Origin of the sequence: Enterobacter sp. HSTU-ASh6, from assembly GCF_026319105.1 — a bacterium.
In the GTDB taxonomy this organism is placed as follows: domain Bacteria; phylum Pseudomonadota; class Gammaproteobacteria; order Enterobacterales; family Enterobacteriaceae; genus Enterobacter; species Enterobacter sichuanensis.
On sequence record NZ_WSPD01000011.1, the window covers coordinates 1 to 57,671 of the forward strand.

Consider the following 57,671-nt stretch of genomic DNA (forward strand, 5'->3'; position numbering starts at 1 on the left):
GGAGAGGGGCTGGGGGTGAGGGGAAATAATCACATAAACTCAACAATATTATCATTATCCGGCTTACCGCCGCTGAGCGCTTCATCAAAGTAGTGCTTCGGTACGGTATAGCGCAGATGGTCGAGTGCGAACTGCATGCTACGGTCATCAATCGCGTGGCCCAGATCGTCAACGATATCCAGCGTCACATCTCCCCCTTCGCGAATCAGCGCTTCCTGTGCGGCGACCGCATGCGAGAGCTCAATCACCCGGTCTTCCCCACCGTGGATCAGGTGGATAGTCGTCTGCGTGGTCGCGTGGGTCGGTAGTGTCGCAAAACGGCCGTTAAACGCGATCACCCGTGAAACCAGACCCGGCTGCGCTTTTACGCTTTCCAGCGACATGATTGACCCCTGTGAGAAACCTATCAGGGCGGTTGCGTCGGCCCCCACGCCGCTCTGCTGCTGCCAGTAGCGGACAATGTCGATAAACGTGGGCATGATGGCATCAATGCGCGCCTGACGGTTCTCTTCCGTCACGCCCTGAACTGAGAACCACTGTCGTCCGTTCGGACCACACGGCTCGACGCCACCGATGCTGACAATCAGTGCCTGCGGAAAAACCGGCGCAAACCAGCTGCCAATCTGCCCCATATTGACGGCATTATCGCCAACACCATGAAACAGAAGCAGTAACTGTTTAGCCGGTTTGTCAGGGCTTTGAACAACAAAATGGTCGTGTTTCATGGTGGTCTCCTTAATAGATGACCTGGATTCTACGCCTCGCGGCGGGAATGACCATGCCACTTTACTGAAGAAGTCATTGAAAAAATTGCCATTGCAAAATGGCTTCTTTCAGCTGCTGGCAGCGGAGAGAGTCAAGACTTTCAAGCGCTTGCGCCGTTTCACTGCGCAACTTTACCAGCAGCGCTTTTTGTCCGATGTCTTCCGTTTTCCCTTCCATCTTCCCCCGCAGTGCCGGAAGCGGCATATCGACGGCAAGCAACAACCGTGTCAACGCGGCAACCGACGTGGAAAACGCGCGATGCGCAAAAGCAAACCCCGCCAGTTCCAGCCAGTCGTCATGATTAAGCGTAGCTTCCCACTCATCTTCCACCGGGATCTTTTCACCGTTCCAGGCCGATAACACCCGCGCATCACGCTTCAGACGCTGCTGCGCCTGCTGACACAACTGATGCCCAGCCTCACTCTGCGCCAGCAGCGCCATCGCGGTGTAACAACCGCTGCTGGCTTCACGGTGGCTTCCCATCCGCACCAGCACAAAGCCGCACTGCTGCCAGAAACGCCAAAGCTCTTCGGTATAACCAAAGCTCACCGACAGATAATCCTCCCCGCTGGCGCTGCGAATAAGCGCCTGGCCAATCCCTTCCCGCTGACGGTGAGGATGTACGGCAATACGGGTCACCCTTCGGCCTCTGAGCGTTGCCGCCAGCGGAGAGCCGCCGTGCGCCGCCAGAGACTGCGCCACCAGGTTTCCGCGAGGACGGCGGAACCCCGCCCACACCGCGCGGCTAAGTGCAGGGGACAGCCCGCCCTCCTCCACCAGCCACAGCGCTCCGGCGATGACCGGGTTCGCTTCGGCGACAGCAAACTGTTGCCCGGGCGCGTCCATCATGCGGCGTAAATCGAGCGGCGAGGTGCGATAATGCGCCGCACAGAGCAGCTCATAGACGCTCGCGACCAGCGCCGGACGGCGCTCCCATGCCGCGGGGGTCAGAGAGGTGATACGCACCTCGCCTTCCGGGCGGCGGTCAAGCAGCGTGTCGTCAAACAGCAGCGCGCTGGCCACGATCCGCTCAAGCGGACAACCTGCCGCCCAGCGTACCGGCGTTGATAAGCTGTAGCGCTGCAACCCGGGAAACCGACCGCAGAACTTGAGCAAGAATCCCCTGCCCGTTCCTTCATATCCCTGCACCGTGGTGGTCAACAGCACGCGAGGGAAACGGCTCACCAGCTTTTCCAGCAGCGGGCCGGGGATCGCGGCAGCTTCATCGACAATCAGCCAGTCAGCCTGATGCGAAGAAGCTAACAGCGCGTCCGGGGCCATAAAATGAAAACGCTCTCCGGCAAAGCGGGCGATACTTTCTGTCGCCCCTTTCGTCGGTGCGGTGACGACGGCGCTGCCCGCAATACGATGGAGTAACATTCCCGCCAGGGCCGACTTACCGCGCCCGCGCGCGGCGGTAACAGCCGCGATGCCCCGCGACATTTCCTGTAGTACCTCCAGGATCGCCGCCTGCTCGCGCTGCGGTGCGCCACTGGCTGGGTGCCAGTCTGGAGCATCGGGTAAAGGCGGAAGGGATAAATCGCTGCCCTGAAGCCAGACAATCGCGTCGGGGTCGGCGGCAAGGGTCTGGCAGAAATGGTGGACAAAATGCGGAGTGGCTATCGCTTCGGTGCTGTCGCTCCAGCGCAGGGAATCACGGTCAGGAAGCCCGGCCCACGCCTCAAGCGGCGGAACCCGCAGCACCAGAAGGCTCCCGGCGCTCAGCGTTCCGCTCAGCGCGGCGAACGCGGCAACATCGAACCCGCAGCACGCGTCAAAAACGGCATGCCGGAACTCGCGTCCCAGTAGGCTACTGATGGATTTTGAAGGGTGTTCGTTCAGCCAAACCCAGTCTCCGGGTAGAGCGTCTCGCAGCGCTTCTGCCTGGGCTAAGCTCCACTGCGCATCGCCGCTGAGCACCACCAGCCGACGATGGCCGGTGCGCTCAAGCTCCCTTATCAGCTGTTCAAAGCGCAGCATTACATCGCTTTGCCGAAGGTATTACACTGCGCCGGATCGCCACTGTCGAAACCGCGTTTAAACCAGCTATAGCGCTGTTGCGAGGTCCCGTGCGTGAAGCTGTCCGGCACGACGCGCCCCTGGCTCTGCTGCTGAAGACGATCGTCACCGATAGCCTGAGCGGCATTTAACGCCTCTTCCAGATCGCCGGATTCCAGAACGCCCTGCTGCTGCATGCTGTGGCCCCAGACGCCCGCGAAGCAGTCCGCCTGCAGCTCCATTTTTACGGAGAGGCGGTTCACGTCGGCCTGAGAGGCATTTTGCTGAAGCTGGCGCACTTTTGGCTCAATCCCTAACAGTTTTTGCACATGATGGCCAACTTCATGCGCGATCACGTAGCCCTGGGCGAAATCACCGTCCGCGCCAAGTTTGCGTTTCATGTCATCGTAAAAAGAGAGATCGATATAGACGGTGCCGTCTGCCGGGCAGTAGAACGGCCCCATTACCGATTGCCCGGTACCGCAACCGGTGCGGGTTGCTCCCCGGTACATCACCAGCTTCGGCTGCTGGTAGGTACGCCCCATCTTCTCGAACAGCTGACCCCAGGTATCTTCTGTGGTGGCGAGAATCACGGAGGTAAATTTGGCCGCTTCATCTTCATTCGGGCTGATGGAGCGCTGAGAATGTTGCTGCTGTTGCAGCGGCTGACCGGTCATCAGGCCAGTGAGATCGACCCCGTAATACCCTGCAACCAGCACCACAATCAGCAGAATGATGCCGCCCTTTCCGCTGGGTAACCGAAAACCGGGCCCACCCATGGAAGGACCGCCGCCACCATCGCTGCGTCTGTCTTCTACATTGTCACTTTCACGACGCCCTTGCCAGCGCATAACCACCTCGAACTATTCCATTAATAATAGCTATGATCGTAGGCGGTTAACGGCAAGATTACCATAGGAAACAAAGGTAAGACGCCAAAGGATGCGAACATCCTTTGGCAAGTGAGGGAGTTAGTCGAGCTTAACGCCTAAACGGTGAGCAACCGCTTCGTACGCTTCAATCAGGCCACCCAGGCTCTGACGGAAACGGTCTTTGTCCATTTTATCCAGCGTTTCTTTATCCCACAGGCGGCTACCGTCCGGCGAGAACTCATCGCCCAGCACCACTTCGCCTTTAAACAGACCAAACTCCAGCTTGAAATCGACGAGGATCAGGCCCGCGTCATCAAACAATTTTTTCAGCACGTCGTTGGCTTTGTAGGTCAGCTCTTTCATGCGCGCCAGGTTCTCTTTATTCACCCAGCCGAAGGTTTCGCAGTAGGAATCATTGACCATCGGATCGTGCATCGCGTCGTTTTTCAGGAACAGGTCGAACAGCGGTGGATTCAGTTCGATACCTTCTTCAATGCCCAGACGCTTCACCAGGGAGCCCGCTGCACGGTTACGAATCACGCACTCAACCGGAACCATATCCAGTTTTTTCACCAGACATTCCGTATCGGACAGCAACGCTTCCATCTGAGTCGGGATACCCGCTTCGGCCAGTTTGGTCATAATGAAATGGTTGAACTTGTTGTTCACCATGCCTTTACGATCGAACTGCTCAATGCGAGCGCCATCCCCTGCTGACGTATCATTGCGGAACTCGAGCACCAACAGATCCGGGTTTTCCGTGCTGTATACGGTCTTCGCTTTGCCACGATACAACTCAGCTTGCTTCTGCATCTTCATTACTCCTGGTGTGATGATTTGTGTTCAAAACTGGGCATATTATGCCACGCACACGTTTGCGTAGCACGAAAATAAAAAGGGCTGGATTCACCAGCCCTCGTTTTTATTTGCTGAATGCCGCCTGGAAGACAGCGACCAGCGCATCGTTCTGCGACTGGGTCAGCGTATGACCTTTTGGATCGATAAACTGCAGACTGCTGCGGTTATCAAGGTCACCGACCTGAATCTTGTAGTCACCGGAGGCAAGCTGAGGATCTTTCGCACCCAGCTCCTGCCACGCGCTGTCGGAGAGCGGCTTGTAGGTTGCCGTCATGCTGCCGGTTGAACGCGTGCTGTCGGTGACCTTCATGCCCACTTTTTCCAGGGTCGCTGGCAGACGCTGCCAGGTCTGGTTAAACGGTGCACGCACCACCAGCATTGGCAGGCCGGTATCATCCGCACCGCTTTGCACATCGAAGGTCGCGCCATTGCGGCTCTGCGCGGCGTTGGCGGCATCGGTGGCCGTCTTATCGAGACCTGCGGCAATCACGTTTAGCATTTCTGTGCTGTAACGCTGCAGGGACGCGGCATCTGCAACCGGTTTACCCGCCTGCTCCAGGTTCAACAGCTTCACGTTAACCGCTTGCTGATACCCCTGTGGTTTGACGGAGACTTGATAGCGGCCGCGGTACTGCTGATCTTCATCCAGACGGTTCCATTCGATCCAGTCGGTGGTTAACGTCTGGCTGGCGTCATCGCGTTTATCGATGGTGTAGTTCTTCGACTGAATAACGCTGACAACCTGCGGCCACAGGGTACTACCGCGCGCGCTCTCAACCATCAGAGACGCGGTATCACCGGTGAACTGGGTACGCGCCCCGCTCACCAGCGCCAGAGGCTGTGCTGGCGGACGAATATCAAGCGCTTTACCGACCAGGCCGCTGCCGTTGGTCACGGGGATATTATAATCGCCGTTCTGAATCGGCAGGATCATACCAGCCGGTGCGTGAAGTTCAGCAAGCGGGGTCGCATCCAGATAGGATTCATCACCGCTCACCTGGCGCTTGTAGCGCGAGTCTGAACTACAGGCAGCGAGCAGCATAACAAGCGAAACACTCGCAACCTTCGCCAGGCGCGACTTCTGTACTGAATAAGCCATCAAATCTCCCTAAACTTTACAGCAAACCGGCATGCTTCAGCGCTGCCCTGACGATATCACGACCGTGGTCGGTAATCGGTGTCATTGGCAGACGCAGCGTATCGGTTGCTACAAGCCCCAACTCCTTACACGCCCATTTCACGGGGATCGGATTGGGTTCGACAAATAATTTATTGTGCAGCGGCATCAGACGCTGATTAATGACACGCGCTTCATCAAAATGACCGGCGGCGGCCAGTTTGCACATTTCAGCCATATCGCGCGCCGCAACGTTTGCCGTTACGGAGATCACGCCATGGCCACCGAGCTGCATAAAGTCCAGCGCGGTCGCATCATCACCGCTCAACAGGATAAAGTCGTCTGAAACCAGCTCTTTGATCTGATGAACGCGGCTTAAGTTCCCTGTCGCCTCTTTAATACCGATAATATTTTTTACTTCCGAGAGACGACCAACGGTTTCCGGCAGCATATCGCAGCCGGTACGGGACGGCACATTATACAGAATTTGTGGCAAGTCAGTATGTTCAGCGATGGCTTTGAAGTGCTGGAACAAACCTTCCTGGGTAGGACGGTTGTAATAAGGGGTCACCGTCAGACAGCCGACGATGCCGCTGTCATTAAAACGTTTAGTCAGGCTGATCGCTTCTGCGGTTGCATTTGCCCCTGTCCCCGCGATGACCGGAATACGTCCGTCAGCCAGTTCGAGGGTCAGCATAACCACATCACCGTGCTCATCGTGGCTCAGCGTTGCAGATTCACCGGTAGTCCCTACCGAAACGATCGCCGAGGTTCCATTGGCGACATGGTAATCAATCAGCTTCTTCATGCTAGACCGGCAGACGTTACCTTTTTCATCCATCGGTGTTACAAGCGCGACAATACTTCCCGTGAACATGAGCCATCCTCTGTGCGAACAAGAGTCTCAATGGTACGTTTGGAACTGTAATAAAAGCAAGCGACCTGAGGCCCTCAGGCGGTTGTATGCATGTTTTTTTTATGCTTTCCTTAGGAAGACTTAACCATGCAAAGGAAGAACAGGTTTGACAACCTCATCACAACATTACCTGGTTATCACTGCGCTGGGTGCCGACAGGCCGGGTATCGTGAACACCATCACGCGTCACGTGAGCAGCTGCGGCTGTAATATCGAAGACAGCCGTCTGGCGATGCTGGGCGAAGAGTTCACGTTTATTATGCTGCTGTCCGGAACATGGAATGCCATTACGCTTATCGAATCCACCCTGCCGCTGAAAGGCGCGGAGCTGGATTTGCTCATCGTGATGAAACGTACCACCGCGCGCCCACGTCCGGCCATGCCCGCTACCGTCTGGGTGCAGGTTGAAGTCCCTGATTCCCCCCATCTGATCGAGCGCTTTACCGCGCTGTTTGACAGCCATCAGATGAACATCGCCGAGCTCGTTTCCCGCACGCAGCCGGGCGACGAGAACACCGTACCCACGCTCTTTATTCAGATTACCGCACACAGCCCTGCTTCACAGGATGCGTCAAATATCGAGCAAGCGTTCAAAGCCCTCTGTACAGAATTAAACGCGCAGGGCAGTATAAGCGTCGTAAATTATTCGCAGCACGAACAGGATGGAGTTGAGTAATGAATCCACTGAAAGCCGGTGACATCGCACCGAAATTTAGCTTACCGGATCAAGACGGCGAGCAAGTAAATTTGACCGACTTCCAGGGACAGCGTGTTCTGGTCTATTTCTACCCGAAAGCCATGACCCCCGGCTGCACCGTACAGGCCTGCGGCTTACGCGACAACATGGACGAGTTGAAAAAAGCCGGCGTGGAAGTGCTGGGTATCAGCACGGATAAACCCGAAAAGCTGTCACGATTTGCTGAAAAAGAGCTGCTGAACTTCACGCTGCTTTCTGATGAAGATCATCAGGTGTGCGAACAGTTCGGCATCTGGGGCGAGAAGACGTTTATGGGTAAAACCTACGACGGCATTCACCGCATCAGTTTCCTGATCGACGCTGACGGTAAAATTGAACACGTGTTTGACGACTTCAAAACCAGCAACCACCACGATGTAGTGTTGAACTGGCTGAAACAAAGTGCCTGAAAGTGAGTGTCGGGTGGCGGCTTCGCCTTACCCGACCTACAAGGATAAGTAGGCCGGGTAAGCGCAGCGCCACCCGGCAAACCTACTTCTCTTCCACCGCTGGCACATCCGGCCACGCGTGCACCACCGCTTTAATCAGCGTCGCCAGCGGAATGGCAAAGAACACGCCCCAGAACCCCCACAGCCCGCCGAAAATCACCACCGACAGAATAATCACCAGCGGATGTAAGTTCACCGCTTCGGAGAACAGCACCGGTACCAGCAGGTTACCGTCCAGCCCCTGAATAATCAGGTACACCGCGAAGCAGCTCCAGAACTCGGTTCCCAGGCCAAACTGGAACAGCGCGACGCCAACCACCGGAATGGTCACCACAAACGCGCCGATGTACGGAATCAGAACCGACAGCCCCACCAGCACTGCCAGCAGCAGCGAGTAGTTCAGACCGAAGATCAGGAAACCAATCCAGGTGGCGACCCCCACGACGATCATCTCCAGCACCTTGCCGCGAATGTAGTTGGTGATCTGCTGATTCATCTCTTCCCAGACCTGCCCCGCCAGACCGCGATTGCGCGGCAGAATACGCCGAACGGCGTTGAGCATCTGGTCTTTATCTTTTACCAGGAAGAAGACCATCAGCGGCACGAGCACGAGATAGACCGCCAGGGTAAGCAGCCCCACCAGCGACGCCAGAGAGTACTTCACCACCGAATCCCCCATCGTCATGATGCGGGCGCGCATATTTTCCGCCATCGCGTCGATGATCCCGGCATCCATCAGGGCCGGGTAACGGCGCGGCAGCGTGGCGGCGAAATCAGAGAGCTTATTCAGCATGCCGGGCATATCGCGGATCAGGTAGATCCCCTGCTGCCAGGCCACCGGCATCACCACGAAGGCCATCAACAGCAGGATACCGACAAACAGCACCAGGACGATGCTGGCCGCCCAGCGTCGGGAACAACCAATATGTTCCAGACGCGCCGTTGGCCACTCCAGCAGGTAGGCCAGCACAATCGCCACCAGCAGAGGGGCGAGCAGACCGCTGAAGAAGAACAGAATACCGAACCCGGCAACCAGAATAACCAGCAAAGCAATGGCCTCCGGGTCGCTGAACCGGCGCCGGTACCACTGCATTAACATTTCGAGCATACAACCCTTCCCTGAATCGAATGGCGGGAGTGAGACGATGAATTGTATCTAACTGTCACAAAAAAGACTTTCGCTTTTTGTATCCCGGTCACAATCCGCAAAAGCATGATGAATGGGATTTTCTTCATGCGGCAACACGGCTACACTCGCTGGGCAGCAGAGATGAACGATATGCCGCTTCATCGGTCAAATTAGCACATCCAATATACAGGACAGTGGTTATGTTCAGGCAGTTGAGAAAAACACTGGTTGCAACACTGATTGCCGCAGTGACGGTCGGTCAGGTATTACCCGCTTTTGCTGACTCGTCCGATTCATTGCCGGACATGGGCACCACAGCAGGAAGCACGCTCTCGATTGGGCAAGAGATGCAAATGGGCGATTACTATGTTCGCCAGCTGCGCGGCAGCGCTCCGCTGATTAACGACCCTTTGCTGGTACAGTACATCAACGGGCTGGGGATGCGTCTGGTGGCGCACGCCGACTCGGTAAAAACGCCGTTCCACTTCTATTTGATTAATAATGACGAAATCAACGCCTTCGCCTTCTTTGGCGGTAACGTGGTGCTGCATTCGGCGTTATTCCGTTACTCAGACAACGAAAGCCAGCTGGCCTCGGTGATGGCGCACGAAATTTCGCACGTCACGCAGCGCCACCTGGCGCGTGCGATGGAAGACCAGAAGCGTAACGCACCGCTCACCTGGGTGGGCGCACTGGGCTCTATTCTGCTGGCAATGGCCAGCCCGCAGGCCGGGATGGCAGCCTTAACCGGTACGCTGGCCGGTACGCGTCAGGGGATGATCAGCTTTACCCAGCAAAACGAGCAGGAAGCGGACCGCATCGGCATCCAGGTGCTGCAGCGCTCGGGCTTCGACCCGCAGGCCATGCCGAGCTTCCTGGAAAAACTGCTCGATCAGGCCCGTTATTCTTCCCGCCCACCGGAAATTCTGCTCACGCACCCGTTACCGGAAAGCCGTCTGTCAGATGCGCGTAACCGTGCCAACCAGATGCGTCCGGTAGTGGTCCAGTCTTCGCAGGATTTCTACATGGCGAAAGTGAGAACGCTGGGGATGTACAATTCCGGGCGTAACCAGCTCACCAGCGACCTGCTGGATGCCCTGGCGAAAGGCAACGTGCGTGAGAAAAACGCCGCGCAGTATGGCCAGGCGCTGCAGGCGATGGAAGCCAGTAAATACGACGAGGCGCGTAAAGCGCTGCAGCCGCTTCTGGCCGCCGACCCGAATAACCCGTGGTATCTCGATTTATCCACAGATATCGATCTGGGGCAGAAGAAACCTGCCGATGCGATTAACCGCCTGAAAGGGGCGAAAGACGTTCGTACCAACCCGGTACTGCAGCTTAACCTGGCGAACGCTTACTTACAGGGCGGCCAGCCTGGGGAGGCGGCGACCATTCTGAACCGCTACACCTTTAATAATAAAGACGATCAAAACGGCTGGGACCTGCTTGCACAGGCTGAAGCCCAGTTGGGCAACCGCGATCAGGAGCTGGCGGCGCGCGCCGAAGGCTTTGCCCTGGTGGGGCGCCTCGATCAGGCGATTTCCACGCTCAGCAGCGCCAGCGCGCAGGTCAAACTCGGCAGCCTCCAGCAGGCCCGTTACGACGCGCGTATCGATCAGCTACGCGGCCTGCAGCAGCGCTTTAAGCCGTACGAGAAGATGTAATAAAGGAGAATGTACGTCATGACTGACGCCGTAAAAATCTATCACAACCCTCGCTGCTCCAAGAGCCGCGATACCCTGAGCCTGCTGAAATCTAACGGCGTTGAGCCTGAGGTGGTGCTGTATCTCGACACCCCGCCTGATGCCCAAACCCTCCGCCAGCTGCTGCACATGCTGGGGATGGGCAGTGCACGAGAACTGATGCGCAAGAAAGAAGATCTGTATAAGTCGCTTAACCTGGACGACAGCCGTCTCACCGAAGCCGAGCTGGTTCAGGCCATGGTTGAAAATCCAAAGCTGATTGAGCGACCGATTGTGGTGGCCAACGGCCAGGCACGCATTGGTCGCCCGCCGGAAGAGGTGCTCGAGATCCTCTAATCGTTACGCCGCAGCGCTTCCAGAAAGGCCTGCGGCGTGCGTTCACCTAACGTCTTCTGCGCTTTTCCCCGGTTGTAACTCTCACACAGTTGAATCAACAGCTCCTCAACAGGCGTCGTTTTCACCTGCGGAATAATCTCCTGCAAGGGTACCGTGACCTGCACCGCCCGGGAGGCCCGGGGATGCACGTTGATGACAATTTCACTGTCCGGCAGAGTGACCTCAAAACCAAAAGTCTCAACAGATTGTACAGGGGCTGGACAGGCCTCAAGCAGCGCCTGCGTCCATCGCGTCAACAGCTGCGGCGACAACCCTGCATAGAGCCGCGCATAGCACCAGCCGCTCACCGGCTCCCGCGCCCACAGCAGATGTTGCTCCCCACCGTCGTCCATATGAAGCGATAACGGCAAATGACGCAGCATCAGCTGCTGAGGCACGATACCGGCCTTCAGCGCTTTTTTACCGCGCAGCGGCGCATGCTTCGGTTTGGCGCCAGCGGGTTTGAGATAGCGATTCAGCGTTGCCCGGGACACGCGGATCCCCAGTACGTTATTAACCAGAAGCAGCAGTTCATCCAGCGGCGCGTTCAGGATGTCGCGCAACGCATTCACCAGCACAGCCTGCTCTTGTCTCATCGCTTTGTGTATCACTTTTGGCGTTGTCTGCTTATCTGAAACCTGCTCACGGTTGCGCCAGCGCCTGACGGTGGTGATGGAGATCCCCAGTTCAGTCGCCAGCTCTCTGTCGCTCTTATCAGACTGCTGGAGATAGCGACGAATGCGTGGCGTGGTGGTGGCATTGGCATGCAGTTTAATTTCCATCGCAACAATTCCATTAACTAATCATATGAGATTTATATAGCACACGCGGTTGCTTTGTGACCGATTTCACCTTTCGCCCGCCACGCTTCACTGATAATCCACAGACATAACATAAACCGCACCACTCAATCTTGTACGGAGTTCACAATGAACAATGTTCTGGGATTTCTTGAAGCAAAGCTGATGCCGCTGGCAGCCAAAACGGCACAGCAGCGTCACCTTGGGGCCATTCGCGGCGCCTACGTGTCGTTCATGCCGTTTATCATTGTCGGTTCGATTCTGCTGGTGATCTCGTCATTTCCGAATCAAACCTATCAGCAGTTTATGTCTCAGGCCTTTGGTGAGAGCTGGAGCGCCATCATCGAAATTCCGTTCAACGCGGTGTTTTCCACCATGTCGCTGTTTATCAGCTTCCTGGTGGCGTTCCGCCTGGCCGAACACTACGGCGAAGACCGCATCTCCTGCGGCATCCTGGCGCTGGTAGCGTTTCTGATCCTGACGCCGTTTATCAAAGTGGCGGAGAACGGCGGGATTACCGTGATGCCGGTGGAGTGGATTGGCAGTAAAGGACTGTTCGTGGCGATGATTGGCTCGCTGCTGTGGACGGAGCTGTTCTGCTGGCTGAAGCGCAAAAATCTGGTCATCAAAATGCCGGACGGCGTGCCACCTGCGGTACAGGAGTCGTTCGCAGCGCTGATCCCGGCGCTGCTGGTGATGATCCTGGTGCTGGTTATCCGCATCGTCTTTGAGAACACCCATTACAACACGATCCATCAGTTTATTTATGAGGTTGTGGCCACGCCGGTGCGCCACTACGGCACCTCTTACTTTGGCGCGCTGATGACGGTATTCAGCATTACCATTCTGTGGTCAGTGGGCATTAACTCCGGCTCGATGATCAACGGCATTATTCGTCCCCTGTGGATGGAGAACCAGACTGATAACATCGCCGCCATTCAGGCTGGCACCACGCCGCCGCACATCATTACTGAACAGTTTTTTGACATGATCTGGATGGGTGGCGCAGGGGCCACGCTGTCGCTGGTGATTGCGATGCTGATTTTCGCCCGCAGCAAAAACATGCGTGAAGTCGCCCGCCTGGGCGCGGGGGCGTCGGTGTTTAACATCAACGAACCGATTCTGTTCGGCCTGCCGGTGATCATGAACCCGATCATGCTGATCCCCTTCAATCTTGTGCCGCTGGTGCTGGTGAGCGTGCAGTACGCGGCGATGAAAATTGGCGCGGTCGCCGTAACCACCGGGGTGTTTATCCCGTGGACGCTGCCGCCGGTGATCAGCGGTTTTATCGTCACCGGGCACCTCAGCGGCAGCGTGATGCAGCTTATCAATCTGCTGATTGGCGCCATGCTGTATCTGCCTTTTATGCGCATTGTGGACAAGCAGTACCGCGCGGCGGAAGTGGCGACCGTTACGCAAACCGACACGACACTTGCAAAACAGGAGTAAAGCATGTGGGGAATTATCGCCACCTGGCGAATGGCGCTTGAAGGCGTCACGGAGTCTGCCTCTGCGCTGGCTGCGGGAAAACCGGTCTCTGCGGCAGTGGTGGATGCCGTTGCCGCCGTCGAAGATTTTCCGTTTTATAAATCCGTCGGCTACGGTGGGTTACCCACTGAAAACGGCGAGGTTGAGCTGGACGCGGCGTACATGGACGGCGACACGCTGGCGTTTGGTGCCGTGGGTAATCTGGTGGATATCGCCAACCCGGTGCGCGTGGCGCAGGCGCTCAGCCGCCAGCGGTATAACAGCCTTTTGGTCGGCCAGGGGGCGCGCGAATGGGCCCTGAGCCAGGGCTTTGCGGACAAAACCATGCTCACCGACCGCGCCATGCAGCATTACCACAAGCGCTGCCGGGAGACGCTGGATAAAGGCCTAAGCCCGTACGACGGCCACGACACCGTCGGGATTATCGGCCTCGACAAACAGGGCTCCATGAGCGTCGCCACCTCCACCAGCGGCCTGTTTATGAAAAAACGCGGCCGACTCGGCGATTCGCCGATTATCGGGTCCGGTTTTTACTGTGACAGCGAAACCGGCGCCGCCACCGCCACGGGCGTGGGGGAAGACCTGATGAAAGGCTGCACCAGCTACGAAATTGTTCGCCGCATGGCCCAGGGCATGACGCCCCAGCAGGCGGCGGATTCGGTGGTGTTTGAGCTGGAAGACAAGCTGATGTCGCGCTTTGGCCGCGCGGGAGATCTCTCCGTGGTGTGCATGAATAATAAAGGCGAGTTCGGCGCGGCGACCAATATCAAAACCTTCTCGTTTGTGGTCGCCACCGCCCGCCAGCCGCTGACCGTGTTTCGCGCCGAGCGCCGGCAGGAAAAGACGCATTATCAGGCCGTGGATGAAGCCTGGATGCAGGCCTACGCGGCGCGGATCCGCGCGCCGATTGAGGAGCAATAATGATTACCTGGCAACTGACAACCACCCTTTCCAACACCAGACCACACGGTCACCTCATCGCCCGGACCGCCTGTCCATTACTGCCAGACACCCCGCTTATCGCGGAAATGCGCGGGCAGGACGGGGTTGCCGATACCCGTTTTGGCTGCGCCCCTTTTGCACGGATCACACTGGTGCCGGATGCGCTCTGGCAGGACAGCCTCACTGAAGGATTACTGACGGCACTGCGCCCTCTGCTGGCCTCCCCTGTCAGCCCTGATATGATCATCGACGTCACCCAGATCGACGACGTTGTGCTGGCGCAGGTGCTGCGCTTTCTCTTCAACCAGGCGCACCGTCTTAGCGACCTGCAGTTGAAGCGCTCCGACGATACGCCAGCGCGTCTGCATCACGTTACCGCTCTTTGCCTGCCGGAACAGCAGGACAAGCTGGAAGCTATCTTCCGCCAGCAGCAGGCCATCAGCCGGGGCATGGTCTTTGCGCGTCGTCTGGCGGATATCCCTTCCGATCGCTGTACGCCACAGTTTGTGGTCGAAGAGGCGAAAAAATTGGCCGCCGACGTCCCTGCCCTGCGGTGTGAGGTGCTGGATGAAAAGCAGATCGTTGCGCAGGGTCTGGGGCTACTTCATGCCGTCGGTAAAGGCGCTTCCTGTCCGCCGCGGCTGCTGGCCATTCACTATGAGGGTGTTTCTGACGGTCCGGTGCGTTGCTACGTAGGTAAAGGCATCACCTTCGATACCGGTGGTCTGTGGCTGAAGGAAGGCGCCGGCATGTACACCATGAAGTACGACATGTGCGGGGCGGCCAACGTACTGGGCCTGATGCTTGCCGTCGCAGAACTTGGTCTTCCCGTTCGCATCATGGGCGTGCTGGCGCTGGCGGAAAACGCGATAGGTCCGGACGCCATGCAGCCCGGCACGGTCGCGCGGGCCTGCAACGGCACAACGGTTGAAATCAACAATACCGATGCCGAAGGTCGACTGGTGCTGGCAGACGCGATTGCCTGGGCCAGCCTGCGCCATCCCCGGGCGCGCTATATTATTGATATGGCGACGCTAACGGGTGCGGTGGTCAAAGCGCTGGGGTATGAGCTGAGCGGGTTAATGACCCAGGATGAACCGCTGCGCAAGGCGCTGACGCAGGCGGGGAAACAGAGCGGCGACGAAGTGTGGTCCCTGCCGCTGGACGCGCGGCTGAAAAAGCAGACCGACAGCGCCATCGCCGATCTGTGCAACACCCCAACCAACAATGCGGCAATCAGCGCCTCGGCGGCGTGGCTGCTGCATCACTTCTGCCCGCCGACGATCCCGTGGGCGCATCTGGATATTAGCGGTACGGCGCTGTGGCGTGAAAACGGCAGGAGCGTGGCGTCAGGGAGGCCGATTCCGCTGCTGGTGGAGCATTTATTGGGGGATAGTGCCTGAATGTTTTGCCGGGTGGCGGCTGCGCCTTACCCGGCCTACATATCGTGGCGGATTTTCACAGGCCCGGTAAGCGCAGCGCCACCGGGCGAACAAACTCAAAGCTTGAGAATATCTTTCACAAACGGAATGGTCAGCTTGCGCTGGGCAGTGATGGACGCGCGATCGAGCTGATCGAGCGTGTCGAACAGCGTGCGCATTTCGCGGTCCAGACGCTTAAGCAGGAAACGACCCACGTCCTCCGGCAGCTCAAATCCACGCTGCTTTGCGCGCAGCTGTAACGCCTGCAGTTTGTCTTCATCGGACAGTGGCTGGAGCTTATAGATTTGCCCCCAGTCCAGACGCGATGCCAGATCCGGCAGCCCCAGATTAAGCTGGCGCGGCGGACGATCGCCGGTGATCAAGAGCCGGGTTTTGCCCGATTCCAGAATGCGGTTATAGAGGTTAAAGATCGCCATTTCCCACGGCTCATCCCCCGCCACGCATTCGATATTATCGATGCAGACCAGGGAGAGGTGTTCCATTCCCTCCAGCACGTCAGGCACAAACCAGGTACGCTTATCCAGCGGCACATAGCCTACCGCATCCCCTCGCGCGGAGAGTTCCGCACAGGCGGCATGCAACAGGTGGCTGCGCCCCGCGCCTTCGCGTGACCAGATATAGATGTATCCGCTGTGATCCTGGCGCAGCACGTTTTGCAGTGCAGCCAGTAAAGAGGGGTTATCACCCGGCCAGAAACTCGCGAAAGTTTCGTCGTCAGGGAGATAGAGTGGCAGAGAGAGCTGTGCCGGTCCGTTCAGAAGTACCTCAACCAGATCTTACATAAAATCGGCATGGAGTTTAACACGGAACCTGCCAGGAGAGAACCGGGCGATCCTTCGCCCGATTATACACGTCATCCTTCAAGCTGCCTCTGCGTTGGCTGCATCTGCTCACCCCAGTCACTTACTTGAGTAAGCTCCTGGGGATTCTCAGATTTGCCGCCTTGATGCAGCTTGAATGATTTTGTGTATATAAGATCAATGTGACGCTTTTTCGCTTTCGTCAGCGTCCAGCACCACCTCTTCCGGGCGGATCACGGAGATCAGCTTGAAAATCAGGCTCAGGCCCACGCCAACGATGGTCGCCAGCGCCATCCCCTTCAGCTCGGCCGCACCGATGTGCACCTTGGCGCCGCTCACGCCGATGATCAGGATAACGGAGGTCAGGATCAGGTTCTGCGCTTTGCTGTAATCCACTTTAGACTCAATCAGCACGCGAATACCGGATGCGCCGATCACGCCGTACAGCAGCAGAGAGACACCGCCCATCACCGGCACCGGGATGATCTGGATCGCCGCCGCCAGTTTACCGACGCAGGAAAGCAGAATGGCAATGATCGCCGCGCCGCCGATAACCCAGGTACTGTAAACGCGGGTAATGGCCATCACGCCAATATTCTCACCGTAGGTGGTGTTTGGTGTGGAGCCAAAGAACCCGGAGATAATGGTCGAGAAGCCGTTGGCAAACATAGAACGGTGCAGACCCGGGTCGCGGATCAAATCGCGCTTGACGATGTTCGCCGTCACCACCAGGTGACCTACGTGTTCAGCGATGACCACCAGCGCGGCAGGCAGAATGGTGAAGATAGCAAACCATTCGAAGCGTGGCGTGTAGAAGGTTGGCAGGGCGAACCAGTGCGCCTGAGCGATTGGCGTGGTATCGACAACCCCCATCACGAAGGAGAGCGCATAGCCCGCCAGCACGCCGATCAGGATCGGGATAATCGCCATAAAACCGCGGAACAGCACGGAGCCAAACACCGTCACGCCCAGGGTCACCAGCGAGATGATAATGGTTTTGGAATCCGGTGACTGGCCGTCAGCAGGCAGCAGACCGGCCATATTGGCCGCCACGCCCGCCAGCTCCAGACCGATAACGGCAACGATGGCGCCCATTGCCGCAGGCGGGAACATCACGTCCAGCCAGCCGGTACCGGCTTTCTTCACAATGAAAGAGACCAGGCAGAACAACACGCCACACATGATAAACCCGCCCAGCGCCACTTCATAACCCAGCGGCAACAGCAGCAACACCGGCGAGATAAAGGCAAAGCTCGATCCCAGATACGCGGGAATTTTGCCTTTACAGATAAAGAGGTACAGCAGCGTACCAATACCGTTGAACAGCAGCACGGTAGCCGGGTTAATGTGAAACAGGATTGGCACCAGCACGGTTGCGCCAAACATGGCGAACAGGTGCTGCAAACTAAGCGGGATTGTCTGTAAAAGCGGCGGTCTTTCACTCACCCCGATAGCACGGCGCGTCATAGTGTTTTCCTCTGAGATGGTTAGTTATGTGTGTTTTATTCAAAAAAAAGCCGACTATCAAAGTCGGCTTCGTTATCGTTATTCGATTATTTCGTACCAAAGATCTTATCGCCGGCATCGCCCAGCCCCGGGATGATGTACCCGTGCTCGTTCAGCCCCTGGTCGACAGACGCGGTATACAGCTCCACATCCGGGTGCGCTTTTTCCAGCGCCGCGATCCCTTCCGGTGCCGCAACCAGCACCAGCACTTTAATGCTGCTGCAGCCCGCTTTTTTCAGCAGGTCGATAGTGGCGATCATTGATCCACCGGTCGCCAGCATTGGGTCAACCACCAGCGCCATACGCTCGTCGATGTTAGACACCAGCTTCTGGAAATAAGGTACCGGCTCCAGCGTCTCTTCATTACGGTAGATACCCACCACGCTGATACGTGCGCTCGGTACGTGCTCCAGCACGCCCTCCATCATGCCGAGACCGGCACGCAGAATTGGCACTACGGTAATTTTCTTACCTTTGATCTGCTCAACCTGCACCGGGCCGTTCCAGCCTTCGATGGTCACTTTTTCGGTTTCCAGGTCAGAGGTCGCTTCGTAGGTCAGCAGGCTACCCACTTCAGATGCCAGTTCGCGAAAACGCTTCGTGCTGATGTCATGCTCACGCATCAGGCCCAACTTGTGTTTAACGAGTGGGTGTTTCACTTCCACAATCTTCATTCTCTTTCTCCTCTGAGGTGGCATCCGCAAAAAAATCGCGGGATTATACCGCTTTTTTCAGATTAGGCCATACCCATCTTGCTTGACAGGGATCAAGCGAAGACAAAAAAACCGGAGAGGTGTCTCCGGCTTATGTGCGAGGTTCTGCCCGGTGGCGCTACGTGTAGTGTAGGTCGGGTAAGCGTTAGCGCCACCCGACAATTACAGGTTATCGCCGTTGCTGGCAATCACCTGCTTATACCAGTCGAACGACTTCTTCTTACTGCGGTTCAGCGTGCCGTTACCTTCATTGTCTTTATCGACAAAGATAAAGCCGTAGCGTTTTTTCATTTCGCCCGTACCGGCAGAAACGAGGTCGATACAGCCCCACGGGGTATAGCCCATCAGGTCTACGCCATCTTCCACCACCGCTTTTTTCATCTCACGGATGTGGGCGGCGAGATAGTCAATGCGGTACTGATCATTCACCGTGCCGTCACTCTCCTGCACGTCGATGGCGCCAAAGCCATTTTCAACGATGAACAGCGGCAGCTGGTAGTGATCCCAGAACCAGTTCAGGGAGTAGCGCAGACCCACCGGGTCAATCTGCCAGCCCCAGTCCGATTTCTGCACGTACGGGTTGGAGACCAGGCTCTTGCTCTCGTCGTAATCCAGTTCCGGGTTGTCCGCCGTCGCTTTGGTGGCGAAAGACATGTAATAGCTGAAGCCGATGTAATCCACGCAGCCCTGGGTCAGCGCCGCTTTATCTTCCTCGGTAATATCCAGCGCGAAACCGCGACGCTCGAAGTAGTTGAGCAGATGCTGCGGATACTTACCGCGCACATGGACGTCGGTGAACCAGTAACGACGGTGCATGGCGTTCATCGCCATCATCATATCGTCGGGCGCGCAGGTCAGCGGATAGATAGGACACATGGCAATCATGCAGCCGATCTGCAGCGACGGGTTAATCTCGCGTCCCGCCTTCACCGCCAGGGCGCTGGCCACCAGCTCATAGTGGGCCGCCTGGAACATCACCGGCTCCCGGTCCTCCCCCGGCGCATACTTCAGCCCGGAGTTGGTGAACGGCGCAAAATCTTCGTGGAAGTTAGCCTGGTTGTTAATCTCGTTGAAGGTCATCCAGTACTTCACTTTATGCTGATAGCGCTGGAATACGACGGTTGCGAAGCGAACGAAGAAGTCGATCAGCTTACGGTTGCGCCATCCGCCGTATTCCGTGACCAGATGGAAAGGCATCTCAAAGTGAGACAGCGTGATAACCGGTTCAATGCCGTATTTCAGACACTCATCGAACAGATCGTCATAGAACTTCAGGCCCGCCTCGTTAGGCTCCCGCTCGTCCCCTTTCGGGAAGATGCGCGTCCAGGCGATAGAGGTACGGAAGCATTTGAACCCCATCTCGGCAAAGAGTTTGATGTCTTCCTTATAACGATGGTAAAAATCGATGGCTTCGTGGTTCGGGTAGTTTTTCCCTGGCAGCACGCCGTTGGTGATTTCACGCGGTACGCCGTGGGCGCCGGCGGTCATGACGTCGGCGACGCTCACCCCTTTACCGCCCTCTTGCCAGCCGCCTTCCAGCTGGTGCGCGGCCACCGCGCCGCCCCACAGAAAACCTGCTTTAAATCCTGACATACTCTTTCCCTCATTCGATGTTGCGGATTGCTGACGGATACTGCTGTCTGAAATGGTAAACCGCGCCAATTAACCCGGCGCGGTTGCCGTGGCTGACAACATCGGCGATATCCGCGATGCCAAACCACGTGAGATGGGTGCGAAGCAGGCCCATAAAACCGGGTCGTTCCGCGATACCGCCGCCAATGAAAATGGTCTGCGGATCGAACACATTCGCCAGGTTGTAGAGCCCTGTCGCAATGCCGTTAAGAAAATCATCCACCAGGCGGCGGCATACCACGTCGCCTGCGTCATAACCATCAAAGATGGCTTCGCCGGTCACCTCATCAAGCGCCAGCCCGTGAAAGTCGGCGTAGCGCTTGCGCAGGGTGCGTAACGTGCAGTTTTCATTCATGGAGTGGCGGGCAACACGTCTTGAGTCTGCCCTTTCCGTAAGCATGTAGCCGAACTCCCCGGCGCGAAAACGCGCCCCGTGAACCAGCCTGCCGTTGCAGAAAATGGCCCCGCCAATCCCGGTACCGATGGTCAGCACCAGAAAATTGTCGATCCCCGTCGCCTTCCCCTGCCAGCGTTCCGCCAGCAGCACGCAGTTGGCGTCATTCTCTACGGTCACCGGTAACCCCGTCTGCGCCTCAAGCCAGGCCTGCAACGCGAACTGGTCGAAGCGGCGGATTGCCCCTCCCATCTCGATAAACCCGGTATGCGGGTTAACGTACCCCGGCGCGCTGATGGCGATCCCGTCAAGTGCGCGATGCGCCGTCACCCAGCTCAGCATGTGCGAAAGGATGGCCTCGCCGTCGCTGTTCTTAATGGCGGCCTTATCCGTTTGCAGAAGCTCTCCCTGCGCTGTCGCAATGCCCATTTTTAATGCGGTGCCACCAATATCGAATGCGGCGATGCTCATGACTTCATCCCTCCTGAATGAAAATGAAACCGGTTTCAGTTCATGATGTTCAATCCGCAAACCGCTGGCAAGCAGATCGCCGAAACCGGTTTCATTTTCGTGAACGGAGTCAAGTTTGCGCGCCGCCAGAGGGGGAACAGAAAAAAAAATCCTCTCGCCGAGAATAGGCTCGCAAACGTTTGCCTGGACTGTTAGAATTGCGCCGATTTTTCTTACTAGCTATGCAATCGCGTGGGGACTTGAGCCGTGACCAACAAAACTTCTCTCAGCTACAAAGATGCCGGTGTTGATATTGACGCAGGTAATGCGCTGGTTGACCGAATCAAAGGTGTGGTGAAAAAAACCCGCCGCCCGGAAGTGATGGGGGGTCTGGGTGGATTCGGCGCACTGTGCGCGCTGCCGCAAAAATATCGTGAACCTGTTCTGGTCTCGGGTACTGACGGTGTAGGCACAAAACTGCGCCTGGCGATGGATTTAAAACGTCACGACACAATCGGTATCGATCTGGTCGCGATGTGTGTAAACGACCTGGTGGTTCAGGGTGCTGAGCCGCTGTTCTTCCTCGATTATTACGCGACCGGCAAACTGGACGTGGATACCGCAGCCAGCGTCATTAACGGTATCGCCGAAGGGTGTCTGCAGTCTGGCTGTGCGCTGGTCGGCGGTGAGACCGCTGAAATGCCGGGCATGTATCACGGCGAAGATTATGACGTCGCAGGATTTTGCGTCGGCGTGGTAGAAAAATCAGAAATTATCGACGGCAGCAAAGTGGCCGATGGCGATGTGCTGATCGCGCTGGCCTCCAGCGGCCCGCACTCTAACGGCTACTCCCTGGTGCGCAAAATCCTCGAGGTGAGCGGTTGCGACCCACAGACCACCGAGCTTGAAGGTAAACCACTGGCCGATCATCTGCTGGCCCCGACCCGCATCTACGTGAAAAACGTGCTGGAGCTTATCGAGAACGTTGACGTGCACGCCATTGCCCACCTGACGGGCGGCGGCTTCTGGGAAAACATTCCTCGCGTACTGCCGGACAACACGCAGGCGGTGATCGACGAATCCTCATGGCAGTGGCCGGCCGTCTTTAACTGGCTGCAGACCGCAGGTAACGTGAGCTCTCACGAAATGTATCGCACCTTTAACTGCGGCGTCGGTATGGTGATCGCCCTGCCAGCCAGTGAAGCGGATAAAGCGGTTAAGCTGCTGACAGAGAAAGGTGAAAACGCGTGGAAAATCGGTACGATTAAAGCTTCCGATTCTGAACAGCGTGTGGTCATTGAATGAAAAACATCGTGGTGCTCATTTCCGGCAACGGAAGCAATTTGCAGGCGATAATTGACGCCTGCAAACAGAAGAAAATCAACGGCACCATTCGGGCAGTTTTCAGCAACAAGGCCGATGCATTCGGCCTTGAGCGCGCCCGGGAAGCAAACATTCCCGCGCACGCGCTGGAAGCCAGCCAGTTTGCCGGTCGTGAAGCGTTTGACCGCGAACTGGTGCAGGAGATTGATGCCTACGCTCCTGACGTCGTGGTGCTGGCAGGATACATGCGTATTCTGAGCCCGGCTTTTGTTGCACATTACGCCGGACGCCTGCTGAATATTCACCCTTCGCTTCTGCCGAAATATCCCGGCCTGCACACCCATCGCCAGGTTCTGGAAAACGGCGATGAAGAGCACGGTACCTCGGTGCATTTCGTGACCGACGAACTGGACGGCGGCCCGGTGATCCTGCAGGCCAAAGTCCCGGTCTTTGACGGCGACAACGAAGACGACGTGACCGAACGGGTACAGACCCAGGAGCATGCCATTTACCCGCTGGTGGTGAGCTGGTTTGTCGACGGACGTCTCGAAATGCGCGACGGCGCGGCATGGCTGGATGGCGTGAAGTTACCTCCGCAGGGCTATGCGGCCGAAGAGTAGTTTGTTATATCGGGTGGCGCTGCGCTTACCCGATATCCCCTTCTCCAACCCTCTAAAATCCTCAACAAAAAAAATAACTGTCATACTTTTCTGGCACTGTTGGACATATCGTGGAAATGCTCGCCATAATAAGGACGAGACGGATTTACCACGTCCTGTGATTGAACTGGAGTGTGAGCTGTAATGGGTCAGGAAAAGTTATATATCGAGAAAGAGCTAAGCTGGTTAGCATTTAACGAACGTGTCCTCCAGGAAGCGGCTGACAAAAGTAACCCGCTGATTGAGCGCATGCGTTTTTTGGGCATTTATTCCAACAACCTGGATGAGTTCTACAAGGTTCGCTTTGCCGAGCTGAAAAGACGCATCATCATCAGCGAAGAACAGGGCTTAAACTCTCACTCGCGTCATCTGTTGGGCAAAATCCAGTCCCGCGTGTTGAAAGCCGATCAGGAATTTGACGGCCTGTATAACGAACTGCTGCTGGAGATGGCACGCAATCAAATCTTCCTGATTAACGAACGTCAGCTTTCCGTTAACCAACAAAACTGGCTGCGCCACTACTTCAAGCAGTATCTGCGCCAGCACATTACCCCGATTCTGATCAACCGCGAAACCGATCTGGTACAGTTCCTGAAAGATGACTACACCTACCTGGCGGTGGAAATTATTCGCGGTGAATCCATCCGCTACGCGCTGCTGGAGATCCCGTCCGATAAGGTGCCGCGCTTTGTGAACCTGCCGCCGGAAACCCCGCGCAGACGCAAGCCGATGATCCTGCTGGATAACATCCTGCGCTACTGTCTGGATGACATCTTTAAAGGCTTCTTCGATTACGACGCGTTAAACGCCTACTCGATGAAGATGACCCGTGACGCCGAATATGACCTGGTGCACGAGATGGAAGCCAGCCTGATGGAGCTGATGTCCTCCAGCCTCAAGCAGCGCCTGACGGCGGAGCCGGTGCGCTTTGTTTATCAGCGCGATATGCCGGACGCGATGGTGGAAATGCTGCGCGAGAAACTGACCATTTCGCGCTATGACTCCATCGTGCCGGGTGGCCGTTACCACAACTTTAAAGACTTTATTGGCTTTCCGAACGTGGGCAAGGCCAATCTGGTAAACAAACCGCTGCCGCGCCTGCGCCATCTGTGGTTTGATAAATTCCGCAACGGTTTCGACGCCATCCGCGAACGCGACGTCCTGCTCTACTATCCGTATCACACGTTTGAACACGTGCTGGAGCTGCTGCGTCAGGCCTCCTTCGACCCGAGCGTGCTGGCGATCAAAATCAACATCTACCGCGTGGCCAAAGATTCCCGCATTATCGATGCGATGATCCACGCCGCGCACAACGGTAAAAAAGTTACCGTTGTGGTGGAGCTGCAGGCGCGCTTCGATGAAGAGGCGAACATTCACTGGGCGCGCCGGTTGACGGAAGCGGGCGTACACGTCATCTTCTCCGCGCCGGGGCTGAAAATTCACGCCAAGCTGTTCCTCATCTCCCGCAAAGAGGGTGACGACGTGGTGCGCTATGCCCACATCGGTACCGGGAACTTTAACGAGAAAACCGCGCGAATTTATACCGACTACTCGCTGCTGACCGCCGATGCGCGCATCACCAACGAGGTGCGTCGGGTATTCAACTTTATTGAGAACCCGTACCGCCCGGTGAGCTTCGACTATCTGCTGGTGTCCCCACAGAACTCGCGCCGTCTGCTGTACGATATGATCGACAAAGAGATCGCCAATGCTCAGAAAGGGCTGTCGTCCGGCATCACCCTGAAGCTCAACAACCTGGTCGACAAAGGTCTGGTAGACCGCCTGTATGCGGCATCCAGTTCCGGCGTGCCGGTTAACCTGCTGATCCGCGGCATGTGCTCGTTGATCCCGGAACTGGAAGGCATCAGCGACAATATTCGGGTGATCAGCATTGTTGACCGCTACCTGGAACACGATCGGGTCTATATTTTTGATAATGCGGGTGATAAGCAGGTCTATCTCTCTTCTGCAGACTGGATGACGCGCAATATTGACTACCGAATTGAAGTCGCGGCACCGCTGCTGGATCCGCGTCTGAAGCAGCAGATCCTCGACATTATCGAGATTCTGTTCAGCGATACCGTGAAAGCACGCTATATCGACAAAGAACTGAGTAACCGCTACGTGCCGCGCGGCAACCGTCGTAAAGTGCGGTCACAACTGGCGATTTACGACTATATCAAATCACTCGAGCAACCCGATTAACCTATGCCGATAAATGATAAGACCCCACGCCCGCAGGAATTCGCCGCGGTCGATCTAGGCTCTAACAGTTTCCACATGGTCATCGCCCGTGAGGTGGATGGCGCGCTGCAGATCATCGGTCGTCTGAAGCAGCGCGTACACCTGGCGGATGGCCTTGATGAACGCAGCATGCTTAGCGAAGAGGCGATGGAGCGCGGCTTAAACTGTCTGTCGCTGTTCGCTGAACGCCTGCAGGGCTTTTCGCCCTCCAGCGTGTGCATCGTGGGCACCCATACCCTGCGCCAGGCCCTGAACGCGCCAGAGTTCCTCAAGCGGGCGGAAAAAGTGATCCCCTACCCGATTGAGATCATCTCCGGTAACGAAGAAGCGCGCCTGATTTTTATGGGCGTTGAGCATACCCAGCCGGAAAAAGGGCGCAAGCTGGTTATCGATATCGGCGGGGGCTCTACAGAGCTTGTGATCGGTGAAGACTTTGAGCCGCGTCTGGTGGAAAGTCGCCGGATGGGCTGCGTCAGCTTCGCGCAGATGTACTTCCCGGGCGGCACCATCACCCGTGAGAACTTCCAGCGGGCGAGGATGGCAGCCGTCCAGAAACTGGAAAACCTGGCCTGGCAGTACCGGATCCAGGGCTGGAACGTGGCGCTGGGCGCGTCAGGCACCATCAAAGCGGCGCATGAAGTGCTGCTGGCGATGGGTGAAAAAGACGGGTTTATCACCCCCGAGCGCCTGACGCTGCTGACCGAAGAAGTACTGAAACATAAAAGTTTTGACGCCTTAAGCCTGCCGGGGCTTTCCGACGAGCGTAAAGCGGTGTTCGTGCCGGGGCTGGCTATTCTCTGCGGCGTGTTCGATGCGCTGGCCATCAAGGAGCTGCGTCTCTCCGACGGCGCGCTGCGTGAAGGCGTGCTCTACGAGATGGAAGGCCGCTTCCGCCACCAGGATATTCGCAGCCGCACCGCGCAAAGCCTGGCAAACCAGTACAACATCGACCGCGACCAGGCGAAGCGCGTGCTGGAAACCACCGTACAGATGTACGAACAATGGCAGGAGCAGAATCCTAAACTTGCGCATCCGCAGCTCGCCGCTCTGCTGAAATGGGCCGCGATGCTGCACGAAGTGGGACTGAACATCAACCACAGCGGCATGCACCGTCATTCGGCCTACATTCTGCAAAACAGCGATCTGCCGGGCTTCAACCAGGAGCAGCAGACCATGATGGCGACCCTGGTGCGCTATCACCGTAAAGCCATCAAGCTCGACGATCTGCCGCGCTTCACGCTGTTCAAGAAGAAGCAGTTCCTGCCGCTGATTCAGCTGCTGCGCCTGGGCGTGTTGCTCAATAACCAGCGTCAGGCCACCACCACCCCGCCCACGCTGAAGCTGAAAACCGACGACCATCACTGGACGCTCTGCTTCCCGCACGACTGGTTTAGCCAGAACGCGCTGGTCCTGCTGGACCTGGAAAAAGAGCAGCAGTACTGGGAAGCGGTCACCGGCTGGCTGCTCAAGATCGAAGAAGAGAGCGCCGACGTCGCGGCGTAACGGCTCAGGCGTCCGCTACGGACGCCTCTGCCTCCAGCAGCGAGGCAAGCGCCACCGGCCTGCCAATCAGATACCCCTGCACATAATCGATGCCCAGCGCGTGAACCGCGCTGCGTATCTCTTCGGTCTCGACGTACTCTGCCACCACCAGCATTTTCTTCATGCGCGCCAGATGGCAGATTGAAGCCACTATCTGGTAATCCAGGCTGTTATTGACGATGTTGCGAATAAAGCTGCCGTCAATCTTGAGAATATCGGCATCCACGCTTTTCAGCCGCGCGTAGCTGGCATAGCCGGTGCCAAAATCATCAATCGCAATGCGTACCCCCATTTTCTGCAGCTGCTGGAGGATGTGTTGCGCCTGCTCCCCATTGCCGAAGGTGCTGCACTCCGTCACCTCAAAAATCAGCTGCCATGGCTCAATGACGTATTTCGCCAGCAGGCGGCTCACCTCAAGCGGGAACTGCACCCGACAAACGGTTGAAGGGGCCAGATTAATGGCAAAACGATGACCGGGTAGTTGCTCGCGGTGTTCTGCCAGGAAGCGCAGGGTGTGGTCCAGCACCCACAAATCCACCCGCGAGGAGAGACCAAACTCCTGAGCGACGGGCAGGAATTGATCGGGGGAGAGCAATAGCCCGTCTACGTCCGGCATCCGCAGCAGGATTTCATGATAGCGATCGCCCCGCAGGCCGCGAACGGGCTGCGCCAGCAGGGTAAAAGCGTTGTTATCGAGCGCCTTTTGCAGGCGACTCATCATCGCGACTTTATCCTTCAGGCTGCGCTGCAGATGGACAGCGCCACGCTGCTGAAGATTTTCCGGATGGTTGGAGGAGAGCGACAGATCGGCAACCACCCCCAGCTCGCCCAGTACCAGATAAAGATGAGTAACCGGGGAGCGGACATAGCAGTAGCTCACGCCAACCTGCGGCTGCAGCGGCATGCCATCCCAGACAAAGCGGAACTGTTTGATATGCTCGTCAAGGGTATCAATGCGCTGCTGGTGTGATTCTGCGTTAAGCCGTACCGCCAGGTCGCAGCCAGTCAGGTGATATACCTGCTCATTCGGCTGAAGCGTGCCGTTAATCCACTGCGCCAGCTGCTGTTTGTACAAAATACGCAGCAGCACGCCGTAATTTCGGCCCAGAATTTCCAGCTCCGGAATGCGCAGCAGGCAGAGCGCCGACCATGGGTTCTTCGCCAGATCGCGCGACAGCGCCCGCAGGTTAGGCATATGTACGACCGGGTCGAGCAGCGCCAGCCTGCGGGTGCGTTTATTCACCGCACGCTGGCGAGTCGCCAGCATCGACATATAAATCACCACAAACGAGAAGACCAGATAACTGGAAGAGGTGATCGCCAGCTGGATGTCATACCCCGCGTTCACCGGGATATAGTGATAAAAATAGTGAATAGACACCAGCAGCACCGGTGTCCAGATCAGCGATATCAGCTTATAGCCAAAACGCATCGCCCCCCAGAGCATCACCGGCATCAGCAACGACAGGGTGTAGTTGGTGGTGAAAATGGAGCTGTTTTCATTCATCGGGAGCAACAGCAGCGAAAGCAACCCGCCAAGCGTAATCGCCCACAGCAAAAACTCAACGAGCGTCACCTTTTTGTCTATCTGAAGACGGATCTGCGAGATAAAACGGGTGAGATAGCACGGATGACGAATCAGGCGGATCAGCAGATAGCTCAACGGCACGCCTGTCAGCCCGCTGACCAGCAGCGCCTGATAGTTAATGAGCGTGCGAATATTGAGCGGGTTGAGCCCCGCCAGGCTCTGACGACTCTCATACACGCCCAGATAGACCGCAAACTGAAACAACACGAGAAACAGCGTTGCAGGACAGAAGACCTGCCAGAACAGGCGCTGCGGCATCAGCCGGATATCGCCGTACCCCGTCATATTGCGTCTGGGGGCAAAAACGCGATACCCCCCCCAGCTCAGCACGAGAGGAACAATAAAATGCAGCACACCGGCGACGGTTTCAAACAGCCCGACCGCGTCGTAATAACGGATAAACAGCGATAACACAATTCCAGGCACGGCGGCAAAGCCAAAGAAGAGCATTAATACGAGCAGAAAAGAGAGCGGCAAATAATAGAGCGCCACAATACCGTCGCCCAGTTGCGTCAGGGTATTGGCTGCACTCAGCACGGGCATCAAAACCACTGGCAAAATAAGCGGCAGCGCCCACCAGCGGTCTTTATTGCGTTTCAGGAAAGCGAGAATGTTCATAGATGCCCGGTTTAACCCCTTTCAGTCCCTGGGGAACATAAAGACAGGCATCCGACCTGACGTACGCGCCGCCCGGCAACGTGCAGGGCGAACAGTGTGGAGGAAGGATTTTAAATACCAGGCTTGAGAATCCGTTGACCTAAATCAAACTAATTTACGCAAATAACGTTTCGCGGCGCTTTTTTGAAATAATTTTCCTCACGTTATCAAGATGGTAAATGCATTAATAAATTTCGATAACATCAGATAATGTAAACGTTGACGGTTATTTACACATTGCAGAATTGACCCCATCTTCCCGCTGTGCCTTAATATCCTTATCGCCCAAAAGGGCTTACCCAGGAAAAACAGAGTGAGTCAGGTCACGCGTATGCGCAAACGACATCGATTTAACACCCGGATGACCCGCATCATACTGTTAATCAGCTTCCTCTTTTTCTTTGGCCGCTTCGTTTATTCTTCGATTGGCGCCTGGTATCACCACCAGGACAAACTCCAGTCTCAGCAAACCAGCCTGACCGTCGACACGGCTGATCGCTAGCTCGCCGGAGAGTTTTGCACTAACCGAATAATGCCTGCTATCCCTTTGCTGAGGATTTTATCCTGTCGCATGACCACGGCCAGCTGCCGATGCAGCACCGGCGTCAGCGACCTCACGCATAGCCCGTCACGATCGGCTTTCTGTTCCACCGCCATGCGCGGCACAATGCTGTAGCCCAGCCCTGCGCGCACCATGCGCTTGATCGCCTCGATACTGCCAAGCTGCATCACCGGCGCGACCCCTGAGCCACTGGCAGCAAACCAGCCCTCGATCAGCGCCCGGGTACCGCTGCCGGATTCAAAGGCAATCAGCGGGTGAGCATATAACGCCTCCGGGGTAAACGCCCTGAAAGCCTCCTGCTGCTCCCGTGAGGCAATAAACACAAACTCTTCCTCCAACACCGGCAGAACATCCAGCGCTCTGCTACTCACCGGCAGCGTCACCAGCCCCATATCGAGACGGTTCTCCTCGATGGCCCTGACGATATCCAGGGTGTTGCCCGTGGTTACCCCCACGTTCAGAAGCGGATAGTCGCGGCGTAGCTGTTCCAGCAGCGGCGGCAGCAGATGAATGCAGGCGGTTGCGCCCGTGCCGAGCGTAATGGTGCCGCTCACATCATGGCTGAAGGCGCTCACGGCGCGGATGGCTTCATCCACCGCCTGTTGAATGCGCTCCCCATGCGCCAGCAGAGCCTCTCCGGCTGCCGTCACCCTGATGCCCCGCCCGGTACGCTCCACCAGTCGCGTTTGCAGAAATTGCTCCAGCTGGCGAATTTGCAGGCTGACGGCGGGCTGGGAAATGCCCAGCAGATCCGCCGCGGCGGAAAAGCTCCCGCGCTGGTGAACCAGACGGAACGTCGCGAGATAGCCCAGATTAAGCGTCGTCATTCAAAGTTTCTCTTATACCGCGCATAAGGTTGCGGCCCTGCCAGCACAATACCGCGGCCGTTATGCTCAGGACAACTGCATAACGGAGTGAAAACAATGGAAACACCGGCCCTGCCTCGCCGCCTCGCCCTCGCGGCGGGCTGTAATCAGCTCATCAACTGGGGGATCTCGTTTTATATGCCCGGCACCTTCGCGCTGGCCATTTCAGCCGACCGGGGATGGTCATCCCCGCAGATTTACCTCGGCCTGACGCTGGCGATGCTGGTGATGGCGGCGGTTTCTCCTTTTGTTGCCCGTCTGCTGGCGCGCTTTGGCGGCCAGACGGTGGTGATGAGCGGCACATTGCTGATCGCCATCAGCTGCGCAGGGATGGCGTCTACCCAGACGCTGTCTGGCTGGTACTGCGCCTGGCTGATCACCGGCGTCGGGATGCGCCTGTCGCTGTACGATGCGCTGTTCGCCGCGCTGGTCAACCTCTACGGGCAGCAGGCGCGAAGAACGATCTCACGCGTCACGCTGGCGGGCGGGCTGGCCTCCGCCGTCTTCTGGCCGCTGGGCGATGGCCTGCTCCACATCATGAGCTGGCAGGAGGCGTTACGTGTCTATGCCCTCGCAGGCCTGCTGAGCGCGGCGCTGATACGCACCCTTCCCCGGCAGCGGCTGGCGGTGACGACAAAGGTCAGCGCGCCGCCGCTGAAAAACGAACGGCGTAACGGCTGGCTTTATGCCGCCTTCATTGCCCTCATCACTTTTGTCTCTAACGGTACGTCCACCCATCTGCCGGAATTTATTGCAAGCTGCGGCCTGCCGGTCGCCATCGGCATGCTGTGGGGGTTCGGGCAGACGGGCGCCCGCGCGCTGGAGGTCGTGGCCGGTGCCCGCTTAACGCCCTTCTCCTTAATGCTTTTTACCGCTCTCGCCATGCCGCTCTGTTTTCTTGTGGGGATAAGCAGCGCCCTGTTTGTCTGGTGCGCCGCCGGGTTTGTGCTGGGCTATGGGGCCATCAACGGGCTGGTGACTATCGTTAAAGCCACCCTGCCGCTGGCGCTGTTTAGCGCGGAAAACTATGCCCGCCGCACAGGTCTGCTGCTGATCCCCGCGCAGCTGATGGCGGCAGCGTCGCCGTTTGCTTACGCATGGCTCAACAAAACGCTGGGGATCGCAGGGGCAATGTGGGTTTCCACCGGGTTAACGCTGGTGATTGCCGGTCTGGCGATAACGATTGTGCGCCGTTCGCGCAGGCAGAATGTAACGCACTGTATCCAGCGCGACACGCTGACAAACGGGTACAAAACGCCCCCTCCGGCAAATATCGCCGATACATAAAAATGGTCTTCTGTCTCCGTTATCACTCGCAACGGATAAGGAGATAAAGATGAATCGTCGATTTTTACTGCTGCCTATACTTGCCCTGGCGTCGGCCAGCGCCGGGGCTGCGCCCCTGGACAACCTCAGCGCCGCAGACGCCAACGGCCCTGCTGCCGTTGCCCCGCTGGAACACCCGCAGCCCCCCGCCAGGCTGATTGTCGATCCACCGCTCGCCGGTCCGCTGAGCAAAGGGGCGGTCTTTATTCAGTATCGTGTCGAAAACCTGCGTATCGAGCCGGTGTTCGGCCCTGATGCGCTCAGGGTGACCCCGCGCATCGGACACATTCACGTGGTGGTGGATGACGCGCCGTGGCACTGGGCGGATACCAGCGGAGAGCCGGTGATTCTGGTGGGACTCCCCGCCGGTAAACACAAGGTCACGATTATTCTGGCCGATCCGACCCATAAGCCTGTCGATCACAAAACCCTTGAATTCACCGTACCGCCCCATGCGGCGATCCACCATTTTTAAGGAATCTGAAAATGAAAGCACTGTCTGTACTGACGGCAGGCCTGCTGGCCCTTTCCGCCAGCGCCTTCGCGGAGAGTAAAACCAGCGTCGTGCTGGTACACGGCGCGTTTGCCGACGGCAGCAGCTGGAATAAGGTGATTACCCTGTTGCAGAAACAGCACGCAGAGGTGATTGCCGTCCAGCTGCCGCTCACCTCGCTAAAAGATGACGTGGCTGCCACGCAGCGAGCCATCGCCCGGGCGCACGGCGACGTGGTGCTGGTGGGCCACTCGTGGGGCGGCACCGTGATTAGTGAAGCGGGCAACGATGCGCGGGTGAAATCGCTGGTGTATGTGGCGGCGTTCGCGCCGGACTCCGGCCAGTCGACGGCGGATCTCGCGGGAAGCGTCCCTGCTCCGCCGGGCAGCGCGGGCATCGCCAAAACGGCGGACGGCTATTTATATCTGCCAACGGAGGCCGTCAGGAAGGACTTCGCGCCGGATGTGAAACCGGTTGAACAACAGACCATTGCGGCCACGCAGGGGCCAATTAAGGGCGACGCTTTCGCAGAAAAAGTGACTCACGCCGCGTGGTACAACAAACCGAGCTGGTATGTGGTGAGTCAGAATGACCGGATGATTAACCCGGCGCTTGAACGTGCGATGGCGAAGACGATCCATGCGAAAACCACGGAGGTGGCGGCGAGCCACGTGTCAATGGTAAGCCAGCCGGAGATCGTTGCCCGGACGATTGAGCAGGCGATTGAAGCAAAGTAATTTTTTGCGAATTGTAGGCCGGGTAAGCGCAGCGCCACCCGGCAAAAAACAGCCTCAGCGCCCGCCATCCGCGGGATAATCGCGATTAATCCACGCGTGGTTCTCTTCCCAGGTGAACATCCATTTGCGCACCGGCCCGGCCATCACGTTGAGGTAATAGCTGTCATACCCGGCCATCGTCGCCACCGGGTGGTAGCCCTTCGGCACCATGACCACATCACGGTTGTAGACCGCCATGCACTCATCCAGCGTTCTGTCGTCGGTGTAAACCCGCTGCATGCAGAACCCCTGACCGGGGTTGAGGCGATGGTAGTAGGTCTCCTCCAGATACGTCTCCTGCGGCGGGTTATCCGTGTCGTGCTTGTGGCTCGGGTACGAGCTGGTGCAGCCCTCATTGGTCCACACCTCAACCACCAGCAGGCTGTCGGCGGGCTTATCTTCCGGCAGAATATTGTGCACATAGCGCTGGTTATGGCCTTTGCCCCGCGCTTCAGCGTCGATATCCTGCGGCGCAATCAACCGTGTCGGGTATGTGCCTTTGCCGGGGGCGGCGCAGACCGCCAGCTCCAGCCTCGTCAGCGCCTTCACCTGCACCGTCTCCTGCGGGGTGACGTACACCGCCCACGGCCTGATGCGCTCGAACGGGCTCATCCGCTCGCCAATGTCGTTAAACTGCGCGGAAGGCGTGCTGATGGAGGCGCGCCCGGCGACCAGCACCAGACAGCGCTCTTCGCTGACGGCGGGCAGCGTCAGCGTCTGCCCCTCCTGCAGCTCAAACGCCTCAAAGCCGACATATCCCCAGCCGGCGCGTTCCGGCGTAACGCACTGGGTGCGCCCCACCGCGTCCGGCTGTTGCCAGCGTGATAGCAAACGTGACATGTCACCTCCTCAGATAAGCCCGGCGTCGCGCGCCAGGCGGCTCAGGTTGTTGTACCCCAGACGGGCGTAGGTCAGCGGGTGGGCAATCGCCGGATCCTGCTCGGCCTCCACCACCAGCCAGCCGTGATAATCCTCCGCTTTCAGCAGTTGCATAATCGGCGGGTAATCCACGCAGCCGTCGCCCGGCACGGTAAACACGCCGCTCAGCACCGCGTCGAGGAAGCTGGTTTTACGGTTTTTCACGTCCGCCAGCACGTCGGCACGCACGTCTTTGCAGTGGACGTGGTTGATGCGCGACGCCCAGCGCTGCGCCACTGCCAGCGGATCGGCCCCGGCAAAGGTCAGATGGCCGGTATCCAGCAGCAATCCGACCGCCTCCCCGGTGTGGGTCATCAGATTGTCCACGTCGTCGGCGGACTCAATCACCGTGCCCATATGGTGATGGTAGGCAATCTGCACGCCCTGCTGCTGCGTATAGCGGGCAAACTCGGTGAGCTTCTCGCCGTACTCTTTCCAGCGCGCCTGCGGGAAGCGCGGGCGCAGGTGAACCGGGGTCTGCTGCTCGCCGTGAATACAGCCGCTGACTTCGGCAAAGACCAGCACCTTCGCCCCCAGCTCGCGCAGCAGCGTCAGGTGAGACTGCACGGCGGCGATCTCCTCCTCCACGCTGCGCTCCAGCAGGCGGCCGGAGTACCAGCCGGAAACCAGCTGCAGGTCATGGCGCTGCAGGATGGGGCCAAGCAGCCGCGCTTCGCGCGGGAATTTATTACCCAATTCGAACCCGGCAAAACCGGCCTCTTTTCCCTCGCTCAGACAGGTTTCCAGCGGCGTCTCCGCGCCGAGGGAAGGCAGATCGTCATTCGTCCACGTCAGCGGGTTAATGCCCAGTTGTACACTCATTGTCGTCTCCATTATGCGTGTCCGCGCTCGCGCCACCAGGCGATAAGCTGCAGGTAGTTGTCCCGGATGCGCGCCACCAGCTGCGCATCGTCAATGTCGTGTTTCAGCCACGCGCGGGAGGCATCGCCAAACAGCGTGCGTCCCACGGCAAACCCTTTCACCAGCGCCTGTCCCGCTGCGGCTTTGAAGTCAGCGCGCAGCTGTTCTGCCGGGGCATCCAGCCCGAGGATCACCACCCCGCGGCAGTGCGGGTCCCGGCGCGCAATAATCTCGCTCAGCGCCGTCCAGCCCCCGGCTGAGAGCGGCGGCAGCTTCCACCAGTCCGGGTAAATGCCGAGGTTGTAGAAGCGGGAGATGGCGCGCAGGTAGAGTTCATCGCTGCGCGGCATGCTGGCCGGAAGGATCACCTCCAGCAGCAGCTCATGCCCGGACTGGCAGCAGGCGTGGTACACCTCGGCGATTTTCTGTTCCTGCTCCAGGCGCAGGCCGTGGGCGTCTTCAGGATGGAAGAAGACCAGGCATTTCACCACGTGCTCCTGCGGCCAGCTGATAAGCTGGGTGCCGATGTTGCCGTGCTCCATCTCCAGCGGACGCGAGCCGGGCAGCTCAATGGGGCGGCCAATCCACCACCCTTCACCGGTAATGGCGTTCAGCGCGTCCTGACCAAAGGTGCCGTCGCACAGCAGACCGGCTTTGCCCTCCAGCCCGGCGCAGCTTGCCGCCTCGCGGCTGGCCTGCAGGATCAACTGCTTCAGCGCCGGAATGCGCCCGATCGACGCGCCGCACTGCAGCGCCATGTCCTCCAGCTGGCTGCGGTGGTCGAAGGCCATTACACACAGCTCCGGCCATTCCCGACGGCGGGTAGTGACCCGGTGGAGATGGTTAAGACGCGGGTCGAGATCCGGGCGGGGCACCCTTGCGGCGCGCGAGAGATAATCATCCAGCTCGATTTTGCTCGGCATCGCCGGGGCGCAGCCGTGGCGCGACACCACCAGCGCGCCGCAGGCGTTGGCGTAGCGGCACGCCTGCTCCCAGCCCTCGTCATTCAGGTAGCCGCGCAGCAGGCCGGACATAAACGCATCTCCCGCGCCGAGGACGTTCAGCACCTCCACGCGCACGCCGGTCACCGTCAGGCCGTCGTCCAGACGGGGCGGAATGGCGCCGGTATAGACCGAACACCCCAGCGCGCCGCGCTTGCAGACCAGCGTTGCCTGACTCACGGCACGCACCTGCTCCAGCGCCTGAAGGGTATCCGTACTGCCGCCGGCAATGTGAAACTCCTCTTCGGTGCCGACGATGACGTCGAAGAGGTGCAGTACCTCCTGCAGCTCACGGGTGACCTTATCGGCAGCGATAAAGCGCGTTTCGCCGTCGCCTAAGGAGGTCAGCCCCCACAGCACCGGACGGTAGTCGATGTCCAGCACCGTGCGCACGCCGTGACGGCGGGCATAGCCCAGCGCCGTCAGCACCGCCTCGCGGGTCTGCGGGTGAGAAAGGTGAGTCCCGGTGATGGCAAGACACCGTGCGGAGGCGATGTAGCTTTCGTCCACATCGCTGGCCGTAATGGCCATATCCGCGCAGTTATCGCGATAAAAAATCAGAGGAAAGGTGTCCCGGTCTTTAATGCCGAGTAGCACCAGCGCCGTAAGGCGTTCTTTGTCGGTAATGAGATGGCTGGTATCGCAGCCCACCTGGTTTAACTCTTCCCGCAGGAAGCGGCCCATATGTTCATCGCCGACGCGCGCCAGCATCGACGAGCGCAGGCCCTGGCGTGCGGTGCCGTACGCCACGTTGCCGGACGAGCCGCCGAGGTATTTGGCGAAGCTCGAGACATCCTCCAGACGGGCACCAATCTGCTGGCTGTAGAGGTCTACCGCCACGCGGCCCATGCATATCACATCAAACTGCTTTTCCACGTTGATACCTCATCAGACAATGTCGTTCACGTTCAGCCAGCGGCCCTGCAGGTGTGAGAGCGCAATCGCGTCCAGCACGCGCGACACCTTCCAGCCCTCTTCGAAGTCCGGCCACATCGGCGCGTCGGCGGCTATCCCGTCTACCAGGTCGCGCACCTCCACCGTTTTTTGATCGTTAAAGCCAATCCCGTGGCCCGCGCCCATGCAGAACGCGCCATAGTCCGGGTGAGCGGGGCCGACGAGCAGGGTACGGAACCCCTGACGGTTCACCGGATCGTCATGCAGATAGAGCTTCAGCTCCGCCATGCGCTCCTGGGTGAAACTGATGGCGCCTTTCGTCCCGGTGATCACATACGACAGCCCCATCTTGCGCCCGCAGGCGACGCGGGAGGTCTCAATAACGCCCTGTGCCCCGCCCGCGAAGCGCACCATCGCGTGGGCCTGATCCTCATTTTCGACGGCGATCATCTCCGACGAACCGGCCTTTGCCGGACGCGCCGGAACCACGATTTTTAAATCACCGCAAACCTGCTCAATCTCCCCTACCAGGTACTGGGCCATGTTGACGATGTGCGCCGCGAGGTCGCCCAGCGCCCCCAGCCCGGCGGTCTCTTTGAAGCAGTGCCAGTGGATCGGCGAAAGCGGGTCGGCCATATAGTCTTCGTTGTGGGTACCGTAGAAGTGGATCACTTCACCAATCTCGCCACGGGCGATAATCTCTTTCGCCAGCTGCGCCGTCGGGTTTTTCATGTAGTTGAACCCCACCAGCGTTTTCACCCCTGCCCGCTTCGCAGCGTCGACCATCTCGCGCGCATCGTGGGCGTTGAGCGCCAGCGGCTTCTCCGAGTAGACGTGCTTGCCGTGGCGGATCGCCTCCAGCGCCATCTCTTTATGCAGGTGGTTGGGGGAACAAATATCCACCACGTCAATGGCCGGGTCGGCCACCAGCGCCCGCCAGTCTCCGGTTGAGCGGTTGAAGCCAAACGCCTGGGCGCGCGCTGCCGCCAGCTCCGGCGTGACTTCCGCCACCATCTCGCGCACCAGCCTGCCGCGCAGGTTGAACACCGTCGGGGCCTGGGCATAGGCGATGGCATGCGCCTTGCCGATATACCCGGTGCCAATCAATCCAATACGAACCTCTTTCATCGTGATCCTCACAGTGCGCCGCGACGGCTCTTGGCGTAGGTGTCAAACGCCACCGCCAGAACGATAATTAATCCGGTGATAATCTGCTGGTAGTAGGCCGAGACGTTCATCAACACCAGGCCGTTAATCAGAATGCCCATAATGATGGAGCCGATAATGGTGCCGCCGATGCGCCCGTAGCCGCCCATCAGCGAGGTGCCGCCAATCACCACCGAGGCGATGACGCGCAGCTCGAAGGAGATCCCGGCCACCGCCTCGGCGCTCCCCAGACGCGCGCTGAGGATGAAGCCCGCCAGCCCCGCCAGGCAGCCAATCAGCACATAGACGCTGACCAGCACGCGCCTGACGTTCACCCCCGCCAGACGCGCTGCCTCCGGGTTGCCGCCAATGGCGTAGACGAAGCGGCCCCAGCGGGTTTTATGCAGCGCCAGATAGCCGCCGACGGCGACGATGGCAAAAATCCAGATTGGAATGGAGATGCCGAGCAGCTCCCCGCGTCCCCACCAGCGGTAGCCCTGATCGAAACCGGCGATCGGCGCGCCGTCGTTAATTACCAGCGTCAGGCCGCGCCAGATGGTCATCCCGCCGAGGGTGACGATGAACGGCGGCAGGCGCAGGCGGGTGACGCCCAGACCGTGCAGGAAGCCAATCGCCGTGCCCATCGCCAGACAGATCCCCAGCCCAATCAGCCAGCTCATGCCGCCCCAGGCATTCGGGTCAACGGTGGTGAAGTTGTCGCCCTTAATCACGTACGCCGCGGTCATGGCGCACACTGCCAGAATGGAGCCGACGGAGAGGTCGATCCCGGCGGTGAGGATGACGAAGGTCATCCCCACGGCCATGATCCCGTAGATGGAGACTTCGGTCAGAATGTTGAAAATATTGCGTTCAGAGAAAAAATTGCTGTTCTGCGACTGGAAGAAGATCAGCAGCAGGATCATGAAAATCAGCACCCCAAAGCGCTCGAAGAAGGCGATGGGATCGATGCGTCCGGCACGTTTAACCGGGACCTGCGTTTTAGAAATCATCTGCGTCATGAGTTACTCCGTTATGCCGCGTTCAGGGCGTTGTGGTTGATGGCCATCATCGTCATCAGCCGCTCTTCGTTGGCCTCATCGCCGTGGATCTCGCCGGTGACCCGGCCTTCACTCAGGGTGATAATCCGGTCGGAAACCGCCATCACTTCAGGCAGATCGGAGGAGATCACGATCACCGCCACGCCCTTTTTCGCCATGTCAAACAGCACCTGGTGCACTTCTGATTTGGTCCCCACGTCAATGCCGCGCGTCGGCTCATCAACGATCAGCACCCGCGGGTTGAGCGCCATGCAGCGCGCGAGGATCACTTTTTGCTGGTTACCGCCGGAGAGCTTGCGCACCTCCTGCGCGCTGTTGACCATTTTGATCTGCAGCGCCTGGCGGTAGGACTCAATCAGATCGTCCTCTTTGCGGGTGTTCACAAACCAGCGCCAGTGCAGCAGCGAGGAGAGGCAGGAGAGCGACAGGTTGTCGCGAATCGACAGCCCCAGCACCGCCCCCTCTTTTTTACGGTCTTCCGGTACCAGCGCCACGCCCTGTTCGAGGGCATACAGCGGGTCGCGCGGCTGGTACGGCACGCCGTCCAGCTCAAAGCTGCCCGAGGTAAACGCGTCTGCGCCAAACAGGCAGCGCGCCACTTCGGTGCGCCCGGCGCCCACCAGCCCGGCAATGCCTAACACCTCCCCAGCGTGGACGTGGAAGCTGATGTCATGCAGGGCGATGCCGTGCGGATCCAGCGGCGGCTTTTCACGGCTCAGCCCCTTCACCGCCAGGCGAACGGGTTTGTCCTCATGGTGGGTTTCGCTGGCGGGACGACGGTTAAAGGCCACATCGCGCCCGACCATCAGGCGGATCAGCTGTTCGACGTTGGTCTCGGCCACCGCGCCGGTGCCGGTGAAGCGGCCGTCCTGGAAAACGGTGAAGCGATCGCAAAGCTGGAACACTTCGTGCAGACGGTGGGTGACATAGATAATGCTCACGCCACGGGTTTTAAGCTCTCGCACCACGCGGTGCAGGCTTTCCACCTCGCTGTCGCTCAGCGCGGCGGACGGTTCGTCCATAATGATTAAACGGGCGTTGAGGGTCAGCGCCCGGGCGATCTCCACCATTTGCTGCTGCGCCACGCTCAGACGGGCGACGGGTGTGGTCGGGGCGACGTTCAGCTGCAGGTAATCGAGAATAACCTGCGCCTCCTGGTTTACCGCCTTTTCGTCGACGATCAGGTTACGCTTGCGCGGTTCGCGCCCGAGAAACATGTTTTCCGCGACGGTCATATTGGGCAGCAGGTTGAATTCCTGATAGATAGTGATAATGCCCTTGTTCTGGCGCTCCACCGGGGAGTCATCCACCGGCAACGTTTCGCCGTTAAACCAGATTTCCCCGCGGGTTTGCGGCTGCGCGCCCGCAAGCGCTTTTAGCAGCGTCGATTTTCCCGCCCCGTTTTCCCCCAGCAGGGCGTGAATTTCTCCGCTGCCGACGGTCAGCTGGGCGCTGCTCAGCGCCCAGACGCCGGAAAAGCTTTTTGCCAGGTCGGTCACTTTCAGTAAGGGTTGCGACATCGGTCTGCTCCTCCTCATGATGAGCCGCCAGAGGCGGCTCGGGACATATTAGTTACCGGCCTCACCGATCCGCTCAGCCTGCTGCAGGTTCTCTTTGGTGATCAGCGTTGGCGGGTAGTCAGCCCCGGTGATGGCTTTCTTCTCACGCACGTTAGCCACCAGCTGGCTCATCGCCGTCTGCACCGCAAAGCCCGGACGCTGATCCGCCGTTACCGCCAGCCAGCCGTCGCGCACGCGGGCCAGCGCTTCCGGCACCGCGTCAAAGCCGGTGACCAGAATTTCGCCCGGCTTCACACCCTGGCTCTGCAGGGCTTCGATCGCCCCCAGCGCCATATCGTCATTGGCGGAGAGGATCACCTGCGGGCGTTTCGGCAGTGAAGGCAGGACGCTTTCAACGATGCGCATCCCTTCTGAACGCATCCAGTTGCCGGTCTGATCGGCGACGATCTTGTACTTATCCCCGCCCGCCTTCAGGCTGTCGCGGATCCCTTTGGTGCGTTCAATGTTGGAGGAGGAGCCCGGCTGCCCGGTCAGCAGAATGATCTCCGCGCCGTCGGGGAATTTGGTTTTCACAAAATCGCCAATCGCCTGGCCGCCCTTGTAGTTGTTGGCGCCGAAGTGCGGCACTTTTTTCTGGCTGTCGACGGAGCGGTCAAGGGTGACGACCGGCAGCTTCGCATCCTGAATTTCATCCACCGCGCTTGAGACCGCGTTGACGTCGTTCGGGGAGACGATAAAGCCCTGCGCCCCGCGGGTAATGGCGTTTTCCAGGTCAGCCACCTGTTTTGGCGAGCTGCCCTGGCCGTCCAGCACCTGAAGCTTCACGCCCATCTCTTTTGCGGCTTTCACCGCCGTGCGCTGCATGTGAACTTCAAACGGCATGGCCAGGTTTGGGGTACTGAAAACAATTTGCTCGTTTTCGGCGAAGGCGGCCCCGGATGTCATGGCGATGAGGGCGGCTACGATCAGTTTTTTCATTATTATGTCTCTCTGTGTAGGGTGGTTGTGTTTAGAGGACGATCTCGCGCTGGCTTCGCAGCGATTCCAGCGCTTTATCCGCGAGGTACAGCGCACGTTCACCATCATCGCCGCTGCAGTCAGGTACCGCTTCGCCGCGCAGGACCGCGACAAAATGTTCCCATTCCGCGGCGTAAGCGGATTTGTAACGCTGCAGGAAGAAGTGTTCCGGCAGCGCGCTGGTGCAGCCCTGTTTGCCGTAGTGCTGCACCTGGTTTTCCAGAATGTTGCCTGCGCACAGCAGCCCTTCGGAGCCGTGCAGCTCCAGGCGCTGGTCATAGCCATACGAGGAGCGGCGGCTGTTGACGATGGTCGCCATCGCGCCGGAGGCGTATTTCAGAACGATAAACGCGGTATCGATATCTCCCGCCTCGCCAATCGCCGGATCCACCAGGTTGCTGCCCTGGGCATACACCGACACCGGCTCTTCGCCCATGATGAAGCGCGCCATGTCAAAGTCGTGGATGGTCATATCGCGGAACATGCCGCCGGAGACGCGTACGTACTCCGCAGGCGGCGGAGACGGATCGCGGGAGATGATGAGCAGTGATTCCGGCTTGCCGATGCGCCCGGCCTGAGCCTCGGTTTTCACGCGGCGGAACTGCGGGTCAAAGCGGCGGTTAAAGCCAATGAACAGCGGCACGTCATACTCCTTGACCACCTTCAGGCAGTCGCGCACGCGGGCAAGGTCGAGGTGTACCGGCTTTTCACAGAAGATGGCCTTGCCGTGGCGGGCGGCCATTTCAATCAGGTCCGCGTGGGTGTCGGTGGCAGAGGCGATCAGCACGGCGTGAACGTTAGGGTCGGTCATCGCCTCAGTCAGGCTCTGCTGGCGGGCCTGATACTGCGTGGCGAGACGGGTGGCAAATTCCTGATTCGGGTCAACCACGGACCAGAGCGTGGTCGCGCTGTGGCTGGCGATGTTAGCTGCATGTACCTGGCCAATTCGGCCAGCGCCCAGTAAAGCAATGTTAAACATAACGGCTCCCGGTGTTGGTGAATGCTGTGAACTAACGACCCTATAAATAAAACATTTATTTCATTTTTATAAATAGTGAAAATTATGTTTTTGAGCGTGGGTTAACACTTTTGAGATGAATGAGATAAATTCTGTTATCAATCTCACAACATGGAAGGGAGGACATCTTCCCCTCACCCCGGCCCTCTCCCCAAAGGGGCGAGGGAGAAAAGACAGCCCCGAGCCTTCCCCTCTCCCCAGGCGGGCGAGGGAGAAAAGGCCGCACCGAACCATCCCCTCTCCCCTTTGGGGAGAGGGTTAGGGTGAGGGGAAATGAAATGAAAATTTCGTTACGAGGGAAAAACTTAATACTGACGGGCTTTTTTCACCTGCGCCTGCGTTTGCTCCGCGGCTTCGCGCACCGCAGGTGACGCCGCCACCTGCGCATCACCGGTGCGCCACCAGGAGGCGTAATCGTGGGTCATGGTCTTTGGCAGCACCTTGATGTCCAGCAGCGTGGGGCCAGGATGCGCGCGGGACGCCTCCAGCGCCGCCAGCAGGCTTTGCTCATCGTTCACCCGCCACGCGCGGCAGCCGTAGCTTTCCGCGTTTTGCGCAAAATCGACCTTCACCAGCGGCCCGTCAAGCTGCCCGGTTTCCGGATTGCGATGGCGGTTTTCCGTGCCAAAGCTGCCCATGCCGTGCCCCATCTGCAGGTTGTTGATGCAGCCGAAGCTGGCGTTATCAAACAGCAGAACGGTGATCTTAATGCCCTCCTGCACCGCGGTTTGCAGCTCGGAGTGCAGCATCATGTAGGAGCCATCCCCCACCATGGCGTACACCGGCTGTCCGGGTCGGGCGAGCTTCGCGCCAATGGCTGCCGCAATCTCGTAGCCCATGCAGGAGTAGCCGTACTCCAGATGGTAGGTGTCCGGCGTTTTGACCTGCCAGAGGCGCTGTAAATCTCCCGGCAGCGATCCGGCCGCCCCCACCACGATGGCGTTATCTTCCACATGCTGGTTGATGAGCCCCAGCACCCGCGTCTGGGTCAGGCGGGTGTTGAGCGTCTCGCCGTACTCCGCCAGTTGCGCATCCAGATGCCCTGCCACTTCGGGCGCGTCGTCAGGACGCCACTGGCGATCCCACAGGCGGCGGCACTCGTCGCGCCAGGCGGATTTCGCCTGAACGATCGCCTCTCCCCAGCCGCTGCGGTACTCCCCGAGCGCGTGGGTTAAGGCCTGCAGCCCGGTTTGGGCATCGGCTATCAGCGCGGTGGCATCCAGCTTCAGGGCGTCAAATTCGGCCACGTTCAGCAGCAGGAACTCCACGTCCGGATGGCAAAAGAGCGCCTTGGAGCCGGTGGTAAAGTCGGTCAGGCGCGTGCCGATGCCGATCACCAGGTCGGCCTGCGGCGCGAGCTGGTTGGCCGCCATTCCTCCCGTCACGCCCACCCCGCCCAGATTAAGTGGGTGGTCACTTACCAGCGCCCCCTTTCCGGCCTGGGTTTCAGCAAACGGCAGCTGCAGCGTCTCGACAAATTCGCGAAACGCCTCATGCGCGCCGGAATAGCGCACGCCGCCGCCGCACACCACCAGCGGCCGACGTTTACGGGCGATCAGCGCCCGCGCCTGCGCCAGACGCTGCGGGTCCGGCGGACGACGCTCGATGTGATGCACGCGACGCGCAAAGAAGCTCAGCGGGTAATCCCAGGCTTCCCCCTGCACGTCCTGCGGCAGGCAAATCGTCACCGCACCGGTATCTGCCGGGTCAGTAAGCGTTCGCATCGCGTTTAGCATCGCGCTCATTAACTGCTCCGGGCGGTTGATACGGTCCCAGTAGCGGGAGACCGGACGGAAGCAGTCGTTAGTGCTGATGCTGAGATCGTGATACTGCTCAATCTGCTGCAGCACCGGGTCCGGCTGGCGGCTGGCGTAGATGTCTCCTGGCAGCAGCAACAGCGGAATGCGGTTTGCCGTAGCGGTCGCCGCGGCGGTGACCATATTGGCGGCCCCCGGCCCGACGGAGGAGGTGACGGAGAAAATGCGCTGACGACGGTGCTGTCTGGCGAATCCCGTCGCCATGTGGGCGATGCCCTGCTCGTTGCAGCCCTGCATCACCTGCAGATGGCCCGGATCCTGCTCCAGCGCCTGGCCGATACCGAGCACGTTGCCGTGTCCAAAGATGGTGGCGACGCCCTCCACGAAGGGCGTTTCGTTGCCGTCAACGCTGACGTACTGTTGGTTAAGGAATCTGACCAGCGCCTGGGCCATGGTCATTCGTTCGGTTTGCATAACACCTCCTTTCAGCCCAGCGTCGGCATGGAGAACGCCGCGCCGGTCTCCTGCTGCATTTCCGGCCAGCGCGCGGTGATGGTTTTCATTCGGGTGTAGAAACGCACGCCGTCGTTGCCGTGAACGTTGAGTGCGCCAAAAATCGAGCGCTTCCAGCCGCCAAAGCTGTGGAATGCCATCGGCACCGGGATCGGCACATTGACGCCCACCATACCCGCCTGCACCTCTTCGCAGAAGCGGCGTGCGCAGCCGCCGTCACGGGTGAAGATCGCCGAGCCATTACCATATTCATGGCGGTTAATCAGATCCACCGCGCTGGCGTAATCTGCTACGCGCACCACAGAAAGCACCGGACCAAAAATCTCTTCTTTATAGATGGTCATCTCCGGGGTGACGTTATCGAACAGCGTCGGCCCGACAAAATAGCCCTGCTCGTGGCCCTTCACGCTGAAGTCGCGACCGTCCACGCGAAGCGTCGCCCCCTGCGTTTCCCCGCTGTCGATATAGCCCAGCACCTTGCTGCGGTGCGCGGAGGAGATGAGCGGCCCCATTTCGTTCTCCGGCGTCTGGTCTAGTCCTGGCCCAACGCGCAGCGCGGCAATCTGTTTTTCCAGCCGGGCGCAGAGCTCATCGGCGGTGTTATCCCCCACCGCCAGCACCACCGAGAGCGCCATGCAGCGTTCCCCCGCGGCGCCGTAGGCCGCGCCCATAATGGCGTTGGTCGCCATCTCCATGTCGGCATCCGGCATTAAAATGCAGTGGTTTTTCGCCCCGCCCAGCGCCTGACAGCGCTTCCCGTGGGCAGACGCGGTCTGGTAAATGTATTCGGCAATCGGCGTGGAGCCGACAAAGCTCACCGCCTGCACCCGCGGGTCGGTCAGGAGCACGTCGACGGACTCCTTGTCACCCTGCACCACGTTGAACACGCCGTCCGGCAGGCCGGCCTCTTTCAGCAGCTGCGCCAGTGCCAGCGCCAGCGAAGGGTCTTTTTCCGACGGCTTCAGCACGAAGGTGTTGCCGGTCGCCAGGGCAATCGGGAACATCCACATCGGCACCATCGCCGGGAAGTTAAACGGCGTGATCCCGGCGCAGACGCCGAGCGGCTGCATCAGCGAGTGGCTGTCAACGCCGGTACCGACGTTCGCCGAGTGTTCACCCTTTTGCAGATGCGGAATGCCGCAGGCAAATTCGACCACTTCCAGGCCGCGGGTCAGTTCGCCCACCGCATCGGAGAAGACCTTGCCGTGCTCTTCGCTAATGAGGCGGGCCAGGCGCTCCATATTCTCTTCCAGCAGCGCCTTGAAGCGGAACATCACGCGCGCGCGCTTAAGCGGAGCATGGCGCGCCCACGCAGGAAACGCCTGCTGCGCGGCGGCAATCGCCTGCTCCGTTTCCTGTGCCGTACTCATCACCACCTGGCGGATCTGCTCGCCGGTGGCCGGGTTGAAGATCGCCTGAACGCGCTGGCCTGAACCGGTGACACATTCGCCGTGAATAAAATTCGCTACCGTCTCCATCCTTAACCTCTCGCTGTTGATACGTGACTTGACCTGAACACTGTGTACTGAACACTATATATGAAACAAATATTCCATTTTAAGTTGAAATAAAATAAATGATGATTATTGTGATCAAGGATGGATTTTTATGTTAACAGCCAGCATCACTGACGCTGCGTGCGCTATTAAGGGATTTCGGGCGAGGAAATGACTGAAGCTTCTGTTTCATTTTTGCTGCCAGATGGATGGCCGACATTTAAAAGACGCGGTTTTGCGTTTAGAATCATAAGACTGTATTTGGGGGATAACATGACGACAGCAACCAGCCTGAACGAACTGCAGCAGCAAATCCGCGATCGCTACGATAGCCTGAGCAAGAGGCTGCAGCAGGTCTCCCGCTATGTGCTGGATAACACCAACAGCGTGGCGTTTGACACGGTTGCGGTCATTGCTGAGCGCGCCGATGTGCCGCCGTCGACGCTGATCCGCTTTGCCAACGCCTTTGACTTCACCGGCTTCAACGAAATGAAACAGCTGTTTCGCATGAACCTGGTGGAGGAGACCGCCAGCTACAGTGACCGCGCCCGGCTGTTCCGCGAGATGGAGAGCGAGGCCGTGCCGGAAACGCCGCTCGATATCCTGCAGGAGTTCGCCCGTTCAAACGCGCAGGCGCTGCAGCAGCTGGCCGCCCGCGCCGAGCCGGAGATGCTGGAGCGCGCGGTACAGCTGCTGGCCGAGGCCGACACCATCTACATCGCCGGTCTGCGCCGCTCCTTTAGCGTCGCCGCGTATCTGACCTACGCCCTGAGTCACCTCGAATGCCGCCCGATTCTGCTCGACGGCATGGGCGGGATGCTGCGCGAGCAGATCAGCCGCATTAAGGCGCGCGACATTGTGGTGTCGATCAGTTTCTCGCCGTACGCGGAAGAGACGGTGATGGTCAGCGAAACCGCCGCCAGCGTCGGCGCGCGGCAGATTGTGATCACGGACAGCCAGATAAGCCCCCTGGCGACGTTCAGCGATCTCTGCTTTGTGGTGAAAGAGGCACAGGTGGATGCGTTCCGGTCTCAGTCGGCGACGCTGTGCCTGGTGCAGTCGCTGGTGGTGGCGCTGGCGTATCGGTTGGGGAGTGGGGAGAAATAGCCCCAGAGCAGTCTGGTGGGCCGGGTAAGGCATAGCCGATACCCGACCGCCTGAAAAGCATCAGCCAGACATTAACAGCTCCTTATCTCGGGGCAATCCGAATAATTGACGGAAGAGAGGGAATTCAGACGTTGCCCCGTAATCTGTAACACACGCAGCAAAAGCATGATGCCGCGGCGGGTATCAGGATCGTTGAGCATGGAGAGCACCTGTCGAAGCGAGATATCCCCTTCGCGGTTTATTTGCTCTCCCCACGCCATGCGCAGCGCGGTTCCGCCTTCCCAGCCGACGGTGACAACATCTTCAAAAACGCCAGCCAGTTTTTCGACCATCGCGTTATCGGTCATTTCCAGCAGGTCTGCAACGACGGCGAGCAGATCAACCAGATTATTCAGACGATTGCCTGCCATCAGCGGGGCAAGGCTTTTTAGTAACTGTTCCTGGTCACTCATCAGAACATCCCCCTCACGACACCCCAATACAGTCCGCGGTTAAAGCCGTTTCGCAGCATGCCACCGAGTTTTGTCGCCGGCATGGGGGTAACGTCATTGCGATAGTCATATACCAGCGGCATGCCGGCCCAGAGCCCCATCTGCGCAACGGCCTGGACCCGTCCATCGTAATGGTTACCGCTTCCGGGCGGTCTGCCATACAGCTCCGCCACAATGTTATCCGCGATGATGGGCGCCTGGTTGTGGCACGATCCGCCGGCTTTACTGATCGGCAGGTCAACGGTATCGCCGATCACATACACCCCTTCTAAACCGTAGACGCCCAGCGTCTGGTGATCCGTCGGCAACCAGCCTTCACCGTTCTGAACCTCACTGAGCCCGGTGTTACGCACCGCTTCTACTGCCCTGATGGGCGGCGTGGCCATCAGGATATCGAAGTTCTGTGAATCGCCCTCGGCGGAATAGGCAATTTTACTGTCAGGATCGACATGGCTTAAGGTAAAACCGCGCTGATGCTGTATTCCTTTGGCAGCAAAAATATCGCCCAGCGCCTCCCCCACCGGACGCTGCAGGAACAGACAGTTTCTCAGCAATTGCGCGACGGTCGGATAGGTATAAACAATCTCAACCTGATTACGTACGCCACGCTGACGCAAATAGTCATCAATCATCAGTGTGGTTTCAATGGGGGCAATGCCGCACTGGTGGGGCACATTCGGCGTTTCCGGGAAAGAGACGGTAATAAATATTCGCCCCTTTTTAATGGTGGAGAGCTTATGCACTAGCTGTCTTGCCGCCGCATATTGATAAAAATGGTCGCCCGCTTCGGCAAGGCCAGGGATTTTTTGGGGGAAAGGCGTGCAGCCGGTTGCGATAACCAGCAGGTCCCAGTCGTAATGTTGCTTACTGGCACCGTAGAGCCGACGCTGTTTAAAATCGAAAGCTTCAATCTTATCGGTAATGAAGCGGATTTCCGGACTGAGTAACTGCCGTTCAGGCCGTGCCAGTTCATGGTGGTGAAAGAGGTTAAACGCGACATACATAAATGCGGGCTTGTAGTAATGCACCGGCGATTCGGAAATCAGCATTAACTCTACCTGACCGCTGGCAATTTCACGCCGTAATTTCCTGGCCAGCAGGTTGGCGACAATCGTCCCTCCCGTGCCGCCGCCGACAATCATTATGCGGTTTTTCATTCCTTTATTCGCTCATGGTTGTGAATGGGAATTCACGTAACCAGACCGCTTCACTGTTACGCTCAGCTAAAAGGTAGTAATGGAATAATATTTCGCAATTTAAACCATAATATAAAATTTAATTTTGTTAATCACACCATCATTTATAATATACACTACAAAATATAACTTATATCCCTGTAACGTAGTCTCTGGCTGTGCTCTCTTTTCATCACCATTATTCGCCAAAAAGCAGCTTTGTGTACTTTTTAGATACAGCCCCGGAGCGCTGTCCGTTCGCGCCATAATAGCGATCTTCTCGGCACAGTCGTTCCTTCACATCGCAGAAAATGCCGTTGGCAAAGGTGAACTCGGTCAGATCGACATTGCTCGACGTGAACACTTCGTTTGCTGCAGCCTTCTTACCGAGATAGGTCTCTGTCAACGCGCGGGATAATCCCTTGTCATTGGCGCATACATATCGATCGCAGAGCACGCCCGAGACTGGCGACTTGAGCCTGGCGGGGGTCCTGGCCTGGGCGGACATGGCGGACACGGCCAGCAGCGCGGCCACAGAGCATGCGAGTATTGACTTGTTCAAGATGATAATCTCCGTTGGTTAATGAGAGTCGGCTTTGCACCGGGCGCGGTGGAAGCATGATGAGGGTGAAAAACCCTGAGGGTTCTGAGTTTCAACAGGAAACGCCCCGTATGGCTTTTTGTTGACTTAAACAGTCGTCGAAAGTTCGGCTCGGTGGCAATTGTAAGGGCCCTATTCAGGTGAGTCATGCGATTTTAAAGAGCTGCACTACTAAGCTGTAAATGGAGTGGGCTTGTGGGGCGGGTCAGGTCCGCTCTGAGCGAGAAGCGGACCTTGATGTTACGCCAATATTTCAGTGCTGCTCAGTAGAGTAGGCCCTCATAAATACATCGAGAGAGTGTACCACCCTGTGTTGGATTTCTGTATCAGTTAACGACTTCCGTGCCCCGAGTTTTATTTCAAGGCTCGTCATACCAAGCCATAAACCAGCCAGATGGTCGGCGGCTTCACGGGCATTGCACTCTCTCAGCAATCCAGCTTCTATTGCTTCGGCAATAATCGTTTCCAACATCTGTTGCGCACGGCCTGGGCCGGCTGCATAAAAGCGCCCGGGCAGGTCAGGATGTCGGATTGCGGCAGAGGCAATAAGCCTGTCCCAACCGGTCAGTTCTTTCTGGTTTATGAAACGTACAAACCTGCTACCAAAAGCAGTTAAAACTTCCTGTAGGGGCAGGTTGTGGCGTTGTGAAAACTCCCTGTCGCTGATGGTCAGATCTGATTCCTGTCGCAGCACAGCTTCAATCAAGGTTTCCTTGTCAGCAAAATTCGCATAAAGAGTGGCTTTCGCCACCCCTGCAATACGCGCTATTTCTGCAGTCGTGACATTAAGCCCCTTTTCCAGAAAAAGTCTTCGCGCCGCCTGCACTATAGCCTGTTCCTTCAGGAGATCTTTAGGACGGCCTTTCTGTCGTTTATTTTCATTCATCATTTGCGTCCCGAAAGCAGCATGCTCATCATTAGTCCCCCTATTACTGTAATGTGCTCAAGAGCGATATGGAATTCTTGGGTACGTTTAGGTTCATTGAATGTCCAGAAAGGATGGCCCAACGGAATAGTGAGCAATGTAAATATAATCAGCAACATTGCCCCAACCCAGCCATACCCGGACCGGTCAGAAATCACCAGAGCGGATCCCCCAAGCTGACACAGGATGGTTCCAACTGCGAAAAAGGTCGGTACGGGCAGACCGACAGCAATCATTTCCTGAACGATTACGCCAAAGTTGAACAGGCCGAAGATGCCTGCCATCCAGAAAAAAAAGGTCAGCAAAATGCGCGAGGAATAGAGCGCTGCCGAAGAAGATTTTAAAGTAAACATGAAAATGACCAAATAAATGATTAAACAGACTCGCAAGTCTACATATAATTTTCAGACTGACAAGTCTGAAAAATGCGATCGATAGTTTGTTCTACGGCAACTTAGCGCAATGGCAGCTTATGGCACAGAGCAGATACAGAAGCATGATTTCCGCTGTGAGCGAGGTGCGAACTCTGACCTTTCATATTTATACGATTTACGCTCTGGCCTGATCTGACGTTTGTATCATAGATACAGGAACTCATTAGCATGATCGGAGATTGCATATGCTGATATATAACGTTTTTGGAAGGCATATTGGCGTTCAACGTAAGCATGATCGGTGGCTGGTATTTCGTGCTGACCTGACGGAGAGAAAGTTTTCTCGACTCTATGACATCGCTATTCCAGACGATATGACTGAAGGCGAGATTGCCGGCTGGCTGGGTGACATTTTCCATGAAGCCGCAACCGATCGTCATCCAAATGTGGAACGCATCGAATAAGGATTTAATGGATAGCCTTACATTGTGCCCGCTCCTGGCACTAACCTGACATGGTGTTGCCAGCCATGCCCCAAAAAAAGCCCGCAATCCGCGGGCTTAGTGATAATTTAGACCTTTTAGTACCAGACGTTTACGGTTGGGAAATCATTCCCATTCAATCGTAGCCGGTGGCTTACCGCTGATGTCATACACCACGCGGGAAATACCGTTCACTTCGTTGATGATGCGGTTAGACACGCGTCCCAGGAAGTCATACGGCAGGTGCGCCCAGTGCGCGGTCATGAAGTCGATGGTTTCCACCGCACGCAGGGAAACAACCCAGTCGTACTTGCGGCCGTCGCCCATTACGCCAACGGAGCGAACCGGCAGGAACACGGTGAACGCCTGGCTCACTTTGTTGTACAAGTCAGCTTTGTGCAGCTCTTCAATGAAGATCGCGTCCGCGCGACGCAGCAGGTCGCAGTACTCTTTCTTCACTTCGCCCAGCACGCGCACGCCAAGACCCGGGCCCGGGAACGGGTGACGGTAGAGCATGTCGTACGGCAGACCCAGTTCCAGACCGATCTTACGCACTTCGTCTTTGAACAGCTCGCGCAGCGGCTCAACCAGACCCATCTTCATCTCTTTCGGCAGGCCGCCCACGTTGTGGTGAGATTTGATGACGTGTGCTTTACCGGTGGCGGAGGCGGCAGATTCAATCACGTCAGGGTAGATGGTACCCTGCGCCAGCCACTTCACGTCGTCCAGCTTCAGCGCTTCTTCGTCGAACACTTCCACGAAGACGCGGCCGATGATCTTACGCTTGGCTTCCGGATCGTTCTCGCCTTTCAGCGCGTCCAGGAAGCGCTGCTCGCCTTCCACGTGAACGATGTTCAGACCAAAGTGGTCGCCGAACATGTCCATCACCTGCTTAGCTTCGTTCAGACGCAGCAGGCCGTTGTCCACGAAGACGCAGGTCAGGTTTTTGCCGATGGCGCGGTGCAGCAGCATCGCGGTCACGGAGGAGTCCACGCCGCCGGAGAGGCCGAGGATCACTTTGTCATCGCCAACCTGCTGGCGGATACGCTCAACGGCGTCGTCGATGATTTTTGCCGGGGTCCACAGGGCTTCACACTGGCAGATGTCACGCACGAAGCGCTCCAGCATGCGCATACCCTGACGGGTGTGGGTCACTTCCGGGTGGAACTGCACGCCGTAGAAGCGTTTTTCTTCGTTTGCCATGATGGCGAACGGGCAGCTTTCGGTGCTGGCAACGGTCACGAAGTCAGACGGGATGGCGGTGACTTTGTCGCCGTGGCTCATCCACACGTCCAGCAGCGGTTTACCGTCTGCGGTCAGGGAGTCTTCGATACCGCGCACCAGCGCGCTGTCGGTTACCACTTCTACCTGCGCATAGCCGAACTCACGCTCGTTAGAACCTTCTACGTGGCCGCCCAGCTGCATTGCCATGGTCTGCATGCCGTAGCAGACGCCGAACACCGGTACGCCAGCTTCGAACACGTACTGCGGCGCGCGCGGGCTGTTCTCTTCGGTGGTGCTTTCCGGGCCGCCGGACAGGATGATGCCGCTTGGATTGAATTCGCGAATCTGTGCTTCCGTGACATCCCACGCCCACAGTTCACAGTAAACGCCCAGTTCACGTACGCGACGCGCCACCAGCTGAGTGTACTGCGAACCGAAGTCCAGGATGAGAATGCGATGTTTATGAATGTTTTCCGTCATTGACGCTAATTCCGAGGCAAGTGAAACAAAAACAGAGCGCCCGGCAGAAGCCGGGCGAGGAAACTTATCAGGAGCCCAGACGGTAGTTCGGGGACTCTTTGGTGATCGTCACGTCGTGAACGTGGCTCTCCTGGATACCCGCACCGCTGATGCGTACGAATTCCGCTTTAGTACGCAGCTCGTCAATGGTACCACAGCCGGTCAGGCCCATACAGGAGCGCAGGCCGCCCATCTGCTGGTGAATGATCTCTTTCAGACGGCCTTTATACGCTACGCGACCTTCGATACCTTCCGGCACCAGTTTGTCTGCGGCGTTATCGGTCTGGAAGTAACGGTCAGAGGATCCTTTGGACATTGCGCCCAGGGAGCCCATACCGCGGTAAGATTTGTAAGAACGGCCCTGGTAGAGTTCGATTTCGCCCGGGGATTCTTCGGTACCGGCCAGCATGGAGCCCACCATCACGGCGGAAGCACCCGCGGCGATGGCTTTCGCGATGTCGCCAGAGAAGCGGATACCGCCGTCAGCGATTACCGGAATACCGGTGCCTTCCAGCGCTTCTACCGCGTCAGACACGGCGGTGATCTGTGGAACGCCCACGCCGGTCACGATACGGGTGGTACAGATAGAACCAGGGCCGATACCCACTTTCACCGCGCTGCAGCCAGCGTCAGCCAGCGCGCGAGCGCCTGCGCCCGTTGCCACGTTACCGCCGATGATCTGCAGATCAGGGTATTTAGCACGGGTATCACGAATACGCTGTAGCACGCCTTCGGAGTGGCCGTGAGAGGAGTCAATCAGCAGCACGTCAACGCCTGCGGCAACCAGCGCGTCAACGCGCTCTTCGTTACCTGCACCCGCGCCAACCGCAGCCCCGACGCGCAAACGGCCATGCTCGTCTTTACAGGCGTTAGGTTTACGTTCTGCTTTCTGGAAGTCTTTAACGGTGATCATGCCGCGCAGGTGGAAGTTCGCATCCACAACCAGCGCTTTCTCAACGCGTTTTTCGTGCATTTTTGCGAAGACCACCTCACGGGCTTCACCTTCGCGTACGGTAACCAGACGCTCTTTCGGCGTCATGTACACGCTGACAGGCTGGTTCAGGTCAGTCACGAAACGCACGTCACGACCGGTGATGATGCCCACCAGCTCGTTCGCTTCGGTCACAACCGGATAACCGGCGAAACCGTTACGTTCGGTCAGGGCTTTCACTTCGTGCAGGGTGGTGGTCGGCAGAACGGTCTGCGGGTCAGACACGATACCGGATTCATGTTTCTTCACGCGGCGAACTTCTTCCGCCTGACGCTCGATAGACATGTTTTTGTGAATAAAGCCGATGCCACCTTCCTGTGCCAGGGCAATAGCCAGGCGCGCTTCAGTCACGGTGTCCATTGCCGCAGAGAGCATAGGAATGTTCAGGCGAATGGTTTTCGTCAACTGCGTGCTGAGATCGGCAGTATTCGGCAGAACGGTGGAGTGAGCGGGAACGAGGAGGACGTCGTCAAACGTCAGTGCTTCTTTAGCGATACGTAGCATGGGCAATATCTCTGACCTGGGTGGTTAAATATTGCCGTGGCATTATACAGAGCGTAACCGATTGCATCCACACTTTTTTATAAAAAAACCTTGCACTCCCCTCTCAGCAGGTTACTATCGACTGAATAACTTGCTGATTTAGAATTTGATCCCGCTCACATGTTATCCTCGCAATCCCCCTCAATTTTTACTGTCAGCCGCCTGAATCAGACGGTGCGTTTGCTGCTTGAGCAGGAAATGGGGCAGGTCTGGATCAGCGGTGAAATCTCTAACTTCACGCAGCCCTCCTCCGGCCACTGGTACTTTACGCTAAAAGACGATACCGCCCAGGTGCGCTGCGCGATGTTCCGCAACAGCAACCGCCGCGTCACGTTTCGTCCTCAGCACGGCCAGCAGGTGCTGGTACGCGCCAATATCACCCTGTATGAACCGCGCGGTGATTATCAGATTATCGTCGAGAGCATGCAGCCTGCGGGCGAAGGTCTGCTGCAGCAGAAGTATGAACAGCTAAAAGCGAAACTGACGGCAGAGGGTCTGTTCGACCAGCAGTTCAAAAAGCCCCTGCCCTCACCGGCCCACTGCGTGGGGGTTATCACCTCAAAAACCGGTGCGGCACTGCACGATATTTTGCACGTGCTCAAGCGTCGCGACCCTTCCCTGCCCGTCATCATCTACCCAACCGCCGTTCAGGGTGACGATGCGCCGGGCCAGATTGTGCGCGCCATTGAACTGGCGAACGCCCGTCAGGAGTGCGACGTCTTAATCGTCGGGCGCGGCGGCGGCTCGCTGGAAGACCTGTGGAGCTTTAACGACGAGCGCGTGGCGCGGGCAATCTTTGCAAGCCAGATCCCTGTAGTGAGCGCAGTCGGCCACGAAACTGACGTCACGATCGCCGATTTTGTCGCGGATTTACGTGCGCCTACGCCATCCGCGGCGGCGGAAGTGGTGAGCCGCAACCAGCTGGAGCTGCTGCGTCAGCTTCAGAACGGCCAGCAGCGTCTGGAGATGGCGATGGACTACTTCCTCGCCAACCGTACCCGTCGCTTTACCCAGCTTCATCACCGTCTTCAGCAGCAGCACCCGCAGCTGCGTCTGGCGCGTCAGCAAACCGTACTGGAACGCCTGCGCCAGCGCATGAACTTCGCGCTGGATAGTCAGCTTAAGCGCGCGGTCTCGCGCCAGCAGCGCGTGACGCAGCGGCTTAATCAGCAGAACCCGCAGCCGAAAATTTACCGCGCGCAAACGCGGATTCAACAGCTGGAGTATCGTCTGGCGGAGACTGTTCGCGCACGTCTGAGCACCACCCGCGAACGTTTCGGTAATGCGGTGACCCATCTTGAAGCGGTCAGCCCCCTCTCCACGCTGGCTCGCGGCTACAGCGTGACGACGGCGACAGATGGCAAAGTGCTCAAGCAAACCAAACAGGTGAGCGCCGGTGATGTGCTGACCACCCGCCTGTCGGACGGCTGGGTCGAAAGCGAAGTCAAATCAATTAAACCGGCGAAAAAGCCGCGTCAGCGAAAAACCGGATAATTCTTCGCCGGTTAGAAACTATACTGCTGCTATTCCCTTTTATTCGGCCTTGCCAGAACTAAGGAGAGCAGCATGTCCCATCTTTACAGTGTCATTCCCCCCTATATTCTTCGTCGTATTATCGAAAGCGGTTCAGAGCCGCAGCAGCGCTGTGCCCGCCAGACCCTGACCCATGTCCAGACGCTGATGGCGCACATGCCCGGCAAACCTGCCGCGCCGCACGTAAGCAAAGCCGGACAGCTGGAGCGTGATATCTACGATGCGAAGCAGACCCAGGAGCTACCGGGTACGCAGGTGCGTTATGAAGGTCAGCCGTCGAACGGCGATGTGGCCGTCGATGAAGCCTACGATTATCTGGGTATCACCCATGATTTCTTCTGGAAAGAATATCAGCGTGATTCGCTCGATAATAAAGGGCTTATTTTAACCGGCACTGTGCATTACGGCCGGGAATATCAGAACGCCTTCTGGAACGGCCAGCAGATGGTCTTTGGCGACGGGGACGGGGAAATCTTTAACCGCTTTACCATCGCCATTGACGTGGTGGCGCACGAGCTGAGCCACGGCGTCACCGAGACCGAAGCCGGGCTTATCTATTTTGAACAGTCGGGAGCACTGAACGAGTCGCTGTCAGACGTGTTTGGTTCGCTGGTTAAACAGTACCATCTGAAGCAAACCGCCGATAAAGCAGACTGGCTGATTGGCGAAGGTCTGCTGGCAAAAGGTATCAACGGCAAAGGGCTGCGTTCGATGTCTGAACCGGGTACTGCCTACGACGATCCGCTGCTCGGCAAAGACCCGCAGCCCGCTCACATGAAAGATTTCATCAAAACGCGTGAGGATAACGGCGGCGTGCACCTGAACTCCGGCATCCCCAACCGGGCGTTTTACCTGGCCGCGACGGCGATCGGCGGCTATGCCTGGGAAAAAGCGGGTTATGCCTGGTACGACACAGTTTGCGATCGCAATCTGGCGCAGGATGCGGATTTTGAGGCCTTCGCAAAACTGACGATAGCGCACGGAGAGAAACGCTCCGGTAGCGATGTTGGGGCGGCCATAAAACAAGCCTGGGAACAGGTGGGAGTGCTGTAAATGCAGGTTCCGGAACTGACGGATGACGCCGTGGTTGAGCTGGCCCGGGAAGGCGGCGTCGCTTTTATTCCTAAGCTGAGCGGCCAGCGTACCATCGCGCTTTCGTCCCTCAACGAGACCCAGCGCCAGCGTCTGGTGAGCATCCTTGAGCAGGCCTTTCCGCGCGGCCAGCCGCCGGGACAGGCCTCGTCACCCGGCAGCGGTGACCAGCGCTATTTCCGCATCCAGATTATCTGGACCGGGCAAAATCAGGCGCACTACACCGATATCATCGTACTGGTGCCGGAGCAGGAAGCGCCCGAGTCGCTGGTCGAACTGTGGAAGAAAGGCGAA

General features: G+C 58.0%; 52 protein-coding genes (1 of these 52 running past the window's edge). 20 read left to right on the forward strand and 32 right to left on the reverse strand.

Annotation, left to right across the window (positions count from 1 at the left end):
* Positions 1-29: 29 nt before the first annotated feature.
* The 6 genes from ypfH to dapA form a co-directional block, all read right to left on the reverse strand.
* Positions 30-725, reverse strand: coding sequence for an esterase (ypfH, locus tag GM298_RS14570; protein ID WP_047959193.1), 696 nt, complete (start codon positions 723-725; stop codon positions 30-32).
* Positions 726-798: 73 nt separating this feature from the next.
* Entirely contained in the window at positions 799-2,745 is a 1,947-nt protein-coding gene (locus GM298_RS14575; RefSeq protein ID WP_266154349.1) for a tRNA(Met) cytidine acetyltransferase TmcA, read from the reverse strand.
* Complete coding sequence (locus GM298_RS14580; RefSeq protein ID WP_008501630.1) at positions 2,745-3,614, reverse strand: neutral zinc metallopeptidase; 870 nt, start codon at positions 3,612-3,614, stop codon at positions 2,745-2,747. Before GM298_RS14580 ends, GM298_RS14575 begins: the two co-directional genes overlap by 1 nt.
* 120 nt (positions 3,615-3,734) lie before the next feature.
* Positions 3,735-4,448, reverse strand: coding sequence for a phosphoribosylaminoimidazolesuccinocarboxamide synthase (gene purC, locus GM298_RS14585; protein WP_008501631.1), 714 nt, complete (start codon positions 4,446-4,448; stop codon positions 3,735-3,737).
* 109 nt (positions 4,449-4,557) lie between these two features.
* Complete coding sequence (gene bamC / locus GM298_RS14590) at positions 4,558-5,592, reverse strand: outer membrane protein assembly factor BamC (protein WP_033146169.1); 1,035 nt, start codon at positions 5,590-5,592, stop codon at positions 4,558-4,560.
* A 16-nt stretch (positions 5,593-5,608) separates the two neighbouring features.
* Positions 5,609-6,487 (reverse strand): 4-hydroxy-tetrahydrodipicolinate synthase, encoded by an 879-nt coding sequence (dapA, locus tag GM298_RS14595; protein ID WP_008501633.1) that lies wholly within the window; start codon positions 6,485-6,487, stop codon positions 5,609-5,611.
* A 145-nt stretch (positions 6,488-6,632) separates the two neighbouring features.
* Between dapA and GM298_RS14600 the strand changes: the two genes are divergently transcribed.
* Together GM298_RS14600 and bcp are read left to right on the forward strand one after the other, a co-directional pair.
* Positions 6,633-7,202: a glycine cleavage system transcriptional repressor gene (locus GM298_RS14600; RefSeq protein ID WP_025758958.1), complete on the forward strand. Its 570-nt coding sequence runs from the start codon at positions 6,633-6,635 to the stop codon at positions 7,200-7,202.
* On the forward strand, positions 7,202-7,672 hold the full coding sequence (gene bcp / locus GM298_RS14605; protein ID WP_025758956.1) for a thioredoxin-dependent thiol peroxidase: 471 nt from the start codon (positions 7,202-7,204) through the stop codon (positions 7,670-7,672). Before GM298_RS14600 ends, bcp begins: the two co-directional genes overlap by 1 nt.
* A gap of 82 nt (positions 7,673-7,754) precedes the next feature.
* On the opposite strand, the gene GM298_RS14610 is transcribed toward bcp, so the two are convergent.
* On the reverse strand, positions 7,755-8,819 hold the full coding sequence (locus tag GM298_RS14610) for an AI-2E family transporter (protein WP_045284556.1): 1,065 nt from the start codon (positions 8,817-8,819) through the stop codon (positions 7,755-7,757).
* Positions 8,820-9,040: 221 nt separating this feature from the next.
* Between GM298_RS14610 and bepA the strand changes: the two genes are divergently transcribed.
* Both bepA and arsC read left to right on the forward strand, forming a co-directional pair.
* Positions 9,041-10,504: a beta-barrel assembly-enhancing protease gene (gene bepA / locus GM298_RS14615; protein ID WP_045284557.1), complete on the forward strand. Its 1,464-nt coding sequence runs from the start codon at positions 9,041-9,043 to the stop codon at positions 10,502-10,504.
* Between the two features lie 18 nt (positions 10,505-10,522).
* Complete coding sequence (gene arsC, locus GM298_RS14620) at positions 10,523-10,879, forward strand: arsenate reductase (glutaredoxin) (RefSeq protein ID WP_025758951.1); 357 nt, start codon at positions 10,523-10,525, stop codon at positions 10,877-10,879.
* Here arsC and GM298_RS14625 read toward each other — a convergent pair.
* Positions 10,876-11,700, reverse strand: a complete 825-nt coding sequence (locus tag GM298_RS14625; RefSeq protein WP_266154351.1) for an XRE family transcriptional regulator — start codon at positions 11,698-11,700, stop codon at positions 10,876-10,878. The two genes, arsC and GM298_RS14625, sit on opposite strands and share 4 nt — an antisense overlap.
* Before the next feature lie 147 nt (positions 11,701-11,847).
* On the opposite strand from GM298_RS14625, the gene celB reads away from it, so the two are divergent.
* From celB to GM298_RS14640, 3 genes are read left to right on the forward strand one after another with little or no spacing between them, the layout of a single operon-like run.
* Entirely contained in the window at positions 11,848-13,167 is a 1,320-nt protein-coding gene (gene celB / locus GM298_RS14630; RefSeq protein WP_025758948.1) for a PTS cellobiose transporter subunit IIC, read from the forward strand.
* Positions 13,168-13,170: 3 nt separating this feature from the next.
* The gene (locus GM298_RS14635; protein ID WP_259566319.1) at positions 13,171-14,127 is read left to right on the forward strand and encodes a N(4)-(beta-N-acetylglucosaminyl)-L-asparaginase; all 957 of its coding nucleotides are present in this window, start codon (positions 13,171-13,173) and stop codon (positions 14,125-14,127) included.
* Positions 14,127-15,551 carry a leucyl aminopeptidase family protein gene (locus tag GM298_RS14640; protein ID WP_266154352.1) on the forward strand — a complete coding sequence of 475 codons (1,425 nt, stop codon included), beginning with the start codon at positions 14,127-14,129 and terminating at the stop codon, positions 15,549-15,551. Before GM298_RS14635 ends, GM298_RS14640 begins: the two co-directional genes overlap by 1 nt.
* 95 nt (positions 15,552-15,646) lie before the next feature.
* Here GM298_RS14640 and GM298_RS14645 read toward each other — a convergent pair whose 3' ends face one another.
* The 5 genes from GM298_RS14645 to bglK all read right to left on the reverse strand — a co-directional run bounded on the left by GM298_RS14645 (position 15,647) and on the right by bglK (position 21,106).
* Positions 15,647-16,348, reverse strand: a complete 702-nt coding sequence (locus GM298_RS14645; RefSeq protein WP_216821201.1) for a DnaA inactivator Hda — start codon at positions 16,346-16,348, stop codon at positions 15,647-15,649.
* Between the two features lie 219 nt (positions 16,349-16,567).
* Entirely contained in the window at positions 16,568-17,857 is a 1,290-nt protein-coding gene (uraA, locus tag GM298_RS14650; protein ID WP_013098238.1) for a uracil permease, read from the reverse strand.
* Positions 17,858-17,943: 86 nt separating this feature from the next.
* Positions 17,944-18,570, reverse strand: a complete 627-nt coding sequence (upp, locus tag GM298_RS14655) for a uracil phosphoribosyltransferase (protein WP_003860560.1) — start codon at positions 18,568-18,570, stop codon at positions 17,944-17,946.
* A 201-nt stretch (positions 18,571-18,771) separates the two neighbouring features.
* Positions 18,772-20,202: a 6-phospho-beta-glucosidase gene (locus tag GM298_RS14660; protein WP_045284562.1), complete on the reverse strand. Its 1,431-nt coding sequence runs from the start codon at positions 20,200-20,202 to the stop codon at positions 18,772-18,774.
* A 10-nt stretch (positions 20,203-20,212) separates the two neighbouring features.
* Positions 20,213-21,106, reverse strand: a complete 894-nt coding sequence (bglK, locus tag GM298_RS14665; RefSeq protein ID WP_059385984.1) for a beta-glucoside kinase BglK — start codon at positions 21,104-21,106, stop codon at positions 20,213-20,215.
* A 246-nt stretch (positions 21,107-21,352) separates the two neighbouring features.
* Here bglK and purM point away from each other — a divergent pair, with 246 nt between their 5' ends.
* From purM to ppx, 4 genes are all read left to right on the forward strand, one after another.
* Positions 21,353-22,390: a phosphoribosylformylglycinamidine cyclo-ligase gene (gene purM / locus GM298_RS14670; protein WP_025758936.1), complete on the forward strand. Its 1,038-nt coding sequence runs from the start codon at positions 21,353-21,355 to the stop codon at positions 22,388-22,390.
* Positions 22,387-23,028, forward strand: coding sequence for a phosphoribosylglycinamide formyltransferase (gene purN, locus GM298_RS14675; protein ID WP_025758935.1), 642 nt, complete (start codon positions 22,387-22,389; stop codon positions 23,026-23,028). Before purM ends, purN begins: the two co-directional genes overlap by 4 nt.
* A 183-nt stretch (positions 23,029-23,211) precedes the next feature.
* Complete coding sequence (gene ppk1, locus GM298_RS14680; protein ID WP_025758934.1) at positions 23,212-25,272, forward strand: polyphosphate kinase 1; 2,061 nt, start codon at positions 23,212-23,214, stop codon at positions 25,270-25,272.
* A 3-nt stretch (positions 25,273-25,275) separates the two neighbouring features.
* Complete coding sequence (gene ppx, locus GM298_RS14685) at positions 25,276-26,814, forward strand: exopolyphosphatase (protein WP_025758933.1); 1,539 nt, start codon at positions 25,276-25,278, stop codon at positions 26,812-26,814.
* A gap of 4 nt (positions 26,815-26,818) precedes the next feature.
* On the opposite strand, the gene GM298_RS14690 is transcribed toward ppx, so the two are convergent.
* Entirely contained in the window at positions 26,819-29,059 is a 2,241-nt protein-coding gene (locus tag GM298_RS14690) for an EAL domain-containing protein (protein WP_266154357.1), read from the reverse strand.
* Between the two features lie 352 nt (positions 29,060-29,411).
* Here GM298_RS14690 and GM298_RS14695 point away from each other — a divergent pair, with 352 nt between their 5' ends.
* Positions 29,412-29,600, forward strand: a complete 189-nt coding sequence (locus GM298_RS14695; RefSeq protein ID WP_025758931.1) for a YfgG family protein — start codon at positions 29,412-29,414, stop codon at positions 29,598-29,600.
* Here the strand turns inward: GM298_RS14695 and GM298_RS14700 are convergent.
* Positions 29,597-30,487, reverse strand: a complete 891-nt coding sequence (locus tag GM298_RS14700) for a LysR family transcriptional regulator (RefSeq protein WP_266154358.1) — start codon at positions 30,485-30,487, stop codon at positions 29,597-29,599. The genes GM298_RS14695 and GM298_RS14700 overlap by 4 nt on opposite strands.
* A 96-nt stretch (positions 30,488-30,583) precedes the next feature.
* Here GM298_RS14700 and GM298_RS14705 point away from each other — a divergent pair, with 96 nt between their 5' ends.
* The 3 genes from GM298_RS14705 to GM298_RS14715 are packed head-to-tail and all read left to right on the forward strand — an operon-like array spanning position 30,584 to position 33,082.
* Positions 30,584-31,813: an MFS transporter gene (locus GM298_RS14705; protein ID WP_266154359.1), complete on the forward strand. Its 1,230-nt coding sequence runs from the start codon at positions 30,584-30,586 to the stop codon at positions 31,811-31,813.
* A 49-nt stretch (positions 31,814-31,862) separates the two neighbouring features.
* Positions 31,863-32,327 carry a DUF6130 family protein gene (locus GM298_RS14710; protein WP_266154360.1) on the forward strand — a complete coding sequence of 155 codons (465 nt, stop codon included), beginning with the start codon at positions 31,863-31,865 and terminating at the stop codon, positions 32,325-32,327.
* 11 nt (positions 32,328-32,338) lie between these two features.
* Positions 32,339-33,082, forward strand: a complete 744-nt coding sequence (locus GM298_RS14715; RefSeq protein ID WP_266154361.1) for an alpha/beta fold hydrolase — start codon at positions 32,339-32,341, stop codon at positions 33,080-33,082.
* 54 nt (positions 33,083-33,136) lie between these two features.
* Here the strand turns inward: GM298_RS14715 and iolB are convergent, their stop codons facing one another.
* The 10 genes from iolB to GM298_RS14765 form a co-directional block, all read right to left on the reverse strand.
* Positions 33,137-33,961: a 5-deoxy-glucuronate isomerase gene (gene iolB, locus GM298_RS14720; RefSeq protein ID WP_266154362.1), complete on the reverse strand. Its 825-nt coding sequence runs from the start codon at positions 33,959-33,961 to the stop codon at positions 33,137-33,139.
* A 9-nt stretch (positions 33,962-33,970) separates the two neighbouring features.
* Entirely contained in the window at positions 33,971-34,861 is an 891-nt protein-coding gene (gene iolE / locus GM298_RS14725; protein WP_266154364.1) for a myo-inosose-2 dehydratase, read from the reverse strand.
* An 11-nt stretch (positions 34,862-34,872) separates the two neighbouring features.
* Entirely contained in the window at positions 34,873-36,777 is a 1,905-nt protein-coding gene (locus GM298_RS14730) for a bifunctional 5-dehydro-2-deoxygluconokinase/5-dehydro-2-deoxyphosphogluconate aldolase (protein ID WP_266154366.1), read from the reverse strand.
* 12 nt (positions 36,778-36,789) lie between these two features.
* Positions 36,790-37,923, reverse strand: a complete 1,134-nt coding sequence (locus GM298_RS14735) for a Gfo/Idh/MocA family protein (RefSeq protein ID WP_045284573.1) — start codon at positions 37,921-37,923, stop codon at positions 36,790-36,792.
* 8 nt (positions 37,924-37,931) lie between these two features.
* Positions 37,932-38,960, reverse strand: a complete 1,029-nt coding sequence (locus tag GM298_RS14740) for an ABC transporter permease (protein WP_025758920.1) — start codon at positions 38,958-38,960, stop codon at positions 37,932-37,934.
* 11 nt (positions 38,961-38,971) lie between these two features.
* Positions 38,972-40,519, reverse strand: coding sequence for a sugar ABC transporter ATP-binding protein (locus GM298_RS14745; RefSeq protein ID WP_047959216.1), 1,548 nt, complete (start codon positions 40,517-40,519; stop codon positions 38,972-38,974).
* Positions 40,520-40,567: 48 nt separating this feature from the next.
* Positions 40,568-41,497 carry a sugar ABC transporter substrate-binding protein gene (locus GM298_RS14750; RefSeq protein WP_025758918.1) on the reverse strand — a complete coding sequence of 310 codons (930 nt, stop codon included), beginning with the start codon at positions 41,495-41,497 and terminating at the stop codon, positions 40,568-40,570.
* 31 nt (positions 41,498-41,528) lie between these two features.
* Positions 41,529-42,515: an inositol 2-dehydrogenase gene (gene iolG / locus GM298_RS14755; RefSeq protein ID WP_045284575.1), complete on the reverse strand. Its 987-nt coding sequence runs from the start codon at positions 42,513-42,515 to the stop codon at positions 41,529-41,531.
* 344 nt (positions 42,516-42,859) lie between these two features.
* On the reverse strand, positions 42,860-44,785 hold the full coding sequence (gene iolD, locus GM298_RS14760) for a 3D-(3,5/4)-trihydroxycyclohexane-1,2-dione acylhydrolase (decyclizing) (protein ID WP_262784225.1): 1,926 nt from the start codon (positions 44,783-44,785) through the stop codon (positions 42,860-42,862).
* Between the two features lie 11 nt (positions 44,786-44,796).
* Complete coding sequence (locus GM298_RS14765; RefSeq protein ID WP_262784224.1) at positions 44,797-46,302, reverse strand: CoA-acylating methylmalonate-semialdehyde dehydrogenase; 1,506 nt, start codon at positions 46,300-46,302, stop codon at positions 44,797-44,799.
* A 291-nt stretch (positions 46,303-46,593) separates the two neighbouring features.
* On the opposite strand from GM298_RS14765, the gene GM298_RS14770 reads away from it, so the two are divergent.
* On the forward strand, positions 46,594-47,427 hold the full coding sequence (locus tag GM298_RS14770) for a MurR/RpiR family transcriptional regulator (protein ID WP_045284578.1): 834 nt from the start codon (positions 46,594-46,596) through the stop codon (positions 47,425-47,427).
* 71 nt (positions 47,428-47,498) lie between these two features.
* On the opposite strand, the gene GM298_RS14775 is transcribed toward GM298_RS14770, so the two are convergent.
* From GM298_RS14775 to GM298_RS14795, 5 genes are all read right to left on the reverse strand, one after another.
* On the reverse strand, positions 47,499-47,879 hold the full coding sequence (locus GM298_RS14775; protein ID WP_266154367.1) for a DUF1641 domain-containing protein: 381 nt from the start codon (positions 47,877-47,879) through the stop codon (positions 47,499-47,501).
* Positions 47,879-49,075 (reverse strand): NAD(P)/FAD-dependent oxidoreductase, encoded by a 1,197-nt coding sequence (locus tag GM298_RS14780; RefSeq protein ID WP_266154368.1) that lies wholly within the window; start codon positions 49,073-49,075, stop codon positions 47,879-47,881. The genes GM298_RS14775 and GM298_RS14780 overlap by 1 nt, the downstream gene beginning before the upstream one ends.
* Before the next feature lie 217 nt (positions 49,076-49,292).
* Positions 49,293-49,628, reverse strand: coding sequence for a YcgJ family protein (locus tag GM298_RS14785; RefSeq protein WP_323138570.1), 336 nt, complete (start codon positions 49,626-49,628; stop codon positions 49,293-49,295).
* A 319-nt stretch (positions 49,629-49,947) separates the two neighbouring features.
* Positions 49,948-50,580, reverse strand: a complete 633-nt coding sequence (locus GM298_RS14790; protein ID WP_266154391.1) for a TetR/AcrR family transcriptional regulator — start codon at positions 50,578-50,580, stop codon at positions 49,948-49,950.
* Positions 50,580-50,972, reverse strand: a complete 393-nt coding sequence (locus tag GM298_RS14795; protein ID WP_048998590.1) for a DoxX family protein — start codon at positions 50,970-50,972, stop codon at positions 50,580-50,582. Before GM298_RS14795 ends, GM298_RS14790 begins: the two co-directional genes overlap by 1 nt.
* A 266-nt stretch (positions 50,973-51,238) precedes the next feature.
* On the opposite strand from GM298_RS14795, the gene GM298_RS14800 reads away from it, so the two are divergent.
* A complete protein-coding gene (locus GM298_RS14800; protein WP_032648750.1) occupies positions 51,239-51,457 on the forward strand; it encodes a hypothetical protein in 219 nt (72 codons plus the stop codon).
* A gap of 144 nt (positions 51,458-51,601) precedes the next feature.
* Here the strand turns inward: GM298_RS14800 and guaA are convergent, their stop codons facing one another.
* Complete coding sequence (gene guaA, locus GM298_RS14805; protein ID WP_023294284.1) at positions 51,602-53,179, reverse strand: glutamine-hydrolyzing GMP synthase; 1,578 nt, start codon at positions 53,177-53,179, stop codon at positions 51,602-51,604.
* Positions 53,180-53,246: 67 nt separating this feature from the next.
* Complete coding sequence (gene guaB, locus GM298_RS14810; protein ID WP_126800280.1) at positions 53,247-54,713, reverse strand: IMP dehydrogenase; 1,467 nt, start codon at positions 54,711-54,713, stop codon at positions 53,247-53,249.
* A gap of 159 nt (positions 54,714-54,872) precedes the next feature.
* Here guaB and xseA point away from each other — a divergent pair, with 159 nt between their 5' ends.
* From xseA to GM298_RS14825, 3 genes are all read left to right on the forward strand, one after another.
* On the forward strand, positions 54,873-56,246 hold the full coding sequence (gene xseA, locus GM298_RS14815; RefSeq protein WP_045284582.1) for an exodeoxyribonuclease VII large subunit: 1,374 nt from the start codon (positions 54,873-54,875) through the stop codon (positions 56,244-56,246).
* Positions 56,247-56,318: 72 nt separating this feature from the next.
* Positions 56,319-57,338 (forward strand): M4 family metallopeptidase, encoded by a 1,020-nt coding sequence (locus tag GM298_RS14820; protein WP_025757699.1) that lies wholly within the window; start codon positions 56,319-56,321, stop codon positions 57,336-57,338.
* On the forward strand, positions 57,339-57,671 hold the 5' portion of the coding sequence (locus tag GM298_RS14825; protein WP_262784221.1) for a protealysin inhibitor emfourin. The gene runs 18 nt beyond the window's last position; only the first 333 of its 351 coding nucleotides appear in the window; its start codon is at positions 57,339-57,341; its stop codon lies beyond the right edge, outside the window.

Coding starts and splice junctions, on each gene's coding strand:
- ypfH (WP_047959193.1), bottom strand. CDS start 725: ATGAAACACGACCATTTTGTTGTTCAAAGCCCTGACAAACCGGCTAAA.
- GM298_RS14575 (WP_266154349.1), bottom strand. CDS start 2,745: ATGCTGCGCTTTGAACAGCTGATAAGGGAGCTTGAGCGCACCGGCCAT.
- GM298_RS14580 (WP_008501630.1), bottom strand. CDS start 3,614: ATGCGCTGGCAAGGGCGTCGTGAAAGTGACAATGTAGAAGACAGACGC.
- purC (WP_008501631.1), bottom strand. CDS start 4,448: ATGCAGAAGCAAGCTGAGTTGTATCGTGGCAAAGCGAAGACCGTATAC.
- bamC (WP_033146169.1), bottom strand. CDS start 5,592: ATGGCTTATTCAGTACAGAAGTCGCGCCTGGCGAAGGTTGCGAGTGTT.
- dapA (WP_008501633.1), bottom strand. CDS start 6,487: ATGTTCACGGGAAGTATTGTCGCGCTTGTAACACCGATGGATGAAAAA.
- bcp (WP_025758956.1), top strand. CDS start 7,202: ATGAATCCACTGAAAGCCGGTGACATCGCACCGAAATTTAGCTTACCG.
- GM298_RS14610 (WP_045284556.1), bottom strand. CDS start 8,819: ATGCTCGAAATGTTAATGCAGTGGTACCGGCGCCGGTTCAGCGACCCG.
- bepA (WP_045284557.1), top strand. CDS start 9,041: ATGTTCAGGCAGTTGAGAAAAACACTGGTTGCAACACTGATTGCCGCA.
- arsC (WP_025758951.1), top strand. CDS start 10,523: ATGACTGACGCCGTAAAAATCTATCACAACCCTCGCTGCTCCAAGAGC.
- GM298_RS14625 (WP_266154351.1), bottom strand. CDS start 11,700: ATGGAAATTAAACTGCATGCCAATGCCACCACCACGCCACGCATTCGT.
- celB (WP_025758948.1), top strand. CDS start 11,848: ATGAACAATGTTCTGGGATTTCTTGAAGCAAAGCTGATGCCGCTGGCA.
- GM298_RS14635 (WP_259566319.1), top strand. CDS start 13,171: ATGTGGGGAATTATCGCCACCTGGCGAATGGCGCTTGAAGGCGTCACG.
- GM298_RS14640 (WP_266154352.1), top strand. CDS start 14,127: ATGATTACCTGGCAACTGACAACCACCCTTTCCAACACCAGACCACAC.
- uraA (WP_013098238.1), bottom strand. CDS start 17,857: ATGACGCGCCGTGCTATCGGGGTGAGTGAAAGACCGCCGCTTTTACAG.
- upp (WP_003860560.1), bottom strand. CDS start 18,570: ATGAAGATTGTGGAAGTGAAACACCCACTCGTTAAACACAAGTTGGGC.
- GM298_RS14660 (WP_045284562.1), bottom strand. CDS start 20,202: ATGTCAGGATTTAAAGCAGGTTTTCTGTGGGGCGGCGCGGTGGCCGCG.
- bglK (WP_059385984.1), bottom strand. CDS start 21,106: ATGAGCATCGCCGCATTCGATATTGGTGGCACCGCATTAAAAATGGGC.
- purN (WP_025758935.1), top strand. CDS start 22,387: ATGAAAAACATCGTGGTGCTCATTTCCGGCAACGGAAGCAATTTGCAG.
- ppk1 (WP_025758934.1), top strand. CDS start 23,212: ATGGGTCAGGAAAAGTTATATATCGAGAAAGAGCTAAGCTGGTTAGCA.
- ppx (WP_025758933.1), top strand. CDS start 25,276: ATGCCGATAAATGATAAGACCCCACGCCCGCAGGAATTCGCCGCGGTC.
- GM298_RS14690 (WP_266154357.1), bottom strand. CDS start 29,059: ATGAACATTCTCGCTTTCCTGAAACGCAATAAAGACCGCTGGTGGGCG.
- GM298_RS14700 (WP_266154358.1), bottom strand. CDS start 30,487: ATGACGACGCTTAATCTGGGCTATCTCGCGACGTTCCGTCTGGTTCAC.
- GM298_RS14705 (WP_266154359.1), top strand. CDS start 30,584: ATGGAAACACCGGCCCTGCCTCGCCGCCTCGCCCTCGCGGCGGGCTGT.
- GM298_RS14710 (WP_266154360.1), top strand. CDS start 31,863: ATGAATCGTCGATTTTTACTGCTGCCTATACTTGCCCTGGCGTCGGCC.
- GM298_RS14715 (WP_266154361.1), top strand. CDS start 32,339: ATGAAAGCACTGTCTGTACTGACGGCAGGCCTGCTGGCCCTTTCCGCC.
- iolB (WP_266154362.1), bottom strand. CDS start 33,961: ATGTCACGTTTGCTATCACGCTGGCAACAGCCGGACGCGGTGGGGCGC.
- iolE (WP_266154364.1), bottom strand. CDS start 34,861: ATGAGTGTACAACTGGGCATTAACCCGCTGACGTGGACGAATGACGAT.
- GM298_RS14735 (WP_045284573.1), bottom strand. CDS start 37,923: ATGAAAGAGGTTCGTATTGGATTGATTGGCACCGGGTATATCGGCAAG.
- GM298_RS14740 (WP_025758920.1), bottom strand. CDS start 38,960: ATGACGCAGATGATTTCTAAAACGCAGGTCCCGGTTAAACGTGCCGGA.
- GM298_RS14745 (WP_047959216.1), bottom strand. CDS start 40,519: ATGTCGCAACCCTTACTGAAAGTGACCGACCTGGCAAAAAGCTTTTCC.
- GM298_RS14750 (WP_025758918.1), bottom strand. CDS start 41,497: ATGAAAAAACTGATCGTAGCCGCCCTCATCGCCATGACATCCGGGGCC.
- iolG (WP_045284575.1), bottom strand. CDS start 42,515: ATGTTTAACATTGCTTTACTGGGCGCTGGCCGAATTGGCCAGGTACAT.
- iolD (WP_262784225.1), bottom strand. CDS start 44,785: ATGCAAACCGAACGAATGACCATGGCCCAGGCGCTGGTCAGATTCCTT.
- GM298_RS14765 (WP_262784224.1), bottom strand. CDS start 46,302: ATGGAGACGGTAGCGAATTTTATTCACGGCGAATGTGTCACCGGTTCA.
- GM298_RS14770 (WP_045284578.1), top strand. CDS start 46,594: ATGACGACAGCAACCAGCCTGAACGAACTGCAGCAGCAAATCCGCGAT.
- GM298_RS14775 (WP_266154367.1), bottom strand. CDS start 47,879: ATGAGTGACCAGGAACAGTTACTAAAAAGCCTTGCCCCGCTGATGGCA.
- GM298_RS14780 (WP_266154368.1), bottom strand. CDS start 49,075: ATGAAAAACCGCATAATGATTGTCGGCGGCGGCACGGGAGGGACGATT.
- GM298_RS14790 (WP_266154391.1), bottom strand. CDS start 50,580: ATGAATGAAAATAAACGACAGAAAGGCCGTCCTAAAGATCTCCTGAAG.
- GM298_RS14795 (WP_048998590.1), bottom strand. CDS start 50,972: ATGTTTACTTTAAAATCTTCTTCGGCAGCGCTCTATTCCTCGCGCATT.
- GM298_RS14800 (WP_032648750.1), top strand. CDS start 51,239: ATGCTGATATATAACGTTTTTGGAAGGCATATTGGCGTTCAACGTAAG.
- guaA (WP_023294284.1), bottom strand. CDS start 53,179: ATGACGGAAAACATTCATAAACATCGCATTCTCATCCTGGACTTCGGT.
- guaB (WP_126800280.1), bottom strand. CDS start 54,713: ATGCTACGTATCGCTAAAGAAGCACTGACGTTTGACGACGTCCTCCTC.
- xseA (WP_045284582.1), top strand. CDS start 54,873: ATGTTATCCTCGCAATCCCCCTCAATTTTTACTGTCAGCCGCCTGAAT.
- GM298_RS14820 (WP_025757699.1), top strand. CDS start 56,319: ATGTCCCATCTTTACAGTGTCATTCCCCCCTATATTCTTCGTCGTATT.